The sequence below is a fragment of the Dorea acetigenes genome (assembly GCF_025567385.1).
Taxonomy (GTDB): Bacteria; Bacillota; Clostridia; order Lachnospirales; family Lachnospiraceae; genus Claveliimonas; species Claveliimonas acetigenes.
Genome location: NZ_JAOQJU010000029.1, coordinates 1 through 42,828, shown reverse-complemented (window position 1 = coordinate 42,828; position 42,828 = coordinate 1). Strand labels below are relative to the sequence as shown.

The window sequence follows — 42,828 nt, the reverse complement described above, 5'->3', positions numbered from 1 at the left end:
CAATACTATGATTCCCTGAAAGAAGCAGCATAGGGTACAAAATCCTTGAGGAAAATGTGTCAACTAATCTTGACAAAATCAATTGACCGCCTGCATCTTTCCATGTAATTACGTACTGTGTGCCGTCATACTCACATGCCGGTTCTGTAACCCCAAGATTCGTATTCAGAGAAATAATCCTTTCTTCATACGCCATCAAATCTTTCGTAATACCCAGAATAATCTTGCCGTCACTACGTACTGCAATTACCCCGATTCTGTCATCTGCCATTCTGAACAAATAAGGTTCCGTAAGGGTTTTGGTTGTTCCTGCCACAGAAGTAGTCAAATCCGCTTTTGCGAAAAAGATACCTGTATTGTTATGAAGCGCCATATAATTCTCACCATCAGCACTATATGCCAAATGCATACTTTCACCAAGCGCCGCCGATACATTTGTTCTTGTATAACTCATCACGTACTCTGCTGTTTTCTCCATAACAAGAACTTTGTATGTCCTGTGGTATTCCTTCCCATTGTAGGTAATATCTGCTGTAATAGTAAGTCTTGTATTTTCCTCCGGTGCGCTCACCGTTCCATCTTCCTGTATAATACCGGCATCTCCATCATCCCAGGCAATCTGGATATCACCAATGCTGGCAGGTAATACGATTTTATCCGTTATCGTATATGGAATCTGCACTTTATCTTTTACTACATTTTCAATTTCATTTTCTGAAGGCAGCGTTACCGCAAATGTTTTCGTAACAGAGTCATTGCCCAGAGAGATTGTCGCTGTCAGGTTTGCAGTCTGAGTATTTGCTCCCAGCGTTACTTTACCGTCATTTCCTACAGCCGCCGTATTATCTGATTTCCAAGTAATCTTACTGCCATTTTTCCCGTCTGTCGGTAAGGAAAGATCTGTAATTACATTACTGGTATCTCCAATGGACAGATTCTCTTTGTCCTCCAAGAGTTTATTTCTGTCCACACCAATCTGATAAATACTCTTTACATCTGATTCATCCAATGCTTTGCTGTAAATACGAAGATCGCGGAAAGAACCTGCAAATAAACTATCATCAAGATACTGCGATTTTCCAATGTGCGCTTTCAATCCTGTCCCAAAATCCGACACGGTTCTCGACAAAGCTACTGTTCCCAATTTCTCTCCGTCCAAATATCCTGTCAGCGTCTTATTATCGATTACAATGGTATATAATTTCCACTGATTCATAAATCCGCTTGTAGGTGTTTTATTGGTGGAGTCATTCACGCCTTTTTCCGTTGTCCACGGTGATCCTGTATTAACAGAATCTGTAAATACTGCCTTGTAATTACCGTTCGGTGAACAGGGATTTAACAAAAAGTAATTAGCCGGAAGCTTGTTATTCTGTGCAGCGCTTCCAAAAAAGAAAGCCGAATAATTTCCCTTCGTATTATTGTTATTGATCCACATAGATACCGTTACTGTATCTTGATTATCAAATAATCCATCTGGCAATGTCACATAATTTTTACTATTCTTATCACCGCCCGCCAGAGTCAGCGCATCATTTTCAAAAGTAACTCCCTCTGCTCCTTCCGTAATCACTGCATCTTTTTCATTTCCGGAAGAATCAGCAGTATTTGTTTCCAGAAGATAATGGGCAAGCAGTCCCTCTTCTGGATCAACCGGTTCTTCATCTTTAATCGTAATGGTTGCCGTAATTGTCTTATAATCAGGATTCAACTCCTCTTCTGCAGTCATATTGAAAAGCAGGGTTCCATCAGCCGCCACATTGATACTTTTTACTACAGTATGACGGCATGGATCAAAGAGTCCGCCTGCACCTGATTGTCCTGTATGTGGATCAGGATACGGTCTCGCATGGTACACAAGCGCCAGATTTCCATATTCGTCCAAAACCACAGAATTATGACCTCCGCCCACATGCGCAGCTCCACCGATTTCACCTTCATCGGTATCATAAGAACTTAGCAGAGGATAAGTAACATGAGTCCAACTGGCCGGATCCATAAGATCACTGCCCTTGTCTGCCATCAAAAGTCCCAATGTATAATATTTATCAACGGTTGCCGCCGAATAGCTAATATATACTTTGTCGCCATAAGCAAACATATAGGGTCCTTCTACAACTAATTGGTCATTTCCCTCTGGATTTGAAGCTGTGATACTTCCTTCATAAACCCCGTATTCCCACGGCCACTCGCCGGATTTTATCACAACCCTGCTGCCTGTCGGCTGTGGAATCACGCCATCGCCTCCCTGTGCTTTTACGATGGATATCTGCGCACTCTGCGGCATTACATAATATCCCTGACCCGCTTCATCTTCGTAATAAGACACATCAAAAGACGGAGAGTTGTTTAGTATGATCGGCTCGCCCCACTGTTTTGCATCCAGCATCCCGCCTTCTTTCATCTGTTCATCCGTTCCCTCATACGGAATTAAAATAGACTTGCTGCACCAGTGAGCACTATTCCAATTAATATTTGCCGGTACTCCTGACGTCCCAAAATCATGAGCTCCAACCAGGCAGTACCAAGTACCATTAATCTTATGAAATTCCGGTGCCCAGATAAATCCGCCCCATCTGTCTCCTGTTTCTGATTCCAGAATATAATGCTCTTTTGCCGTTTTCAGTCCCTCAATTGTCTTGGCACGGCGAATATCCAGCTTACGGTAGGACTGGGCACAAGAAGGCGCTGTCATATTTTCTTCATAATAAGAACCGGTAGCATAATAATAACCGTCATCTTCATTATAGAATACATGAGGATCTGCCCGTTCTTCAATAAATGGATAAGTATAAGCATCCTGTTGTACCGTACCGGTAACTTCATAAACACCTTCCTTGCCGGAATCAAGTGCTTTCAGTTCTTCTTCATCCCAGACAACACCCAGATTCTTGGTACTGCCGTCACTGTAAGAAGCCTTAACCGTCTCCGGTAATTCAACTGACTCTCCCGGCTTCGCCTCAATATTTACAGTTTCTACTTCCGTATTGTAAACATTTCCGTACTTCTTTATAATTGCTTCATATTCAGATGCACTTGCTTCAAATACCGACGCTTCATTTTTTACAGCATTAGACGGAAGAACGCCAGATACGATTTCTTTATTATAAACAGTTTCTACCGTCTGTTCCGGCACTGTCCCATTTTTCAAATCTGTCATAAGACTTACGTAAGTCTTATCATTTTGATCCTGCCAGAAAATCTTATATCCACCGCTCATACTATCATAGATGACAGAAGGATTCTGAACTTTTGTTCCTGCATCTGCAAGTGTCAGAAACCTCTCGTTTGTAAATGCCATATTGTCCTGTGTATCCCATACATAAATGCCATTTTTGTTGTTATTTCCTGACGCTGCAACGGCCAGGCTTCCATCAGCCTTTCTAAACAATATCGGAGACCCCATCTGATTATCAGGGTTCGCTTTCTGAGCTCCATCCCACTTCACATAGACTACAGCTTTTCCTTTATTTAGCTCTGTATAAGACTCTTCTTCTGTCGTTTTCGCTGCAAGGAACAACGCATCTGAACGCCTGCTGTCTGAAGACGCCAAAAGATCCCCTGTGTTTTCATACAGGTTGCCGCCTTGAATCACATAACTTAAAACCTGTCCGCCCTCTGCCATTACCTTAACATTTTTAGTAATTTCAGCATCAGCGATAGTTGCCGTTACCGTCGCGTCAGTGTCTTTTGACGGTCTGGTAACCTTACCATCGCTCGCAATCAATCCTTCTGGAACACAAGACCACACAATTTCCTGTCCATCTACTTCTTTCTGGAGATCTTCAGATATATAAGCAGGAATCGAAAGCCTTGTACGATACTTTTCGCCCTTCGCTTCAGACGCAGTTGGCACTGTTAGTTCAAATTCAATCGTCTCAGAATAAGAGCCGCTTTTTATGACAGCCGTTAATTTAACAGATACACTCTTATCCTGAAAATGAACTGTTCCGTCATTCTCAAGCGCCTTTGTATTATCTGATTCCCACACGATGCTGCAAGCTCCGGAACTTAACGGAAGACTCAGATTATCGCACACCATCGCGCCATTCTTTAAATTCAATGTTGTCTTTGCTTCCTGTACCTGCTGAATCTCTAACGCTTCTGCATATAATCCGGCAACCTCTCCTTCATTCATTTCTTTTCCATAGATTCTCAAATCCCGGAAACTTCCGGCAAAGGTATCATCTGCATAATCAGATTTTCCAATATATGAAAGAATATTTTCTCCAAAATCAGATACCGTTATATTAGAAATGTTATCTGAACCAAGCAATTCTCCATCCAGATAACCGCTAATACTATTTTCACTGATTGTCACTGTATAATACAGCCACTGATTCATCCGGTCGGAGGTCATCACACTATTATTCTTAGAGTTATTTACTCCGACCTCTGTTGCCCATGGATTCGCTGTGCTCTCTGCTTCAGGATCTGTAAATACTGCCTTATAATATCCGTCAGGATTACTGGGATTCAGAATAAAATAATGTTTCGGATAATTTCCCTTCTTTGTCGTTCCGCAGAATGAAAAAGCCGATGTGTTTTTCTTCGTATTATTATTCTTAATCCACATAGAGACAGTCAGTTCATTCTGATTATCAAATAATCCCTCCGGCAGCGACACATAATTCTTACTGGTGCTGGTTCCTCCGGCAAGAGTTAATGCGCCTCCCGTAAAAGTAACGCCATCTGCTTCTTTCAAAATAATGGCGTCATTTCCATTTCCCGATACGTCCTTTATATCCGACACAAGCGGATATCTGGCAATCAGATCTGTCTCCTCAGCCTTTACTGTCTTTGATGCATTAATCGGCATGAATGAAAAAATCATTCCTGCTATCAGCAAAAGAGACACTAATTTCTTAAATTTTTTTCTCATTTTCTTTCCTCCTTTATTATATTCCGTTTTTTATTTTATTCTCTATTTAAAAATTTTCATATGTAATTTTTTTGAATATTTGGTAATATTTTTGGCAAAAAAAAAGACAAAGATTTTATTCTTCGCCTTTTCCTTAATTAATGTATAAATATCTGCAAAAAGTATAATACTTGTCACAATTTTTCTCCGGGATATACGATCCTCTTCACCCATTCCTGTCTGATTTCCCATAAATTGCCACACACATTAAATATTGTCCAGTTATCGATTTCAAATACTCTCTGCCAGCTATCCATAATCCGCTCTTCTTCTTCCGGATACATCCCTTTATATCTTCCCTGGAAGAACTCAAATCCATTAACTACACCAATATCCTTCAAATATTTCTTATATCTCTCGCCGTCTTTGGCATCCTTCGGGAGATAAATCCGATTTAGCACATAATCCCATTTTGCCTCATCAAAATATATCACCCGTTCTTCCGGCACCTCCAGCTCATAGACAACCGTCCCCTCTATAGGCTTCAGACAATTCTCCACGCTGATGGAACACCAGATAGGCGCGTGTACATCTTCCGGCTTCGGGACTATCTTTGCCGCCTCTTTCGTAAACCAGTCATAGCTTTCCATAAAAAGAGGAGCAATATCTCCAAAATGCATCTCTACATAAACTCTCTGATTAATAATCCTGCCATCTCTTTTTAATTGATACAACGTCTTATCATTCTGACGCGTATACAGACGAACCACTTTCCCTTCCATCTTCCACAAGCTCCTGTTCGTTAAATAAATCACTGACTGCATCCTCATAAGCTGCAAGCTTCTCAGCTTTTCGGATTCTCTTAGCATACTTTTTCGGATTCGTAAAGCTGTGAATCATATAAATCCAAAGTTCTTTCATCTTAAATAGTACATTTCTGTCCCCATACATAATGTTTCGATAATCCTCATAAATCTGATTATGATAGGCAAAAAGCCGCTCCTTTTTTGGCATACTGCCTTCTTCAATCAACCCGATAAGTCCGGGATTTATCAAAAGCCCCCTGCCAATCATCACTGTATCCACCAGTGGAAAGCGTTCTTTCCATTTAAGAAAATCCCGTTTTATAAATAAATCTCCATTATAACAAACAGGACATTTGCTGTGCTTAAACATCTCTTCAAACACATCCAGATTCGGGGAATTTTTATAAAAATCTTTCTGTGTTCTTGGATGGACAATCAACTCCTCTAATGGATATTTATTATAAATCTCCAGCAATCTCATCCATTCTTCCGGGTCATCTTTTCCAATCCTTGTCTTAATCGAAATCTTTATATCTGCTTTCGAAAAAATACTTTCCAGAAACCGATCCAACTCTTCCGGTTTTGCCAGAAAACCCGAACCACGGAACTTTGATACCACTGTTTTGGAAGGGCAGCCCAAGTTAAGATTTACTTCCTCATATCCATACTGTTTCAGCTTCTTCACCGTCAGCAAGAAGTCGTCCTCCCGATTAGTCAAAATCTGAGGAACAAGGCAGATCCCTTCATTGTGTTCCGGCAAAATGTCATTCTTTTCTTTTGAACTGAAATGTCCCCGCTGATTGGGTGCAATAAATGCCGTAAAATATTTATCAATGCCCGGGAAGAATCTGTGGCAGGCATTCCGCTGTATGTAGCCGGTAATTCCTTCCATTGGCGCATAATAGTAATGCATATTCTCTATCAATCCTTATTCTTGTATTTCCAGAAAATTATAGCATTGCCTATCCATATTAGCAAGAAATTCTTTTGTGTTAAGTTTTCGCTAAGATACATGGAAAAATCTGCTCTGTCTTGCCTTATTTTTAAAATACTTTAAAATAGACATATAAGAATCCAACATATCGGAGGTTTGAAAATGTTCAAAAAGTACCAAGAGAAAAAATATTACAGCATTACACTTATGCTTCTTTTCATGCTGATATCAACCGCATTAGCTTTCCTGGCCTTTAAATTTGCAAATATCAATTCTGCAAATATCGCCTTGATCTATATTTTAGCATTAATTTTAACTGCAAGATACACCAACGGATATTGGTACGGAATTGTTTTCGCCTTATTTAGCGTTATCTGTATAAACTATTTTTTTACATACCCTTATTTTAATCTCAATTTTACGTTGTCCGGGTATCCGGTATCTTTCATTCTTACACTGACGATTACCCTGATTACCAGCGCAACAACCAGCCATTTGAAAATACAGGCGGCACTGCTTGCAGAACGTGAAGAAATCATCAACAAAGCAGAAAAAGAAAAAATGCGCGCGAATCTTCTCCGTGCGATTTCCCACGACCTGCGCACACCGCTTACCAGTATAATCGGGACATCCGACTCTTATCTGGAATTTCCGGATTCCTTGAATGCAGAAGAAAAAACAACACTGGTAAAACAGATTCGCGACGATGCAAATTGGCTGTTAAATATGGTAGAGAATCTTTTGTCGGTTACGCGGATTAAAGATTCCGAGTCTGCAAAAGTAAATAAATCCCCTGAAATCGTAGAAGAAGTGATTTCTGAGGCCATCCAGCGCTTTAAAAAAAGGTGTCCAGAAGCCTCTGTCAGGGTTTCCATCCCGGAAGATTATATTATTCTTCCCATGGATCCACTGCTGATTGAGCAGGTAATTATTAATTTGTTAGATAATGCATGCGTGCACTCATCCAGCAGCCAGCCAATCGACCTGACAGTCATTGATTCCCCCACTTCCGTTGTATTCTGTATCCGGGACTACGGAAAAGGAATCTCCCCTTCGCTTCTGCCCGTTATATTCGACGGCAGCAGTGCCCGAAACACCGCCACTCCTGATGCACACAGAGGCATGGGAATCGGCCTGTCCATCTGCAAGACAATCATTACCGCCCATGCCGGTTCCATCACAGCATTGAATCATGACAAAGGCGCCGAATTTATGTTTACACTGCCAAAGGAGGATTCGTTATCTTGAATACAGCAACAAAATTTACCGTACTGATAATCGAAGATGAAACCAATATTTCGGACATCATTTGTAAATGTTTAAAATCACACCACTATAAACCACTGCAAGCTTCATCGGGCACAGAAGGATTATCTGTCATCAATTCTCAATGTCCTGACATTGTTCTTCTGGATCTTGGGCTTCCTGATATGGATGGACTCTCCATTATCCGGGAGGTACGAAACTGGTCCAGCGTGCCTATTATCGTCGTCTCTGCCCGTACTCAGGAAAAGGAGAAAGTCGATGCCCTGGATGCCGGGGCAGATGATTATATTACCAAGCCATTCGGTACATCGGAACTATTGGCAAGGATCCGCGCCTCTCTGCGGCACAGCAATCGTCTGCGGAATCATTCTGAATTCTATAAACGCCCCTATCAGGCAGATGCATTAATGATTGATTTTGACAAACGGATTGTAAAATTTCACGGTGTCCCCATCCACCTGACCCCTGTTGAATACAGAATCGTATCACTGCTTGCACAGAATTCCGGAAAGGTTATTACCTACGGTGCCCTTATGACACACATCTGGGGGCCTTATTCTGATAAGAACAATAACAAAATTCTCCGTGTAAATATGGCGAATATCCGGCGTAAATTAGAAGAAAATCCCGCAGAGCCAAAATACATCTTCACAGAAGTGGGCATCGGATACCGTATGCGGGAGGACGAATACAATGCAGGCGGTTCTTAAAGAGCCGCCTGTTCTACCAAAACGGAAAACCCTGAGCAGCCAGCTGTTCAATGCTCTTTCCCTTTTCCCACTGTAAACAATATAGCTCCGTACATTTCCTATACTGTTCAAATATTCGCTCCGCTTTTTTTGCATCACCATATACTTTCCAATATCCGGCGCACTTATAATCACAGGCATGTTTGGTGATAAATCCCAATACATCTTCCGAAGGATAACCAAGAAAAAGTCCAATTTCATGAGGAAATTCCTCTGATTCTTCCAGTCTCCTGCAGAGCCGGGCAATACATTTTCTAAAATCCCCCATCGGATAACCATAATTTTTTAAAATATCCGCTGCATCTTCAGATGCCAGATCTTCTGTCAACTTATCCGGACGATATAGATAAACCAGAATCTTATTCTCCAAAATCCTCAGTGGTATCACAAACAGTCCATAAAACGAAAGTCTCTGATTTAAATTCTGTACTGCATAAAGAATTTCTTCCCGGTCTTTATAAGGGCAATTTATTACACTGCCGGTTTTTAAACCCGCCAGAGTCGGCGCACAGTGCCGGATAATCAACCTTTCAAGCATACCAATACCTCCTACGTGATATTGGTGTCCACCTTTAAGAAATTTATTCTTTTGAACGCAAAAAACCCTTGAAAACGCCCGTCTACCGGGATTTTCAAGGGTTCCTGATGTGTTTTAAATTATGAAATACATTCCAATCGGACTGAATTTACCTAGTTTCCAGCCATCTGTGCTGCAACTTCTGCCGCAAAGTCCTCGTTCTTCTTCTCAAGGCCTTCGCCAGTCTCAAAGCGGACAAACTTCTGAATCTTAATCTCTGTTCCGTTAGCCTTTCCAACTTCCTCAAGATATTTAGCAACGGACTGCTTTCCGTCCTCTGCCTTTACATATACCTGGTCTAACAAACAGATTTCCTTCATCTCTTTGTTGATACGTCCATTAATCATCCCCTGAATAACCTTCTCCGGTTTCTGGGATTCCTTCGGATCATTCATAATCTGAGCAAGAAGAATTTCTTTTTCATGATTGATGTAATCTGCATCAACATCTGCCTGGCTGACATATTTTGCATGTAAAGCAGCGATCTGCATTGCAACATTCTTAAGAGCCTCTTTTACAGCCTCATTAACAACCTCTGTCTCAGCCACAACCAGTACGCCAATTCTTCCGCCGCCATGGATATAAGATACAACCGTACCATTATCGATTGTAACCTTCTCAAATCTTCTAATGCTGAGCTTCTCGCCAATTACAGCGATTTTCTCTGTCAATACTTCATTTACTGTCTTTGATGCATCGCCATTCCATGCTTCCGCCATGAATGCATCCATCTCTGTATTCTCTGTAACCAGCGCCTGATCTACAACAGCCTTAACAAATCCCTGGAATTCTGCATTCTTAGCAACAAAGTCTGTCTCGGAATTCACTTCAACAATTGCTGCTGTGTGGTCATCCTTTACTTCTGCCATTACAATACCTTCTGCTGCAATACGTCCAGCCTTCTTCTCAGCTTTAGCCTGTCCGTTCTTTCTCAGATATTCAACAGCTGCATCCATATCTCCATCAGTCTCATTCAGAGCCTTTTTGCAGTCCATCATTCCTGCACCTGTCATTTCTCTTAATTCTTTTACCATCTTAGCTGTTACTGCCATCTTCTTTGTCCTCCAAATAGATTGTTACAAATATCTTATTCTTCTACCGCTTCTTCTTCGTAAGCTTCCTCTGCCTCTTCGTAAGCTTCCTCTTCTTCATATCCGGAAGCTCCCTGATTAGCCTCGATAACTGCATCTGCCATCTTTGAAACGATTAATTTCACTGCACGGATTGCATCATCATTTCCCGGAATTACGTAATCTAATTCTTCCGGATCACAGTTCGTATCAGCAATTCCGATCAACGGAATTCCAAGAGTATGTGCTTCCTGTACACAGATTCTTTCTTTCTTAGGATCAACAATAAAAATAGCATCCGGGAGTTTCTTCATTTCTTTGATTCCGCCCAGGTTCTTTTCCAGCTTTTCCCATTCTTTCTTTAACTGAATAACTTCTTTTTTAGGAAGCACATCGAAAGTTCCATCCTCTGCCATCTTTTCAATCTCTTTCAGACGTGCGATTCTGCTTTTGATTGTCTTAAAGTTTGTAAGCATACCGCCTAACCATCTCTCATTTACATAGAACATTCCACAACGCTCTGCTTCTGTCTTAATAGCATCCTGAGCCTGCTTCTTGGTTCCTACAAAAAGGATTGTACCGCCTTCTGCCGCAATATCAGCTACTGCCTGATATGCTTCATCTACCTTGCCTACAGACTTCTGTAAGTCAATAATATAGATACCATTCCTCTCTGTGTAAATGTATGGAGCCATCTTAGGGTTCCATCTTCTTGTCTGATGTCCAAAGTGAACACCTGCTTCCAAAAGTTGTTTCATTGAAATAACGCTCATGTCTTTTCCTCCATTGGTTTTCTTCTTCCGCATCCTTCAATTTCTGCAAAACCGGCTTATTCTAAGCTTAGGCACCATTGCAGCTATCCTGATGCGTGTTTTTTTGCGACCATGATATTTTATCATATAAATCAAACAAATGCAAGTTTTTTCTATAATACACGCCTTACACAGCGAAGCTCTCTATACTGACAATCCGGCCACTCCACAATCCCCACGCTGGGAGAAGATGCATGGATAATTCCTCCGCTTCCATTATAAATGCCGACATGTCCCCAGTACACCAGCAGGTCTCCCGCACGTGCCTCCGATAAAGGGATTTCCACTCCTGCGGTTGCCTGTGCTGAATCACTGCGCCCAAGCGACACGCCAAAGGCCGCATATATCTGTTGCGTGAATCCGGAACAATCCGTTCCTTCCGTCAGGCTATTACCTCCATATACATATGGATTTCCCAGAAACTGTCTTGCATATTCCACTACAGCCCATCCATCTGTACCCTGAGGCGGAACGTAAGCCGTGTTTCCAGAACCCGAACTTTCTTCATTAGAGCCGGTTCCGCTGTTTGAGCTGTCTCCGCTATTTGTATTTTCTCCGGCATTTCCCGTATTTGTATTGTTCGTTGTGCTTACTGCAGAATTTGCAGTTCCTGTATTTGCCGCCGTATTATTATCCTGTGCCGACGCATGTACTACAGCCGCCTGCAATGCTGCCTGCCGCGCCGCTTCTGCAGCCGCCGCCTCTGCAGCTGCCTGCTGCTGTGCCAGCGCATCTTGGATATTCTGATCAAGCTGGGCGATTTCTGACTGTTTTGATGCAATCGTAGTATTAAGCGCTTCTCTTTCCGCAGCAAGATCTGCTTCCGCCTGCTGCAGGTTTTCTGCTTCTTCTTGAAGACCCTCTTTTAAATCTTCGATTTCTTCCTTTGTGCTGATATACTCATTCAGCTTCTGTCTGTCATAAGAATGGATATTCTGTATGTATTCGGCCTGATTAACTAATTCCGAGAAACTTTCTGCAGATAAAAAAGTCTCCAGGGCATCCATATTCCCGGCCTCGTACATGTATTTTATCCGCAGCTTCATTGCATCATACTGCTTATTCTGTTTATTAATCGCTTCCTCTAAATCAACGCTTGCCTGACTGATTTCATCTTCTTTCTGGCCGATTTGCTCCTCCAGGCCGCTGATTTTCTCAAGATTTTCCACAAGCTGGCGTTGCAAAGCACTCACTTCATTCTGCGTCTGCTCCTTATCGGTCTGCATATCATCCACAGATGGCGTTGCCAAAACCGGTTTCACCGCCAAAATACTTACAAGAATTGCTGCAAGAAACGTCTGTACAATTCTTTTCTTCATTATCATGTTCTCCCCTGTCTGAATGTATCTAACTCTTTCTCCCAGTGATGAAAAACCCACTGGGAACTTCATATATCCACGTTAAGGATACTACATCCACCACATAATTGCAATGATTTTTAACATTTTTGTAACATTTATTCCTTTGGATACAGACTTAGGACGCAGTAAAATGTTATCTTACTACGTCCTAAATCAAGAATCTAACTATTGTATATTTAAGTTTGTATAGCCCATCAAACTGATATCTACTTCCTGAGCCGCTTCACGCCCTTCACGGATTGCCCATACTACCAGGGACTGTCCCCGGTGCATATCTCCCGCCGTGAACACTCTGTCCGCAGTAGTCAGATACTCTCCGGGCTTTGTTGCCACATTCGTCCGCTCGTTTACCTTCACACCGAAAGCTTTTGTTACATAGTTTTCGCTTCCTAAAAATCCTGCCGCTATCAGAACAAGCTCCGTTTCCACCGTATATTCGCTGCCTTTTACCTCTGCCATTATCATACGGCCTGTCTTCTCATCCTTTTTCGGTTCCAGTTTTACCAAGACTGCCTTACAGACGTTACCATTCTTGTCTTTGACAAATTCTTTTACCGTTGTCTGGTAAACCCTGGGGTCATGCCCGAACACTGCAATTGCTTCCTGCTGTCCATAATCGGTCTTGCAGACCTTCGGCCACTCCGGCCACGGATTCGTATCGGCACGTTCATCCGGCGCTTTTGGCATCATTTCCAACTGGAGGACGCTTTTGGCTCCATGTCGTATAGCAGTCCCCACACAGTCATTTCCCGTGTCGCCGCCGCCGATTACCATAACTCGTTTTCCTTTAGCGGAAATGTATTCTCCTTCTTTCGGTTTCCCTGCCCTTTCTTCTTTTGCATCTGCATGATTCCAGAGTGCTTTGGTAGTTGATTTCAGAAAATCCACCGCAAAATAAATCCCCTTTGCATCCCTTCCCGGCACTTTAATATCTCTCGGGTTGGAAGCTCCACACGCCAGAACAATCCGGTCGAATTCTTTTAATAAGGAAGCAGCCTTTTTATCCCGGCCTACATTGCATCCTGTAACAAAAGTAATACCTTCTTCCTCCATAATACGGATTTTCCGGTCAATAATCTGTTTTTCCAGTTTCATATTCGGAATTCCGTACCGCAGAAGACCACCAGGCTTATCTTCCCGCTCAAAGACCGTCACCTTGTGCCCCCTTTTATTCAACAGATCCGCCACGGCAAGGCCCGAAGGTCCGCTTCCCACAACAGCCACCGTCTTTCCCGTACGCACTTTGGGAGGTTTTGCGTCTGCATAGCCCATCTCATATGCATTTTCTATAATCCCATATTCATTCGCCTTTGTACTAACTGCATCTCCGTTCAACCCACAAGTGCATGCCGCCTCGCACAACGCCGGACACACTCTCGCTGTAAACTCCGGAAAATTATTCGTCTTCTTTAATCGGTCATATGCCTCTTTCCAGTTCCCGCGGTAAATAAGGTCGTTCCATTCCGGAATCAGATTGTGCAGAGGGCAGCCACTTGCCATCCCCATAATCATCTGCCCGGCCTGACAAAATGGCACGCCGCATGCCATACATCTTGCCCCCTGTATTTCCTGTTCTTCTTTAGACAGAGGGGTGTGGAATTCGTTATAGTGCCTGATTCGCTCTACAGGCGCTTCCGCCTGCTTATCCTGTCTTTCATACTCCATAAATCCTGTTACTTTTCCCACTGATACCTGCCTCCTATCTTCCGCCTTTTACCATGTAAAATGCTTCAATTTTCGCCTGTTCGCTGCTCATTCCCTGCTCTTCCATCTGCAGGATTGCCGTCATCATCCGCTCATAATCCGCCGGAATAATCTTCTTGAATTTAGGAAGATAATCGGTAAAATTATCCAGGATTTCTTTGCCGATTTCCGAATTGGTATAAGACACATGCTCACATATCATATTTTTCAGGCAGCTTACATCATATTTGGAGGTCACGCGCTCCAGATTGACAAGCTGTTTATTTACCTTCATATATAAATCATTTTCCATATCAAGGACATAAGCTATACCGCCGCTCATACCTGCCGCAAAATTCTTACCCGTCTTTCCTAATACTGCCACACAGCCTCCGGTCATATACTCACAGCCGTGGTCGCCCACACCTTCCACAACCGCCGTTGCGCCGGAATTCCGCACAGCGAAGCGTTCGCCTGCCACACCATTAATAAATGCCTTTCCGCTGGTAGCTCCGTAAAGCGCCACATTACCAATAATAATATTTTCATCGTGCTTATATTTTACACCCTTCGGCGGATAGACGATCAACTTGCCTCCTGAAAGTCCTTTTCCAAAATAATCATTGCTGTCTCCTACCAGTTCCAGTGTTAAACCACCCGGTATAAACGCACCAAAAGACTGTCCTCCCGCACCGTTACATTTCACCACATAAGAATCCTCTTCCAATCCTTCCGGATATCTTCTGGTGATTTCAGAACCGAAAATCGTTCCAAAGGTACGGTCTGTGTTAGATACATCCACCTCTATGCTCTTTTTCTGTTTCTTTTCCAGCGCCGGAAGCAGTTTCTTCACGAGCACTTTCTCATCCAGCGTCTTCTCCAGCTCAAAATCATAAACCTTTTTCGGGTTAAATGTCTCCGGCTCCTTGGTTCCTGCATAAGGATTATACAGAATCTGTGCTAAATCCAGAGTTGCCGCACGTTCTGAAGCAGGCTGCTCTTTGATCTTCAGAAGGTCGGTTCTTCCTACAAGCTCATCGATTGTACGAACTCCCAGCTTCGCCATATATTCACGCAGGTTTTCTGCAATAAAACGCATGAAATTCACAACGTACTCCGGCTTCCCGGTAAAGCGCTTACGAAGTTCCGGATTCTGAGTAGCCACGCCCACAGGACAGGTATCCAAATTACATACCCGCATCATCACACACCCCATGGTAACCAGCGGAGCAGTTGCAAAGCCGAACTCTTCTGCCCCGAGAATTGCCGCAATTGCAACATCTCTTCCGCTCATCAGCTTTCCGTCTGTCTCAATTCGTACCCGCTCCCTTAGTCCGTTCTGAATCAGGGTTTGATGGGTTTCCGCCAGTCCAAGCTCCCAGGGAAGTCCTGCATTATGGATAGAACTCTTAGGTGCCGCTCCTGTACCTCCGTCATAACCGGAAATCAAAATCAATCCGGCGCCCGCTTTCGCAACACCGGCGGCTACGGTTCCTACTCCAGCCTCAGATACCAGCTTCACAGAGATTCTCGCATCCTTATTGGCATTCTTACAGTCATAAATTAACTGTGCCAAATCCTCGATAGAATAAATATCGTGATGCGGCGGAGGTGAAATCAGGCTAACTCCCGGCGTTGAATGGCGGGTCTTGGCAATCCACGGATACACCTTGCCTCCGGGTAAATGTCCTCCCTCACCCGGCTTTGCGCCCTGTGCCATTTTAATCTGGATTTCCTTTGCACTCACTAAGTACCTGGATGTTACCCCAAATCTTCCGGACGCCACCTGTTTAATTGCAGAGCAGCGGTCGCTGTCAAGACGTTCAATTTCCTCCCCGCCTTCCCCGCTGTTCGACTTTCCGTGAAGCTGATTCATAGCAATTGCCAGCGTCTCATGAGCTTCCTTAGAAATAGAACCATAGGACATGGCTCCTGTCTTAAAACGTGTCACGATTGAATCCACGCTTTCAACCTCTTCTATCGGAATGCCTTTTTCAGGATAATTGAATTCCAACTGACCGCGAAGATTAATGCCCTCTCCTTCTGCATTTACCATTTCTGTATACTTCTTAAACATTTCATAGCTGCCTTGTCTTGTAGACTGCTGCAGCATATGGATTGTCTGAGGATTATACAGATGCTGCTCTCCACCGCTTTTTGATTTGTGCTGTCCCACACTATCCAATGTCAAATCCGTTTCCAGCCCCAGCGGGTCGAATGCCTCTGAATGACGCGCCATATAATCTTTTGCGATTTCTTCAATTCCAATACCGCCAATACGGCTTACTGTATCCGTAAAATATTTATCAATAAATTCTTCCTTTAATCCCAATGCCTCAAATATCTTTGCACCTTGATAAGACTGGATGGTAGAAATTCCCATCTTAGACGCTATCTTCACAATTCCATGCAGAACCGCATCATTATAATCCTCTACCGCCGCATAGTAATCCTTATGCAGCATATTAGAATCAATCAACTGTTTGATAGACTCATGTGCCAGGTACGGATTAATCGCACAAGCTCCATATCCCAGCAAGGTCGCGAAATGATGAACTTCCCTCGGCTCACCGCTTTCCAGAATCATCGCTACAGAGGTCCTCTTCTTCGTCCGTACCAGATGCTGCTGAAGACCGGATACCGCCAACAAAGAGGGGATTGCCACATGATATTCATCCACGCCCCGGTCAGACAGAATCAAAATATTCGCCCCCTCGCGGATAGCACGGTCAACTTCTATATAAAGATATTCTATAGCCTTTTCCAAACTGGAATTCCGGTAATAAGTAATCGGAATCTCCGCCACCTTAAATCCGTCTGCCTTCATTCTCTTAATTTTCAGAAGATCTGTGTTGGTGAGAATCGGATTGTGCACCTGCAGCATCTTGCAGTTTTCTTCTTTCTCCTCCAGCAGATTACCATCTGTTCCAATATATACCGTAGTGGAAGTCACGATTTCTTCCCGGATAGCATCAATCGGCGGATTCGTAACCTGTGCAAAAAGCTGTTTAAAATAAGCAAACAAGTTCTGATGTTTTCTGGAAAGCACTGCAATCGGCGCATCCACACCCATTGCCGCCGTCCCTTCCGATCCATTCTGTGCCATAGTCAGAATAGAGCTTTTCACCTCTTCATAAGAATAGCCAAACGCTTTCTGCAGACGCCTGCATTCTTCTTCTGTATAGGCCGGAACCTTCTCATTGGGGATTTTCAAATCTTTAAGCTTCACCAGATTGCTGTCCAGCCACTCACCGTAAGGCTCACGGCTTGCATACATCTCCTTCAGCTCATCGTCATCGATTACCTTGCCTTTTACTGTATCTACCAGAAGCATTTTCCCCGGGTGAAGCCTTTCTTTAACAATAATCTTTGCCGGATCTATATCAAGCACACCCACCTCGGAAGAAAGAATCAACGTGTCATCGTCTGTAATATAATACCGGGAGGGCCGCAGTCCATTCCTGTCAAGTACCGCACCCATACAGTCTCCATCGGAGAACAAAATTGATGCCGGACCATCCCATGGCTCCATCATAGTTGCATAATACTGATAAAAATCTCTCTTCTTCTGCGAAAGATTTTTAGTGTTCGCCCATGGCTCCGGAATTGCAATCATAACAGCTAACGGCAGTTCCATCCCACTCATAACCATAAATTCAATTGCATTATCCAGCATAGCTGAATCAGAACCAGAACTGTTGATTGCCGGAAGCACCTTGTGAAGCTCTCCTTTTAAATGCTCAGATTCCATATTCTCTTCACGGGCGCGCATTTTATCCGCATTTCCGCGGATGGTGTTAATCTCACCGTTATGTACAATAAAACGATTCGGATGTGCCCTTTCCCAGCTTGGATTCGTATTCGTACTGAATCGCGAATGTACCAGCGCTATGGCCGATTCATAATCTTCATCCTGAAGATCCATAAAGAAGGAACGAAGCTGGCCAACTAAAAACATTCCTTTATATGCAATCGTCCTACTTGACAGGGACGCCACGTAGGTATCATCACTGCTCTGTTCAAAAATTCTCCTGACAACATAAAGCCTGCGATCAAAATCAATCCCTTTTTCCACTTTCTTCGGCCGTTCAATAAAGCCCTGCATAATACACGGCATACACTCCACTGCTCTGGAGCCAAGCACCTCCGGCTTCACCGGGACCTCACGCCAACCCAAAAACTTCATGCCTTCTTTAGCGACAATAACCTCAAAAATATTCTTTGCCTGATTCCGTTTTAATTCATCCTGGGGGAAGAAAAACATTCCCACGCCATATTCTCTCTCAGAACGTAAAAGGATGCCGAGAGGCTGACAGACTTTAGAGAAAAACTTATGTGAAATCTGTAACAAGATTCCAACTCCGTCTCCTGTCTTACCTTCGGCATCCTTGCCCGCTCTGTGTTCTAAATTTTCAACAATCTTCAGTGCATCCGCCACTGTATCATGGCTTTTTTGACCTTTAATATTTACGACTGCGCCAATACCACAATTATCATGCTCAAACTGCGTACGGTACAACCCAGCCGACTGTCTCTTTATTTGTTTTCCCAAACTACCCAGTCCTTTCTTCACATTTTTTCCTAATATACAACATTTTTTCCTGTTTGTAAAGAAAAACTTTTTAGAAGTTGTCTGATAATTCGTTAATTAATAGCTTTCCTCAAAAAAATCTGACAGCTTACATTGCTGCCAGATTTTCTTTTTCATCTGTCGGTTTTGGAAATTCCGGCTTTTCATCAATTCTCTGGATTAGTACGAACATAGTAGCCGCAACTGCTGCGCATACTACCGTCACGCTGCCAATCCGCATAAAATCTTTTATCATCCATTCATAGAATCTATACTCTGTTGCCAGAACGGAAAACAGGTTCATCACCATATGCCCCACAATCGGCGCTTTCACAGAGCCGTATTTCTCATACATATACGCAAGCAGCATCCCCAGTATAAATCCGTATACCATCTGCACGATATTTCCATGGAACAGCCCGAATACAAGAGCCGAATACACTGCAGCATACAGAAAACCAGATCTTTCCCGCATCCTCTTAAACATCAGCCCACGGAAAACAAGCTCTTCACAAATTGGAATCAAGACAACCAGGCAGAGCAGCTGCATCTCCAACGGAGCACTGTACAGCGCAGTTGACGTTTCTTCATAACCGTCACTTATTGAAGCAAGATTGCTGATAATAATCAGGTTATTTAAAGCCACGCACATCGCAGCAGAAATGGCAATAACCGCTCCATATTTCCAAAACGGCGCTTTCTTATTCGTCATAATCCCTTTTACCTGTTCTGCCTTCCGATCCTTGTAAAAGAAAAACAGCAATATAGGAATTGTAATCAACGCAGCAATTCCTTCAATCTGTGTCGCATATTTCATAATTTCTTCTGAAATACTCATTGAAAAATTCAGCATCGCCTCTTGATTATCTGCAATCCCGGCTATCTCATCATAATGCATAGATGAATACGCCAACAAATATAAAACAATTACCACAAGGCTCACCGCAAAACTAATTCCCCATTTAATAATAAGCGGTCCCCACAGACGCCAAAATCTCTTTCCATAACTCTCAGGCGGATAGGATGGCATTCTCTGCTCTCCCGTCCCCCGTTCATAATCATTCTGCATAATAACCCTCACTTTCACAGCTCTTAGCTTACTTTATTCTACTTCTACTTCCCGAAACATGCAATAAAAAAAGTATAAACTCTTTTCGCTAACATTTCCTTTACTTTCTTATTTTTTTGCAATATAATAGAAAAAAATTCTATATAAAGGATTTTTGGAGGATTTCAATTTGGAAAACTTAAATCAGATTATTGCAGCAAATTTAAAAGAACTCCGCAAGAAGAAAGGATTAAGCTTGGAGCAGGTATCCGTCCTTACCTCCATCAGCAAAAGCATGTTAAGCCAGTTGGAAAGAGGCGAGGTAAATCCAACAATCTCTACCGTCTACAAACTGGCATTAGGCCTTAAAGTTCCGGTTACCGCTTTTACTGCCAGCAGACCTCGGCCATTTACCAGTTCCAACAAGCATCAGCTTTCTCCCCTGACCGGAGATGACGGACGCTACCGCCTCTATCCGATTTTTGGTTTCCGGGAACATCAGGATTTTGAGATTTTTGACCTGGAATTTGATGAAGGCGGTCAGATGGACGGCAACCGGCAGATGCTCGGAACCCGGGAGTTCATTACCATCTACAGCGGAGAACTCACCCTGGTCTTTGATGACCATGCATATGTTTTGAAAGCAGGGGATCATGCATCCTACAATGCTTTTGATAAATACACCTACAAAAACACTGGAAAAGGGATGGTGACAGCTAACATCGTCGTCCATTATCCAAATTAAGAAAGGAGTCTTACACAATATGGAAGATCAGAAACAACGCGTGTACAACGCACTGGACAAGCTTGGAATAAAATATGAGGTTGTGGAACACGAACCCGTTCATACAATGGAGGATATGGATCGATTGGGATTACCTGCAAAGGGAACTCTGTGCAAGAACCTCTTTCTCCGGGATTCTAAGGGGAAGCGTCACTTTCTTGTAACCTGCGACGAAAAGAAAAAAGTAGACTTAAAAGCACTTGGCCGTACTCTGGGGGCAGGAAACTTAAGCTTTGCTTCTGAAGAACGGCTGGAAGAGCATCTGGGGTTGAAACAGGGGAGCGTATCCCCCTTTGGTCTGATGAACGACACAGAGCATAAAGTAGAGTTTTTTATTGACAAAGACTTAAGCAGATGCAAAAGCCTGGGCATCCACCCATTGGAAAACACTGCAACTGTATTCCTCTCTTTCAAGGATCTGGATAAGTTCCTGTGGGACTTAGATGTTGACGTCATTAAAATCAAACTGTAGCACAAAAAAGAAGCATGAGCGGCTAACCGACAGCGCCCATGCTTCTTTTTTGCACACATTCTAATATACTTCTAACCTTCGAGAGAACGCTTCTTTGTAATCGTTACCTTTTCATCATAGCAGGTGAAGATTTCATCCACTCTCTCCTTCTTAAGCTTCGGTGTAATCCAACTTACAACCGGTACGATAATTAACCCGGCTATCATCGCAAACGCTCCGGCATTAATCGGTGATTCAATATATTTTAAGAACATATTGGATACTGTAATACCCACGCCAGCTGCAAAGCTCGCCCACACAGCCGCTCTTGTAACCCCTTTCCAGTACAGGCCGTATAAAAACGGCGCCAGAAATGCCCCTGCCAAAGCACCCCAGGAAATTCCCATCAACTGCGCAATAAAGGTCGGTGGATCCATTGCAATGACTACAGACAATACAATGAAGAATACAACCAGTACCTGCATGGTCCGTACCTGCTTCTTTTCTCCCATATTTTTCATGACATTATCTTTCAGAAAATCCAATGTCAGCGTAGAACTTGAAGTAAGAACCAATGAAGCCAGCGTCGACATGGATGCAGAAAGCACAAGTACTACCACAATACCGATCAGAATATCCGGCAGTGTTGACAACATATAGGGAATAATGCTGTCATACACCACTGCTCCCGTCTCAGCATCATAGATGGATGGATTGTCAAATAGTCTCCCAAATCCTCCCAGAAAATAGCATCCACCGGAAATAACCACTGCAAAAAGTGTCGAAATCACTGTTCCTGTATTAATCGCCTTTTCATCTTTGATAGCATAGAATTTCCCAATCATCTGAGGAAGTCCCCAAGTTCCAAGGGATGTCAGGATTACCACACCCAGAAGGTTTAAAGGATCCGGCCCAAAGAAGGAGGTAAACGCTCCCGGCTGCCCTGCCGTCACTGCCACATCACTGGGAATCTCTGCCATCTGACGAATTGCCTGAATAAATCCTCCCTGTCCGCTGAGAACAGCGGCTATAACTGCAACAATACCGCCCAGCATAATGATTCCCTGAATAAAATCATTAATTGCCGTTGCCATATAACCCCCCATAATAACGTAAATGCCTGTAAAAATTGCCATAACAACCACACAGACCGTATATGGAATATCAAATGCCATTCCGAACAATCTGGATAAGCCATTATATACCGATGCCGTATAAGGAACCAAAAAAATAAACACAATAGCGGACGCTGTAATCTTAAGCGCCTTACTGTCAAATCTTTCCCCAAAGAAATCCGGCATGGTCTTAGAATTTAAGTGCTGTGTCATAACCTTCGTACGCCTTCCAAGCACTACCCACGCCAAAAGACTTCCGATAATCGCATTTCCCAGACCAATCCAGGTAGATGCCAGTCCATACTTCCATCCAAACTGTCCCGCATAACCTACAAATACAACCGCTGAAAAATAAGAGGTCCCATAAGCAAAAGCCGTAAGCCAGGGACCTACGGATCGTCCTCCCAACACGTATCCGTCTACACTCGTTGCATGCTTTCTGGAATAGATACCCACCGTCACCATCACCGCAAAAAATACAACCAGCAGAATTAATTTAATAACCATATCTTTCCCTCATCTTTCCTTTTGTTCTTCGCTTTAAACCGTTGCGCTTTAAAGCGTTAAAGCTTATGGATGTATATTACCACACGATTCTTATTTCTGTCAATAGAATAAAAAAAGATGAAGCCGTTACTTCATCTTTTCCACTCTGTCCTGGACAGTCTTATTAAAATTCTCAATCCGTCTGCTGTATGACTCTGCCATATATTTAGAATTCAGCATAAAATCTGCTGTTGCCAGATTGTTCGCAATTGGAATATCATATACTACCGCAATGCGAAGCAACGCCTTCACATCCGGATCATGGGGTTGTGCTTCCAGTGGATCCCAAAGGAAAATCATAAAATCAATCTGTCCCTCTACGATTTTTGCGCCAATCTGCTGGTCTCCGCCTAACGGGCCGCTGCAATATCCTTTTACCGGAAGTTCCGTTTTCTCCGCAATTAACCTAGCAGTCGTCCCTGTCCCACAAAGGAAATGTCCTTTTAATATTTCTTTATTCTTGTCACACCACTCCACCAGTTCTTTCTTTTTCCCATCATGGGCAACCAATGCAATATGCTTTGTCTTACCAATTTCTAATGTTACATACTCTTCATTCAACATATGTTTTGTCATCCTTTCTCATTATCATTTTTCCTCTACCATTGTTCCATTGCATCAAATCTGGATGCTGTTAAAAGTGCAATTAACATCGTAATCATCAGGCAATAAATCGGGAGAATAAAAAATATCAGATTATAATTTACCAATATTCCAAACAGTAATGCTGCCGCAACGCCAATTCCAATCGTCGCCCCCTGCACTACCATAGCAAAAATTGTCTTTCCGGTATTACCCAGGGTATTTCCCAGAATACTTTCTCCTAAAACTTTTATATACAGCCGATTCGCCTGTAAAACAACATAAATCACCAGAGAAGCTGCCATCTGATAGGCAGGAATCCTCCAGGCAATTCCTACCGGAATGATAAATATAATGCCATCAACCAACGCTTTTATGTGTTCCATCAGCGTCGCGTACCACAATTTTTTTATTGCACTGTCAGGGATCAGATAAATATAAGGCTGTTCCAGCTCTTTTCCCCATTTTCCAAGATAACCGGTACATAAAAACACGAAATACGCTTCTACACCCAGCAACGCAATTCCCGGCGGATAATTTTCCGGTCTTCCTATCGCTGCAATACATACAATTACCCCTATCACGCTGTATAATGTCATTGGCCCGAAGATAAAGAATCTTTCCTTTTTATATTCCAAAAGCTGCCTGTAAAATACCGCTTTCGCCCCGCTTCCTTTATAGATTACCCCGGCCTTACGGAATTTTCTCTTCTTGCCGCCAGAAAAAGTAAACTCACCTTTTTTACTTCTGTTTTTCCTCTCCACATAATCATCTGCAAATTTAGCGGCATCCTCATAATATTCTCCGGTACATTGTTTCTTTAGCGCCGCTGCAAATACAACGCCGCATGTAAGCAGATACAGAACCGTACAGACTACATTCAGGGTTGTCGGACCCAGGATAATCAAGCGAACAGCCGCCACATTCCAGCCTGCTACCGGAACCATCTGCAAAGCCTCCAACTCCATCACTTCACGAAATGTAGATACATGGATACCGTTCTTTTTTAAATAGTAAAAAAGAAGCAGCAAAACACAAAAGAACACAAGATAGATACATCTGCAAATAATTTTCACAGCGCTTCCCTGCTGTTCTCCTCCTGTATATAAAAGGATAATCAGACTGCTCTCCAAAATTACCTCCAACACAAAAGAAAAAAGGAACAACAACAGCGCTTTTCCCACCGAGAGGTGAAAAATGCTGACTGCCACTGCAGCAAAAATAATATCCATCAACAAGGTCAGTGCAAAATTCTTCATCGCACTGTGAAGAAGAATCTGCTTAGGACTAATCGGTGTCGGGAATACTAAATGAGAATGGCTTGGCAGAAAAATTACTCCCTTGCGCTTCGCATAGGTAATAAAATTACTTCCTATCTCCAGATAAATCCAAATCGTCAGCACATAGACCAAACCAGTTACAGATGCCAATCCGCCTTCAGCCGCCAGCACGCCCCATCCATACAAAATCATCACTGCATACAAGATACCAATCGCCAGATAAATATAGGTCACCGGTTTCTTCAGCGCTTTGCAGATACGGTTCTTAAGGCTCATTTTTGTCAGATACCAGAGCGCCTTCATGATTCTTCACCGCCTGTCATCTCAAAGAACAATGCATCCAGGTCCTTATCCCCTACCTCTTCTCTGGTATAAGAGCCTATGATATGTCCCTTTTCCATAACGAACATAATATCCCACAAATCCTCTACCATCTCCAGCATATGAGTACTGATCAAAACAGTTACTCCCTGCTGTCCTAATTCCCGAACGACCTCTTTCAGCTCTTTAATTGCCTTTGGATCCAATCCAACCATCGGCTCATCCAACAGAATTACTCTTGGCTTCACCGTCAGGGCACAGCAGATACTAACCTTCTGCATCATCCCCTTGGACAGCTCATTTCCCATCTTATCCTGCTTATCCGCAAGTTCAAATCGTTCCAGCATATCCGTAATCTCTTCTTCCGTTATCTTGCTTCCATATGCCTTCCTGATATATTCCACATGTTCCCTCACCGTCAGCGCTTCAAATAAAGAGGGCATCTCCGGCACATAAGCAAAGATACGCTTTGCTTCCATCTGTTTTGCCGGGAACTCTTGGATTTGTATATTTCCCGAATACCGCAGAAGCCCCGCAATGCTTTTTATAATCGTAGATTTCCCCGCTCCGTTAGGCCCAAGCAATATGCCAATCCTTCCATCCGGGACAGAAAAAGACACCTGATCTACTGCTATCTGTTTCCCATATTTTTTACTTAGATTGTTAATCTGCAACATGATTAATCCTCCAAAAGTTCTTCCCAAAGCTGTCGGTTGCCGCTCTGGCACAGTCTACTGCTTCTCCACAACTTCTCCCTGCTTTTTATAAATACTCCCTGACGGAACAAAGCCTCTCACAGAAGAAAGCGGATAAATATTCGTATGGCTCCCTACTACGCTTCCCGGATTCAAAATAGTTCCACATCCCACTTCTACTTCATCGCCAAGCATAGCACCAAACTTCTTAAGACCCGTTTCTATATTTCCCTCCGGCGTCTTTACAACAACTAATGTTTTGTCAGATTTTACGTTAGAAGTAATGGAACCTGCTCCCATATGAGACTTATATCCAAGAATAGAATCACCCACATAATTATAATGGGGAACCTGTACCTTGTTAAACAAAATGACATTCTTAAGCTCCGTTGAATTACCAACAACCGCCCCTTCTCCTACAATTGCATTTCCACGGATAAACGCGCACTGTCTGATCTCAGCATTCTTCCCGATAATGGCAGGCCCTTTAATATAAGCAGAAGAAAAAACATTCGCCGACCTGGCTATCCACACATCATCCCCAACCTTATCATACTCTTCTTCCGGAAGTGTCTCACCAAGCTTCAGGATAAATTCACTGATTTTTGGAAGAACTTCCCATGGATAGGTCACTCCATCAAAAATGTCTTTTGCAATCGTCTCTTCCAGCGTATACATTTCTTTCACTGTTATTTCCTTCATTTCTTCTCTCCTTTATTTCCTTTTTTATAAAACTGCGCCGCCTTATCATAACAACTCTGCAGCTGATATTGATTATGCATTCCCAACACACTATTGGTTCGGGAAAGAATAAAATGTTCCAATTTCTGCATGTATTCCTCGGACGTAATCTCTCCCTCTGCCACGTAAGTAAGTCCCTTCTCCCAGCTTGCGGTAAGCTCCGGGTTCAGGAGAGACTTAATCGAATGATCCACCACATCGTAAATCATCTCTCCCTGTAAGGTCGGCGTCACAATCTGAGTCTTCTTATTCAACGCCAGATATTTATTATGAAACAATTTCTTAAGAATCTCTCCCCGGGTAGCACTGGTTCCAATTCCACTTCCTTTTATCTGTGCCCGCAGCTCTTCATCTTCAATAAGCTGCCCTGCATTCTCCATAGCAAGAATCAAAGACCCTGAATTATAGCGTTTCGGAGGTGATGTTTTCCCCTCCTTAATATTCAGTCCCATCACCGGAAGTATCATCCCCTTCTTCAGGGACTGTATCCTTTCAAAAAAGGCAGTATCCGTATTCCCTGTATCTGCCGGGCCTTCCTCCATCTGTTGTTTTTCATCAGGCACCGAAGCATTCTTCTTCGGATTCGGTACTCCCAGCACCTTCAGATACCCTTCCTCTGCCAGAACCTTGAAATTAGCAAAAAACTGCTCTTCCCGCATCTTTGTAATGATTGCCACTTTCTGGTATATTGCAGGCGGATAGAAAATACTTAAAAATCTTCTCACAATCACATCATATACCTGCCTTGCTGTATACGGCAGGCTTTTCAGAGCATTCATTCCCTGCCCTGTCGGGATAATTGCATAATGGTCGGTAATCTGCTTATCATTCACATACCTCGTCTTCGCCAGCCCCTTATGGCTTCCCATGGCCGCGATTTCATTCAGATAAGGGACTGACGTCTCATACTTCATCAAACCATTCAGATTCTTATGAATTTCCTTCGCCACTGCCGTAGACAGAACTCTAGCATCCGTTCTCGGATAAGTCACAAGTTTTTTCTCGTACATCTCTTGCACAATCTGCAAAGTCTCATCCGGACTGATTTTAAATCTCCTGGAACATTCATTCTGAAGCTCCGCAAGATTGAATAAGAGAGGCGGATTTTTCTTTTCCTTTTTCTTCTCAATAGAAAGGACTTCACACTGCAAAGGAGTTTTTTCTTTCAAATAAGAAACCAGTTCCTCTGCCTTTTCTCTCTCTTTAAACCCATTTTCCTTATACAAATCAAAAGACTGAAAATAACGGGATCCCTTCACCGCCTTCCATTCTCCCTCAAAAGTCTGTCCACCGGCATCTACTATATTCACCACCCGGTAAAAGGGGGTCTCTACAAACTCCCGTATTTCTCTTTCTCTGCGCACTACCATTCCCAGCACACAGGTCATGACCCTTCCAACGGATATCACAGAATATTTACTCTTTAGATAATTGGATATGCTGTCTCCATACTTCAGTGTCAGAAGCCTGGAAAAATTAATTCCCATCAGATAATCTTCTTTCGCCCTAAGATAGGCGGAGGAAGAAAGGTTATCATATTCTGACAAATCCTTTGCCTCGCGGATACCGCGCAGGATTTCTTCCTCAGTCTGAGAGTCAATCCACACTCTTTTTCTCTTCTTCCCCTTCACACCTGCCATCTGCTCTACTAAGCGGTAAATATATTCTCCCTCCCGCCCGGAATCAGTACAGACATAGATAGTCTCTACATCTTTTCGGTTCAGAAGCCTCGATACAATCTTAAACTGTTTCTCCACTCCGGGAATTACTTCATATTTAAATTCCTTTGGTAAAAACGGCAGAGTCGCAAGACTCCACCGCTTATATTTCTCATCATAAGCTTCCGGGTAGCTCATCGTCACCAAATGTCCCACACACCATGTCACAATGGCATCCTCTGACTCTATGTATCCGTCGTTTCTTCTGCCGGACAGCTTTAACGCTTTGGCAAATTCCTGTGCCACACTTGGTTTCTCTGCAATATATAATGACTTGCCCATAAACTTCTATGTTCTCCTATTTCCTAAAGATGCGCATAACGCGCTCTGCAAAGGAGGTTCTTTTCTCTACCGTCACGGTCTTCCTCGCATAGAGCGCTTCTTTCATAAATCTCTCCTGAGAATTAATGAGCGGCTCTTTCTGCTCTTTCTTCCTGTACACACCGTCACTGTGCAATTCACGTGCCTTTACATTATCCGCCAGCATAACATCCAGATAATGGTTGACCTGCTTTTTAACATTTTCATCCAGGATAGGACATGCAACCTCCACACGTTTCTCCGTATTGCGTGTCATCATGTCCGCAGAGCCAATGTAAATCTTCTGACCCGCTCCCGTACCGAAGCTGAAAATCCTGGGATGCTCAAGATAGCGTCCCACGATACTTGTCACAGAAAGATTATCCGTATACCCCTTTACTCCCGGAAGTATACAACAGATTCCCCGGACAATCAAGTCAATCTTCACTCCCGCCCGGGAAGCTTCTGATACCTTCTCAATAAAATCAACGTCTGTCACCGAATTCATTTTCATCACAATGCGGCCGTTAGGTCCTTTTTTGATTTCTTCATCCATCAAATGCAGTACCTTAGGCTTTAAGCTTGTAGGTGAGACAATCAGATGCTTATAAACGCCATCCAAATTACTGATGGACATATTTTTAAAGAATTCCGACGCATCCGCGCCGATTTCCTTATTTGCCGTCATCAAAGACAGATCTGTATACATAGCCGCCGTCTTCTCGTTATAATTACCTGTACCAATCTGCGTAATATATTGAATCTCATTCTTATTGCGATAAGTAATCAGGCAGATCTTAGAATGTACCTTATACCCTTCAAAGCCATAGATGACACGGCATCCCGCTTCCTCCAGGCGCTCAGACCAGTCAATATTATTCTGCTCGTCAAACCGGGCACGCAGCTCAATTAAGACCGTAACTTCCTTCCCGTTCTCAGCCGCCGCACAGAGGTATTCCACCAGACGTGCCTTCTTCGCCAGTCGGTAAATGGTAATCTTAATCGTCATGACACTTGGATCTGAAGCCGCCTCTTTAATCAACTGCAGGAACGGCTCCATACTCTCATATGGATAGAACAGCATAATATCGTTCTTCTTAATCTGACGCATCACACTTCCATCCTGCACATGTCTGGATATCTGCGGTGAAAATGGCTTATCGGTCAGAGACCGCTTCATTGCATCCGGAAGATTGCCGCTGATTGCAAACATATAATCCAGCTTCATAGGCATCTTGGTGCGGAAAATCTGCTCCTTCTTAATATTGAACTTTGTGCAGAAATACTTCTCCGTCTCCGGGCTTAGCTTCTCTGCAATCTCCAGACGCACCACCGCCATCCTTTTGCGCTTATGCAGACTCTGCTTCATCAGATAACGGAAATCATCATTAATCTCCAACAGTTCATCATCCGGCGTGATATCGGCATTCCGCGTCACACAGATATAATTCTTATCAGACACTTCATAATGCTCGAATACCAGCTCTATATACTCCATAATCACCTTTTCCATGCGGATATAGCGGATATCATGCCCCGGCAGATATAGAATATCTGAAACAAACTTCGGCACCGGAATAATGCCAAGCATATTCTTATTATCAGCTTTCAGATTCGCAGTCACATAAATGTCTTTATTAATTAAATGCGGAAACGGATGATTGGCATCCACAATCTGCGGCGACAGAATCGGAAGAATCTCTTCTTTAAAGTACTTCTTTACATATTTCTTCTCACCCTGCTCTAACTCCTTAAAATCCAGCCCACAGACACCGTAAGGATGGAGCTGCTTCTTAATCTCCGCATAAGTCTTATCCCGTTCCTTATAAAGCGGCGCTACCGCCTCATATATTTTCTCAAGCTGTTCCTTCGGCGTCATACCCGAACGACTGTCCCTGGTCTTTGCATCCGTCGCCGCCATATCAAAAAGGCTTCCCACACGGATCATAAAAAACTCATCCAGATTACTTGTGAAAATCGCCACAAATTTCATCCGTTCCAACAGCGGAACCGTGGGGTCTTGCGCCTCTTCAAGTACTCTTTGGTTAAACTTCAGCCAGGATAATTCTCTGTTTTGTGTGTAATTCAAAATCTCTTCTTTCATTTTCCGTTTCCTCTTTTTGCTTAAAAATCTTTTCTTTCATTTTATCACCAACAATGCTCAAAAGAAAGCCCATGTTTTGTAAACATTACGTTAAGCAAATGTTATATCCTTTATTTCTTTAAAATCAATGCCACAAAGGACAGATCTTCTTTCCCGGTATTCTTGATTCCATGTCCGCAGCCATCCTTACAGAATGTTACATCTCCGGCCTCTACAGGAACTGCCCTGCCATCATCTTCATACATTCCCGTACCGGAAAGGATATAATAAGTCTCTGTCTCACCGTGATGCTCATGATGTCCCAGCTCACATCCCGGCTTCAGAGTCACACGGCTGAACATCTTGCAGTGTTCTCCCAGCTCTTCCGGTAAAAGCAGTGCTTCCTTCATAATAAAACCTGCTCCTCCATTCACACGTTCTACTGTAACAACTTCTCTTTCTCCCGCTTTTGTCATAAAATACGCCTCCTTTTGTATTTCATTGTAACAGATAACGGGCAGAGTCGTAAAGCAACACTTTCCGACTCTGCCCGTTAATTAATTGACAATTCTATAATATTCCTTTGCTGTCATTCCGAATACAATTCCATAAAATATCGCAAACACCACCACAGTTGCAATAGTACAGCTCAAAAACAACGGCACATTTACCAGATTCAACACAGCCAGCAGCTTCGTAATAACTTTAAACGCTACTGCGATATGAATAATTGCCACTACAAGGGGCAGGAAAAATACAGTAAGTATCTGGCTTCGGATGGAACTTCGGACTTCCCGTTTGCTCATTCCCACCTTCTGCATAATCTGATAACGCTCTTTGTCGTCATATCCCTCCGATATCTGCTTATAGTAAATAATCAGAACCGTCGCCATCAGGAAAAGAAATCCCAGGTAAATTCCAATGAATAATAAACTGCCATACAGAGAGTAGAAGCTTCCCCGGCTCATCTCACGGCTTTCATATACGCTGTCTCCTATTTCATTCGTAATTCTTCCCTGCATCCCCTCTGTCGCAGCAGTACAATCCTTTTCTTTGCCTTTTAAATCAAAAGACCATTTATGCTGCATTGCGTAACTTCGCTGCTTCCATTCTTCCTGAAGGCTGCTGTTCTCGGAGACACTTTGAAGAAAGGCCTGGATTGGAGCCTCATCAGCAAAAATCACATAATATCCTTCTACAATCCTGGATGCATTCTTAGGCTCCAGCTTCATACTTTTAAGCTCTTTTGCCACACGATAAGTCTGATCATCAATCTGGATGGTATTCTTCCCATACAGCGCTTTCTCTGTCGTATATACAATTACCTCATCTGGCGCCAGAGACATATCGTCACTCTCCATCCGATTATAATCCTCCTGCAAAATCATGTAAAATTCGCACACATTTTTGGTTCCGTAACTTCCCTGATCAGTCAGAAAAAAATGTGTTCCTTCCTTTACTGCAGATAAGGCGGCAATGTGATATTCCAACTCATCCGTTATCTCCACTTCATTTTTTTCTGTCTCTTCTACGACAATTTCTCTTATCCTCTCTTCATCCTCTGCATTTGTCTTATATTTGGTGATAGCAATTTCATGAGGAAACCTGGTTTTCAGCACATCCTCCATCCCCACATACAGAGATACTGTAGTAGATACCATTACCAATACCATCGTACTTAAAATACAGATGTTAGCAAGGCCTACTGCATTCTGCTTCATTCGGTAAATCATACCGGATATTGCCGTAAAGTGCTTCATTTTATAGTAATATTTTTTATTTTTCCGCAGCATTTTCAGGAGCGCAATGCTTCCCGCTATGAACAAGGCATACGTCCCCAGCACTACGCAGATGACTGCCAAAAAGAAGGCTTCCAATGCTGCAATCGGCGACTCCGTTGTCAAGGCAATATAATAACCGATTCCCAACGCCAAAATACCAAAGAGGGTCAACACCCATTTGGTCTTCGGTTCTTTCTCTCCCTGATTGCTCCCCCGCAGAAGCTCCACCGGATTCGCAAGCCTGATCTGAAGCAGGTTATAGCACAACGTCATCGCAAAAATCACGCCAAATAGAACCAGTGTCCGAACCATGGCTGCAGCTGAAACCTCAAAATTCATTCCCACATCATAATGCAGAATCCTAAGCAGCACCAGCCACATTAATTTACTAAATGCAACTCCAAGAGCCAATCCTGCTGCTACGCTTACAATGGCAGTAAATATAGTCTCTATGGTAAGCATTTTAGCAATATGCCTTTTCCCCATTCCCAGAATATTGTAAACGCCAATTTCTTTTTTCCTGCGCTTAATCAGAAAGCTGTTCGTGTAAAACAGAAAAATCACAGAGAAAACTACGATAATCCTGCAGGCATAGTTCAGAATCAGCTGTACATTTTCCTCTTTTACACTTCCATTCTGAGAAAGAGAATCCATAATGTAATACATCATAACCGTAAGGATTGCTGTAAAAATATAGGGAATATAAGTCTTCCAATTATTTTTCATGTTCGCGGAAGCAAGTCTTATATAAATAGAGCTATTCAAGTTCCTCACCTCCTGCGATCAGGACGGTAAGTGTATCTGAAATCCGCTGGTACATCTGTTCATTGGTGAGATTTCCCCGGTACAGTTGATGGAACACTTCGCCATCCTTGATAAACAGTACTCTGTTCGCTGTACTTGCCGCCTTCACACTATGGGTTACCATCAAAATAGTCTGTCCATCCTGATTAATTGTGGTAAAAAGATTCAAAAGCTCATCGGATGCCTTTGAATCCAAAGCCCCCGTCGGCTCATCCGCCAGGATCAATTGCGGCTTCGTAATCAGCGCCCTTGCCACTGCCGCCCTTTGCTTCTGCCCTCCTGACACCTCGTAGGGGAATTTTTGCAGGATTTCCTGAATTCCAAGCTTCTGCGCAACCGGTAAGATACGTTTCTGCATTTCCTCATATTTCTTTCCCGAAAGGACCAGCGGAAGGAAGATATTATCCTGGATAGAAAACGTATCCAAAAGATTAAAGTCCTGAAACACAAATCCCAGGTTCTGCCTCCTGAAAGCCGCCATTTCCTTCTCTTTAATCTTACTTAAATCATTGCCTTTCAGATATACCTTTCCTTCTGTAGGTTTATCAAGGGCTGCCAGGATATTAAGAAGCGTCGTTTTCCCGGATCCCGATTCTCCCATAATCGCCACATATTCTCTCGGCTCCACCGAAAAATTAACATTGCGGAGCGCCTCCACCTGATTTCCTCCAAAACGGGTCGTATATATTTTTTTCACATTTTTTACTTCCAATATACTCATCATTTTCCCTCCTTCATTGATATCCTTATTATATAGAAGAGGAAAATGTCGTTCCATCGAATCAGCTAACATCTCCCTTACATTTTTGTCACATTATTCAACTGTCATTTCTTTTCGTCCCAGAATCAGATATACCTTCGTCCCCTTCCCCGCCACTGAATCAATAGCAATACCATGGGAAAGCTTATCCATCACACGCTTACACAGATACAGCCCGATTCCTGTTGATTTCCCATCTCTGCGTCCATTATATCCTGTAAAGCCACGTTCAAATACGCGAGGCAGTTCTTCTGCTTCAATCCCGATTCCGGTATCTTCAATCACCAACGCCTGATTCTGTGTATAAATGGAAATCTTCCCTTGTTTCGTATATTTCAGTGCATTCGATAATATCTGCCCAATTACAAACACCAGCCATTTTTTATCTGTCAAAACTTTTCTGTCATCTATGTCAATTTCAAGTTTTATCTTCTGCAGAATAAACAATTGCGAATATTTACGAACCGCCTGCTTCGCCAGTTCTTCCAGCGAGTGCCACTGAAATACCATGTCCGCGGACATGGAATCCATACGAAGATAGGTAAGTACCATATCCACATATTGTTCTATTTTAAAAAGTTCAGCCTTCAGCGCCCTGGTATACTCCGTATCCTGTGATTCTTCCTGAGACTGCAGGAGAATCCGCATCGCAGAGATTGGTGTTTTTATCTGATGCGCCCACAGACTGTAATAATCCATCATATCCTGCTGTTCCGTCAGATATTCTGTTTTCTGCTCATTTATCGTGTCGAGGAGTTCTCTCACCATCCACTGATAATCTTCTTCCACCAAATTTTCCGGTTCGGGAAGCATCTCCCACTGTGTCTTCGTCTTCCCTTCTAACTCCAGAAGCTCTTTATGCTTCTTTCGATATCTCATAAAATCCATCGTCCAGAAAAACAGCAGCCATAGAGTCGACAGAAAAACGGCATAGGAAAGTGCCTCTGTCTTTACGCCATAAAGGGAAAAAATAATTACGAATATTCCCATAAATCCCAGATATGTCCCAATATGCCATCGTTCCTTCTTTACATAACCACAAAATACTTTCATGCTTTCACCATATACCCAATTCCTTTTTTTGTAACAATCATATCTGCATGTCCTGCCAGAGAAAGCTTTTTACGAAGCCTTGCCACATTCACTGTAAGGGTATTGTCATCGATAAATTCATCACTCTCCCAGAGTCTTTCCATAATATCGTCCCGGGAGACAATTTTCCCCTTATTCTCCAAAAGCATCTGCAAGATTTTAAATTCATTTTTTGTAAGCTCTGTCTTCTTACCCTGACAGGTAAATGCTGCATCGCCCAGATCCAAACTAATTCCTTTGTATTCTATTATATTTGACATACCTGCGAAGGAATAGGTTCTTCTCAAAATTGCCTGCACCTTGGCAGTCAGCACATTTAAATCAAAAGGTTTCTCAATAAATTCATCCCCGCCTATACTCATCGCCATAACAATGTTCATCTTATCATCGGCAGACGAAATAAAAAGAATCGGTACCGTCGACACCTTCCTGATTTCCGTACACCAGTAAAACCCATCAAAAAAGGGGAGTCCGATATCCAACAGGATAAGATCTGCTCCAAAATCTTCAAATTCTCCCCGGATATTCTTAAAATCTTCTGCGCACTGCACTTCGTAATCCCATTTTTTCAAATGACTCATCAATGTCTGTGCAATCGTCTTATCATCTTCAACAATAAAAATCCTGTACATTGCTGTCTTCCTACCTCCATTCAGACAACAGTGTACAGGATTTATTTTTCATTTTCTACATTTTCAATTATTCTTTTAAAAGAATTCATAAAATCTTAATGGTAAGATTTACTTCGATAATTTTGCAGGAGCGTCGTTCGGCAAGTCGCCAACCAGTTTGTATTCTACGTCTCCGTTAAGCGGATCGCCAACCTGAACTGGACGTTCATCATCTTTCTGCCATACAAACCAACCGCCGTCATATAATTTCATATCATCTACGCCATTCTCATAGCAGATAAACCATGGAACACATGCTCTCCAGCCAGTACCACAGTAGAATGCCAGTTCATTTTCAGATGAATAACCATATTTCGCCCACAGCTCATTTGCCTTGTCCAGACTAATTACAGTTCCATCTTCATTATAATAGGAATCTGTATTTTCTCCCCAGACAGCGCCTTTTGGCTCACCAGCCTTATGGATATATCCATAGCCGCTGACCTGTCCGGTATATTCTTCGTAACTCCTGATGCTGACTAACTTAAAGTTATCATTCAACGCATTGTGTAAAATATAATCTTCATCAATTACCCAATCCGGATGCTGTGGAACGGTTGTGCCAAATTCTTCAACTGCCTCTCTGACTTTTCCTTCCCCTTCTTCAATCGGATATCCAGCCTCTTTCCATGCATTCATATCTCCGTCAAGCAACTTAACATTTTCTACACCTGCCCACAGGCATACAAATGCAAGACGCGCACCTGCAGAACTTCCATAACAGATAACTGTAGTATCTTTCGTAATTCCGTTTTTCAGAAGGAACTGTTCTATCTCTTCTGGTGTACGGATATTCCAGTTAACATCTTCTTCGATATCATCTGAATTAATGTGGATCGCACCCGGGATATGGCCTGCCTGGAAAGATTTGGATGTTACGCCCCAAGAACATTCCATAATCACATAATCATCAGCCTTCGGATTCGTTCCATCCACAAAGCTCTTTACATATTCCGGAGATACATAAGACTGTCTGGATGTCACCTGGTCAAACCGATCAATAATCGTTGCGCATTCAGCCCGGTTCGCACTTCCCTGTGGATTAATCTTTCCATTATCTCCGGTAATAATCTTATCTGCAACACACCAGGAAACCGCCTCTTCAGCAAATCCTGTCACGCTTTCTGCATCAGGATAAGCACTGAAATCCACACTATCAGCAATATCATATCCCTTGTAGTCCGCATAACGGTACATTAACGTAGCCATCTGTTCACGCGTAATCTCATCATTCGGTCCGAATTTTCCAGAATCTGAGTATCCTGTAATAATTCCTTCACCTGCAGCCCAGGTTACAGCTTCCTTGTACCAATCCTGATCCAAATCCGGGAAACTTACCTTGTTCTCTTTCACTTCCGGTTCTCCTTCAAGCCGATACAAAATTACTGCAAACTGCGCACGCACAAGACTATCCCCTGGTGCAAAAGTCTCCTTATTCAGACCAGTCATCAGCCCCTTGTCATACACATTTTTCACATAGCTGTAATACCAGCTATTTTCTGCAACATCCGTATACGGAAGCGCTTTCTGCTCTGCTTCACTTACAAATTCCAAATTTGCACTGCCAAGCACCACAACACCTGCCAGAAGAAGCGATAATCCTCTTTTTCTCATTGAAAAGCCCTCTCTTTCCTCAATATTTTTCTTCATTATACCTTTGGAAAAAAGGACTTTCAAATTGTTTTTATCAATATATAGTTCGAATTATAGATATTACTAATGAAAGAAATGGGCACCTATCTGCATTCCATAACCACCCTGATCGAAATACAGACAGTTCCCGACGGGATTCACTCCCGCAAGGGCATCTTCTGCCGCCTGCATTGCTGCCTGTGTATAGCCTGCTGATACACGTACATTGTCCAGCCATCCTGTCATTGCAGGAGTAAATTGTCCTGACTGATAGATGACCTCCTCTATACTGTTTGGATAAGAAGCGCTGTTCACCCGGTTCATGACTACAGCTCCTACTGCAACCTGCCCTTCATAGGACTGATTGCCTGCTTCACAGAAAATGATAGATGCCAAAAGCTCCCGTTCCCTCTGTCCGGCGGCCGCTGCCGCTTCTTCTGCACGACGTGCTTCCTCTTCTGCCTTTCGTGCTTCCTCTGCTTTGATTGCTTCTTCCGCTTTTGTTTGCAGAACTTCTTTCGCTTTTCCCACCGTCGTAAGCGTAACCGCATTGGATAAAGCTTCATTTACTCGGCCATGTTCCTGTACTTCTGAAGCTTTCATATCTGCCGTATCTTCCGGCTGCAGAGCCGCTGCCCGGCTGGTAAATCCCGCTGCCAAAAGCGTCGCTCCCAATACAGCCATAACTGCTTTCTTTTTTATTTTATAATTCAACATTTGATACCCTCCTGTAAATATTTCAGATATAATGCAAAAATTGTTTTAATAAAGTATACTCATTTTTTTCAACTTTATTACAATTATTACAATTCCATTACATCACAACGGAGGGTATCTTAACACATCCTATTTTTTATGTCAAATACAAGTATTGGCAGGCCTTCCTCTATTTTCTAATTATAAAACTTCTCCATAAATCTTTGGATAATAATTGCGCATTCCGCACGGCTTGTGCTGCCCTGTGGGTCAAGACGATAAGAGCCATCTTCATTTTCTTTTCCTTCAATGATTCCATTTTCTACCGCCCACTTCATAGCAGTTTCTGCGAATTCGCTTACCTGTTCTGCATCAGAAAAGCTGCTGAGGTCTGCTGTCTTTGAAATATCGTATTTCTTATAATCCGCATAACGATACATCATAACTACCATCTGCTCACGGGTAATCGGATCGTTCGTTCCAAAGTATCCGGAATCTGTATATCCGGTAACAACCTTCGCATCAGCCGCCCAGAGAACTGCCGTTGAATAGAACTGTCCATCCGGTACATCCGGGAATCTATTCGTATACGCTGCAGCCGGCTTTCCTTCCATTCTGTGAAGGATGGTTGCAAACTGTGCACGCGGCAGGATTTCATATGGTGAGAAATGCGTAGGATCTGTACCCGTCATGGTTTCTGCAAAGTAGTTGTGGTATGCTCCATCGTAGAACCAATCAGTTTCTGTTACGTCTTCGTATGGAAGTCCCTTGCTTTGCAGAGCCTTTGCCGCTTTGTCAAGCGCTGCAGCCGCATCATCAATTTCTTTCTGCGTTGCATCCGTGTCTGCCAATACCTCTTTTGCCTGATTCAAAGCTTCTTCGTAAGCTGCCCAGCTTTCTTCCGTATACTTAACTTTCTCTGTATCCGCTACTGCTGCCTTAACCGCTGCTTCCAAAGCTGTCTTGTCTGTTTCATTCGGTTTTTCCGCTTCTTTAACAGTTACCTTAAAGGTGTCTGTCTTTCCTTCATATGTTACCGTTACTGTCTGCTCACCAGTCTTAGTCGTATCATAACCGCTTACTTCGCAGTCCGTTACTGCAATATCTTTTGTTGTACCATCGCTGTATTTTGCAGTCACTTTCATTCCGTCAAGGTCAAGCTCGTCACCTACTGTGTACTCCGTCTTCGTCGGTGCTGTTACCGTAATGGATACTACCGTTACAACCGGTTCCGGTTCCGCCGCCTTCAGCTCATTCTGTGCTTTGGTAAGAGCTGCCGCTGCTGCATCTACTTCTGCCTGTGTTGCCGCATTGCTTGCATAAATATCATTCGCCGTCTTCAACGCTTCTGCATATACTTTCCAGGTAGCTTCTGTATACTCATCCTGATTTCCTACGGATTCTGTTGCATCAATGGCTGCCTTCAATGCATCTTTTTCTACATATTTCAGCGCCTCTGCTGCAATTTCTTCCGCCGTCATAACACGGCTTACAATCTTATAATTGTCAATCAGGCCGGTCATATACTCTCCACTCACCCAAGTGGATTTGCCAATGTAGAGGATACTGTTGTCTCCCAGTAATTCAGGAATCGATACAATACTTTCTTCCCGTCCTGCTTCTACACCATTTACATAGAGAATCGTCTCATTCTCTGCATAAACAACGGTGATATAAGACCACTTATTCTCACCTGCCGCATATTCCGGTGAAACAGGTCTTGTCTGCTTATTGCTATTATAACGCTCTGCCTTTATCGTACCATTGGCATCAAAGATTCCCAGGTACTTTTCACTCTGCCACTCCTGCTTGCTTGCATTCGGAGCTGCAAAGAATCCCCAGTTTGTCGCACTCCGTCCAGGATTGATCTGGAAGGATACGGTCATTTCTTCCACACCTGTCAACAGGCTTGTACCGTCTTTTGCTGTTACATTCAGGAACTGGCTGATTCCATCCAGCTTCAATGCCTTTCCTGTACCATGGTCAACCAGTGTATAAGTACCGGATGCCTCCGCGTTGCCGCCGTCAAATGCTTCGCCTTCTGCCGGAGCTGCATCGAAGTTAAAGTCTGCCAAAACTTCTGGAATTTCTCTGGGTTTTGTCTCCAGATTAGAAAATGCTTCCTTCAGCGCTTTTACTGCATTATCTACCGCTTCCTGTGTAGTATTACCTGAATCCAAAATCTTTTTCGCTTCATCCAGCGCCGCCTGATATACTGCCCAGCTTTCTTCTGTATATTTCACACTGTCTTCTTCCGAAACAGCTTTGTCAACAACATTCTGCAGAGCCGTCTTATCTACATACTTAATATACTCTACTCCGCATACCGTACATTTTGCTCCTGTCTCTCCGGCATCCTCACCATAATGCAATTCCTTCTTCTGCGTCCCACAAAGATTACATTTTACTGTATGATACGTTGTATCCGGTGTAATGGCAGCATCCCAGACATATTCATGCTTAAGCATACTTCCCTTTAACGGCTGTGTATCAACTGCGCCGCATTCACATACTGCTGACTGTGTTCCATCCGTAATACAGGTGGCGTTATTGTCAGAAGTATATTCCCCAAATATATGCTGATGAACACTTCCATCCGCAGATTTCGACACACGTTTAAAAAGGGAAACATTATCACCCGAACCAATCGTAAATCCATTGTTATACACAAGCGTACTGAAGTCATTCGTTCCACTGGTTCCTTTATATCCGGTAAGAACCCCATTCGCATAACCAAATCTGGTATAATATCTGCTGTCAAAGTGATTGCCTGTAATCTTAACTGCTCCATCTGAAGGATACAGATAGATTACCTCTCCGCCTGAAGAATCTTTATAATCATAATTCCAGGTACTGAGCCAAAATTCATTCTCTCGAACCTGATAAGAATGCACTACTGCATTGTCATTATATGGAGCTGCATAATCAATATAGAGCGTTCCATCTTCGTTTGCTTTCACTTCAACTGCTGTCTCTCCAATGGTTCTCTTGGTTATTGTCATGGCTTTTGCCTGTCCTGCGCCATTCTCTGAAACAATCAGATATTCTCCATTGGATCCCAGCGAATCAACTTTCTCCCAAATCTGCTCTGCAGGATCTTCTTTTTCATAAATATACACATGACTGTTTCTCGGATCCGTAGAAGTAGACGTTCTGCCGAACTTTAACACCTTGCTTCCTACGCTGTAACGAAGGAATCTGGTATCATCACTATTTGGCACAAGCTGATTTACAACATTGTCGCTTTCACCTGCCACCCCTGTCTTATAAGTCCAGAAATATGACTCCCAGGCACTGGTTGGGTCTGTCCCGAATGCCGGAGCAGAGTTTTCGTTTTTCAGAAAATTCTTTGTGGAAATATTCTGAAGCATGTAACCGACTCCCGGGTTCGCGCCCGTGTTATAAGTACAATCCCAACGGCACGCTGAAAGCTCAGAACTTAAAGGAAGGCAAATCTCATTTCCATCATCCGCTATCCAAGTATTGTCTACCGTTGTAACATTAGAAGTTCCATCTGTCAGCATATATTTTATACCATTATTTGTGTAAAACTCACTATTCCATACTAACAAATACTCTTTTCCGGGAGTCAGGGTATCCACAAGATGATAGGAAACTGTCTCTTCATTCGATTCATATTGCGCATAAAGGACGGTGTCCCGCTCTATATAAATGCTGTCGCCCGGCTGATACTGATTTCCTGTTCCATCTGCATTTGTACTCCAACATTTAAACCGTGCCCCTTCCTTTTCCGGGGTTATACGGCTAACCGTGTCCCAGGACTGCACTGTTTCGCAGCCATCAATCTCCGTACCACCATTAGACTGATAAGTTACCCTGTATGTTTCTCCATAATTCAGAGCATCTGCATGATTTCTGTTTAGGGATACAGAATATTTATCAAGCAATCCATCTGCATGATACCTTGCCACTTCAATCCTGTCGTCATAAATCAGCCACTCACTGACCGTAAGTTCATCCGTAGGTTCTATATCAGAAGGATTATTGTTAATGTCTCCGATATACCCTACATATCCATAATTCATGTATGCAAAATTGAGAACCGTAGAAGTTCCTGATTTATTTGCAATACTGGTTTCCGTACATACTCCTAGTTTATCACCTTTTGTAAAACCGGTAATAGAACCGCCTACAAGTTCATCGCCATTCGTATGATTATGTCCGAACAGATAGATAATATCCAATTTCTTCGCCGCTTCATTAATCACATCAAAAAGCAAATATGCGTATTGGTTATTCCCATCCTTACGATCAATATCATAATGAAGTCCGGTATGGGTAGCAATAAAAATCGGACGCGTCTCGCCTGCTTCTATTTTGGCAGAAAGCCAGCTTTCTAATGCCTCCGCCGTTCCTTCTACAATTGTCCGCACACTGCTATCCCCTTGCTTGCTTGGAAAATCATCTTCATTGATAACATAGACAATAAAATCATCATACTCAATTGCCCCCGTAGATGAGAGTCCTGCTGTCGCCGCCGGGTCATGATTCCCCTGTACCAAAATCATTTCTTCATCTGTAAGATTGCTCCATTTGCTTCTTACAATACTTTTTACCTGTCTCATCCCTTCTTCAGAAGTCGAAGTTGAATCCAAACAGGAAAAATCTCCTCCGAAAATCATGTAATCCGGCCTGACTCCTGCGTCATACGCTCCGTTTACAAGACCTGTAAGCTGCGGCTGAAGCGTCGCCCAGTCGTCTACTCCATCCGGCCACAGCCATCTTTGATAATCTGAAAATGTCAGAATACTCACACGTGGAGCCTGGCTCCCGGAAGCAGACACCTCCAATTTTTGTGTAGGAAATATTCCCAGTAACATTGCGAGTACTATCAATAATGAAAGCACTCTTTTTCTGTGTTTTTTCATTTGCATCCTCCTTTTTTGTTTATTTAGCCGTCATAAAACCATAAAACTATATTCAGTATACCCTACTGCAAATTCCGGCTCATCTGACCACGCATTCCGCTAAGAGCTGATCAGTCTTTCCGGATGTAACTGAACGCGTTTCCGCTTCAG

Annotated in this window: 29 protein-coding genes; 4 read left to right on the top strand and 25 right to left on the bottom strand. The window is 43.0% G+C overall.

Annotated elements, in window-relative coordinates; translation table 11 throughout:
* The 3 genes from OCV99_RS15485 to OCV99_RS15475 form a co-directional block, all read right to left on the bottom strand.
* On the bottom strand, positions 1-4,882 hold a 4,882-nt coding region (locus OCV99_RS15485), incomplete at its 3' end, for an immunoglobulin-like domain-containing protein (RefSeq protein ID WP_158371756.1).
* Between the two features lie 173 nt (positions 4,883-5,055).
* Positions 5,056-5,643 carry a DUF3841 domain-containing protein gene (locus OCV99_RS15480; RefSeq protein ID WP_158371754.1) on the bottom strand — a complete coding sequence of 196 codons (588 nt, stop codon included), beginning with the start codon at positions 5,641-5,643 and terminating at the stop codon, positions 5,056-5,058.
* The gene (locus tag OCV99_RS15475) at positions 5,603-6,580 is read right to left on the bottom strand and encodes a tRNA dihydrouridine synthase (RefSeq protein WP_158371752.1); all 978 of its coding nucleotides are present in this window, start codon (positions 6,578-6,580) and stop codon (positions 5,603-5,605) included. The genes OCV99_RS15480 and OCV99_RS15475 overlap by 41 nt, the downstream gene beginning before the upstream one ends.
* Positions 6,581-6,763: 183 nt before the next feature.
* Between OCV99_RS15475 and OCV99_RS15470 the strand changes: the two genes are divergently transcribed.
* Together OCV99_RS15470 and OCV99_RS15465 are read left to right on the top strand one after the other, a co-directional pair.
* Positions 6,764-7,849, top strand: coding sequence for a sensor histidine kinase (locus tag OCV99_RS15470; RefSeq protein ID WP_158371751.1), 1,086 nt, complete (start codon positions 6,764-6,766; stop codon positions 7,847-7,849).
* The gene (locus OCV99_RS15465; RefSeq protein WP_158371750.1) at positions 7,846-8,577 is read left to right on the top strand and encodes a response regulator; all 732 of its coding nucleotides are present in this window, start codon (positions 7,846-7,848) and stop codon (positions 8,575-8,577) included. The genes OCV99_RS15470 and OCV99_RS15465 overlap by 4 nt, the downstream gene beginning before the upstream one ends.
* A 13-nt stretch (positions 8,578-8,590) precedes the next feature.
* Here OCV99_RS15465 and OCV99_RS15460 read toward each other — a convergent pair whose 3' ends face one another.
* The 7 genes from OCV99_RS15460 to OCV99_RS15430 form a co-directional block, all read right to left on the bottom strand.
* Positions 8,591-9,154: a DUF3793 family protein gene (locus OCV99_RS15460; protein ID WP_158371749.1), complete on the bottom strand. Its 564-nt coding sequence runs from the start codon at positions 9,152-9,154 to the stop codon at positions 8,591-8,593.
* A 152-nt stretch (positions 9,155-9,306) separates the two neighbouring features.
* On the bottom strand, positions 9,307-10,245 hold the full coding sequence (gene tsf / locus OCV99_RS15455) for a translation elongation factor Ts (protein ID WP_158371748.1): 939 nt from the start codon (positions 10,243-10,245) through the stop codon (positions 9,307-9,309).
* A gap of 35 nt (positions 10,246-10,280) precedes the next feature.
* Entirely contained in the window at positions 10,281-11,036 is a 756-nt protein-coding gene (gene rpsB / locus OCV99_RS15450) for a 30S ribosomal protein S2 (protein ID WP_158371747.1), read from the bottom strand.
* Positions 11,037-11,188: 152 nt separating this feature from the next.
* On the bottom strand, positions 11,189-12,394 hold the full coding sequence (locus OCV99_RS15445) for a C40 family peptidase (RefSeq protein ID WP_262575904.1): 1,206 nt from the start codon (positions 12,392-12,394) through the stop codon (positions 11,189-11,191).
* Between the two features lie 207 nt (positions 12,395-12,601).
* The gene (locus tag OCV99_RS15440; protein ID WP_158371745.1) at positions 12,602-14,122 is read right to left on the bottom strand and encodes a glutamate synthase subunit beta; all 1,521 of its coding nucleotides are present in this window, start codon (positions 14,120-14,122) and stop codon (positions 12,602-12,604) included.
* 13 nt (positions 14,123-14,135) lie between these two features.
* Complete coding sequence (gene gltB, locus OCV99_RS15435) at positions 14,136-18,692, bottom strand: glutamate synthase large subunit (RefSeq protein WP_331490770.1); 4,557 nt, start codon at positions 18,690-18,692, stop codon at positions 14,136-14,138.
* A 106-nt stretch (positions 18,693-18,798) separates the two neighbouring features.
* Positions 18,799-19,758 carry a CPBP family intramembrane glutamic endopeptidase gene (locus OCV99_RS15430; RefSeq protein ID WP_262575903.1) on the bottom strand — a complete coding sequence of 320 codons (960 nt, stop codon included), beginning with the start codon at positions 19,756-19,758 and terminating at the stop codon, positions 18,799-18,801.
* Between the two features lie 169 nt (positions 19,759-19,927).
* Between OCV99_RS15430 and OCV99_RS15425 the strand changes: the two genes are divergently transcribed.
* Together OCV99_RS15425 and OCV99_RS15420 are read left to right on the top strand one after the other, a co-directional pair.
* Positions 19,928-20,482 carry an XRE family transcriptional regulator gene (locus OCV99_RS15425; protein WP_158371743.1) on the top strand — a complete coding sequence of 185 codons (555 nt, stop codon included), beginning with the start codon at positions 19,928-19,930 and terminating at the stop codon, positions 20,480-20,482.
* 19 nt (positions 20,483-20,501) lie between these two features.
* Entirely contained in the window at positions 20,502-20,993 is a 492-nt protein-coding gene (locus OCV99_RS15420) for a prolyl-tRNA synthetase associated domain-containing protein (protein WP_158371741.1), read from the top strand.
* 71 nt (positions 20,994-21,064) lie between these two features.
* Here the strand turns inward: OCV99_RS15420 and OCV99_RS15415 are convergent, their stop codons facing one another.
* The 15 genes from OCV99_RS15415 to OCV99_RS15345 all read right to left on the bottom strand — a co-directional run bounded on the left by OCV99_RS15415 (position 21,065) and on the right by OCV99_RS15345 (position 42,678).
* Positions 21,065-22,594, bottom strand: coding sequence for a sodium:solute symporter family transporter (locus OCV99_RS15415; RefSeq protein WP_158371739.1), 1,530 nt, complete (start codon positions 22,592-22,594; stop codon positions 21,065-21,067).
* Between the two features lie 126 nt (positions 22,595-22,720).
* Entirely contained in the window at positions 22,721-23,197 is a 477-nt protein-coding gene (locus tag OCV99_RS15410; RefSeq protein ID WP_158371758.1) for a methylglyoxal synthase, read from the bottom strand.
* A gap of 35 nt (positions 23,198-23,232) precedes the next feature.
* The gene (locus tag OCV99_RS15405) at positions 23,233-24,798 is read right to left on the bottom strand and encodes a putative ABC exporter domain-containing protein (protein WP_158371737.1); all 1,566 of its coding nucleotides are present in this window, start codon (positions 24,796-24,798) and stop codon (positions 23,233-23,235) included.
* Positions 24,795-25,493 (bottom strand): ABC transporter ATP-binding protein, encoded by a 699-nt coding sequence (locus OCV99_RS15400; RefSeq protein WP_158371735.1) that lies wholly within the window; start codon positions 25,491-25,493, stop codon positions 24,795-24,797. Before OCV99_RS15400 ends, OCV99_RS15405 begins: the two co-directional genes overlap by 4 nt.
* A gap of 54 nt (positions 25,494-25,547) precedes the next feature.
* The gene (locus OCV99_RS15395; protein WP_158371733.1) at positions 25,548-26,213 is read right to left on the bottom strand and encodes an LbetaH domain-containing protein; all 666 of its coding nucleotides are present in this window, start codon (positions 26,211-26,213) and stop codon (positions 25,548-25,550) included.
* Positions 26,210-28,252: a DNA topoisomerase gene (locus OCV99_RS15390; protein ID WP_158371731.1), complete on the bottom strand. Its 2,043-nt coding sequence runs from the start codon at positions 28,250-28,252 to the stop codon at positions 26,210-26,212. The genes OCV99_RS15395 and OCV99_RS15390 overlap by 4 nt, the downstream gene beginning before the upstream one ends.
* Positions 28,253-28,268: 16 nt before the next feature.
* Complete coding sequence (ppk1, locus tag OCV99_RS15385) at positions 28,269-30,374, bottom strand: polyphosphate kinase 1 (RefSeq protein ID WP_158371729.1); 2,106 nt, start codon at positions 30,372-30,374, stop codon at positions 28,269-28,271.
* A gap of 110 nt (positions 30,375-30,484) precedes the next feature.
* Positions 30,485-30,829, bottom strand: coding sequence for a cupin domain-containing protein (locus tag OCV99_RS15380; RefSeq protein ID WP_158371727.1), 345 nt, complete (start codon positions 30,827-30,829; stop codon positions 30,485-30,487).
* Between the two features lie 81 nt (positions 30,830-30,910).
* Entirely contained in the window at positions 30,911-32,908 is a 1,998-nt protein-coding gene (locus OCV99_RS15375) for an ABC transporter permease (protein ID WP_416810600.1), read from the bottom strand.
* Positions 32,892-33,659 carry an ABC transporter ATP-binding protein gene (locus OCV99_RS15370; protein ID WP_158371723.1) on the bottom strand — a complete coding sequence of 256 codons (768 nt, stop codon included), beginning with the start codon at positions 33,657-33,659 and terminating at the stop codon, positions 32,892-32,894. The genes OCV99_RS15375 and OCV99_RS15370 overlap by 17 nt, the downstream gene beginning before the upstream one ends.
* Before the next feature lie 93 nt (positions 33,660-33,752).
* Entirely contained in the window at positions 33,753-34,751 is a 999-nt protein-coding gene (locus OCV99_RS15365; protein WP_158371721.1) for a sensor histidine kinase, read from the bottom strand.
* Positions 34,748-35,422 carry a response regulator transcription factor gene (locus tag OCV99_RS15360; protein ID WP_158371719.1) on the bottom strand — a complete coding sequence of 225 codons (675 nt, stop codon included), beginning with the start codon at positions 35,420-35,422 and terminating at the stop codon, positions 34,748-34,750. Before OCV99_RS15360 ends, OCV99_RS15365 begins: the two co-directional genes overlap by 4 nt.
* A gap of 108 nt (positions 35,423-35,530) precedes the next feature.
* The gene (locus OCV99_RS15355; protein WP_227191827.1) at positions 35,531-37,075 is read right to left on the bottom strand and encodes an S-layer homology domain-containing protein; all 1,545 of its coding nucleotides are present in this window, start codon (positions 37,073-37,075) and stop codon (positions 35,531-35,533) included.
* Between the two features lie 102 nt (positions 37,076-37,177).
* Positions 37,178-37,810, bottom strand: a complete 633-nt coding sequence (locus tag OCV99_RS15350; protein WP_158371715.1) for a cell wall hydrolase — start codon at positions 37,808-37,810, stop codon at positions 37,178-37,180.
* A 176-nt stretch (positions 37,811-37,986) separates the two neighbouring features.
* Positions 37,987-42,678 carry a LamG-like jellyroll fold domain-containing protein gene (locus OCV99_RS15345; RefSeq protein ID WP_262575895.1) on the bottom strand — a complete coding sequence of 1,564 codons (4,692 nt, stop codon included), beginning with the start codon at positions 42,676-42,678 and terminating at the stop codon, positions 37,987-37,989.
* Positions 42,679-42,828: the final 150 nt, after the last annotated feature.

Excerpts from the sequence above, each read along its gene's own strand:
- OCV99_RS15355 (WP_227191827.1), bottom strand. The coding sequence starts at position 37,075 with ATGAGAAAAAGAGGATTATCGCTTCTTCTGGCAGGTGTTGTGGTGCTT.
- OCV99_RS15405 (WP_158371737.1), bottom strand. The coding sequence starts at position 24,798 with ATGAAGGCGCTCTGGTATCTGACAAAAATGAGCCTTAAGAACCGTATC.
- OCV99_RS15460 (WP_158371749.1), bottom strand. The coding sequence starts at position 9,154 with ATGCTTGAAAGGTTGATTATCCGGCACTGTGCGCCGACTCTGGCGGGT.
- OCV99_RS15400 (WP_158371735.1), bottom strand. The coding sequence starts at position 25,493 with ATGTTGCAGATTAACAATCTAAGTAAAAAATATGGGAAACAGATAGCA.
- OCV99_RS15360 (WP_158371719.1), bottom strand. The coding sequence starts at position 35,422 with ATGTACAGGATTTTTATTGTTGAAGATGATAAGACGATTGCACAGACA.
- rpsB (WP_158371747.1), bottom strand. The coding sequence starts at position 11,036 with ATGAGCGTTATTTCAATGAAACAACTTTTGGAAGCAGGTGTTCACTTT.
- OCV99_RS15350 (WP_158371715.1), bottom strand. The coding sequence starts at position 37,810 with ATGTTGAATTATAAAATAAAAAAGAAAGCAGTTATGGCTGTATTGGGA.
- OCV99_RS15430 (WP_262575903.1), bottom strand. The coding sequence starts at position 19,758 with ATGCAGAATGATTATGAACGGGGGACGGGAGAGCAGAGAATGCCATCC.
- OCV99_RS15395 (WP_158371733.1), bottom strand. The coding sequence starts at position 26,213 with ATGAAGGAAATAACAGTGAAAGAAATGTATACGCTGGAAGAGACGATT.
- OCV99_RS15445 (WP_262575904.1), bottom strand. The coding sequence starts at position 12,394 with ATGAAGAAAAGAATTGTACAGACGTTTCTTGCAGCAATTCTTGTAAGT.
- tsf (WP_158371748.1), bottom strand. The coding sequence starts at position 10,245 with ATGGCAGTAACAGCTAAGATGGTAAAAGAATTAAGAGAAATGACAGGT.
- ppk1 (WP_158371729.1), bottom strand. The coding sequence starts at position 30,374 with ATGAAAGAAGAGATTTTGAATTACACACAAAACAGAGAATTATCCTGG.
- OCV99_RS15370 (WP_158371723.1), bottom strand. The coding sequence starts at position 33,659 with ATGAGTATATTGGAAGTAAAAAATGTGAAAAAAATATATACGACCCGT.
- OCV99_RS15480 (WP_158371754.1), bottom strand. The coding sequence starts at position 5,643 with ATGGAAGGGAAAGTGGTTCGTCTGTATACGCGTCAGAATGATAAGACG.
- OCV99_RS15415 (WP_158371739.1), bottom strand. The coding sequence starts at position 22,594 with ATGGTTATTAAATTAATTCTGCTGGTTGTATTTTTTGCGGTGATGGTG.
- OCV99_RS15345 (WP_262575895.1), bottom strand. The coding sequence starts at position 42,678 with ATGAAAAAACACAGAAAAAGAGTGCTTTCATTATTGATAGTACTCGCA.
- OCV99_RS15365 (WP_158371721.1), bottom strand. The coding sequence starts at position 34,751 with ATGAAAGTATTTTGTGGTTATGTAAAGAAGGAACGATGGCATATTGGG.
- OCV99_RS15410 (WP_158371758.1), bottom strand. The coding sequence starts at position 23,197 with ATGTTGAATGAAGAGTATGTAACATTAGAAATTGGTAAGACAAAGCAT.
- OCV99_RS15470 (WP_158371751.1), top strand. The coding sequence starts at position 6,764 with ATGTTCAAAAAGTACCAAGAGAAAAAATATTACAGCATTACACTTATG.
- OCV99_RS15420 (WP_158371741.1), top strand. The coding sequence starts at position 20,502 with ATGGAAGATCAGAAACAACGCGTGTACAACGCACTGGACAAGCTTGGA.
- OCV99_RS15380 (WP_158371727.1), bottom strand. The coding sequence starts at position 30,829 with ATGACAAAAGCGGGAGAAAGAGAAGTTGTTACAGTAGAACGTGTGAAT.
- OCV99_RS15390 (WP_158371731.1), bottom strand. The coding sequence starts at position 28,252 with ATGGGCAAGTCATTATATATTGCAGAGAAACCAAGTGTGGCACAGGAA.
- OCV99_RS15475 (WP_158371752.1), bottom strand. The coding sequence starts at position 6,580 with ATGCATTACTATTATGCGCCAATGGAAGGAATTACCGGCTACATACAG.